Below are 57,671 nucleotides of genomic sequence, written 5' to 3' on the forward strand. Positions count from 1 at the left end.
CCAAAACCTCTTAATGCCAAATTACCCAATAATTCAGGAGAGTTAGTTTTCAAGGTTTTAAAGAACGACAACAATATTCGCATCTATTATAAAGTTGATTTTGACAAGGAGATTTATGAACGTGAATATTATAGTTATTTAAAAAAGTTTATGAATGAGGTTGTTAACTCTGAAAACAATTCACTAATAGTGATTAAGAAAAAATAAATTATATTTATTTAATCTATGCAGCATTCAAAACCACATAAATCTTGGAAAGATCAACTTCATGAAATTATTTATGAGGCAGACACACCTTCTGGAAAATTGTTTGATGTTGTTCTCCTCATAGCCATTTTAGCGAGTATTTTATTGGTCATGCTTGAGAGTGTTAAAAGCATTGATGCCCAATATCATACTTTTTTAAATATTTCTGAATGGATTATTACGGTTCTGTTCACAATAGAATATGTATTGCGAATTATTACGGTTAGAAAACCTATAAAATATATAACCAGTTTTTATGGCGTTATAGATTTACTTTCAACTATTCCAAAATATTTATCACTTATTTTTGCAGGCACGCATGCATTAATTGCATTGCGGGCATTACGATTACTGCGTGTTTTTAGAATTCTAAAATTAGCACGCTATTTAGGGGCTTCAAATCATTTGGCTTCGGCCATAAAGTCTAGTCGTGCTAAAATTTCTGTTTTTTTGTTTGCGGTTTTAATTGCAGCTGTCATATTTGGAACCATTATGTATTTAGTTGAAGGCGAAGAGAGTGGTTTTACCAATATCCCTAAAAGTGTTTATTGGTGTATTGTAACCTTAACAACGGTTGGGTTCGGAGATATTGCTCCAGTAACACCATTGGGGCAATTTATTGCAACCATTATTATGATACTTGGTTATGGTATTATTGCCGTACCAACAGGCATTGTTTCTGCGGAATATACCAAGAAAGCCAATGATGATTTAAAATCAGGGCCAATACCACCACATCCCAATGAACCCATTGTTCACTTAAACTCACAATGCTGCGCAAATTGTTTAAATGAAAAACATGTTGATGGCGCTGAATATTGTTTTAAATGTGGTTGTAAATTACACCATGACAAATAAAACACTTATTTCAATTGTTGGTCCTACAGCAATAGGCAAAACATCCTTAAGTATTGCTTTAGCAAAACATTTTAAAACGGAAATCATTTCTGCAGATTCACGTCAATTCTTTAAAGAAATGCAAATTGGAACTGCTGCACCAACTCCTTATGAACTTCAGGAAGCTCCTCATCATTTCATACATCACAAATCTATAACGGATAACTATAATGTTGGAACGTTTGAGACAGATGCCCTAACTAAATTGGAAGAGCTCTATAAAAAACACCATGTTATCATTATGGTTGGTGGTTCAGGACTTTATGTTGATGCTGTTACGAAAGGGCTTGATGATTTTCCAAAAGTTGACTCAACAATAAGAAAATCATTAACTGAAACTTTTAATAAAGACGGTTTATTACCGCTTCAAAAGCAGCTTGAAGTGTTGGACCCCAAAACATATAAAATGATTGCCATTGATAATCCACATCGTGTGATGCGTGCTCTAGAGATTTGTATTGGTACTGGCAAACCCTATTCGTCATTTATCAATAAAAAGAAAAGCAATAGACCATTCCAAACCATAAGTATTGGCTTAACAGCCGATAGAAAAATTATTTACGACCGAATTAATCAACGAGTTGATAACATGATGGAAGAAGGACTATTGGATGAGGTTAAAAGTTTAAATCAACATAGAAATTTAAATAGCTTAAATACCGTTGGCTATAAGGAGCTTTTCAATTATTTGGACAATGAATGGACATTGGAGTTTGCCGTTTCAGAAATTAAGAAAAACAGTAGACGCTTTGCAAAAAGGCAACTGACTTGGTTTAGAAAAGATGAAACCATTCAATGGTTTGACTTTGAATGTAAATTAGACACTATTATTGATTATATTGATAGAAAATTAATTTCATCATGAGAAAACTAAATTTATTCATTTTAATCTGTGTTTTTGGAATTTCATTGAGCTATTCCCAAAACGAAGAAACTCTGAAAGCCATAGACAATCAAATATGGAAACCGTTCACTATCGCATTTGAAACCCATAATTACAGCCTTTTTGGTAAGTTGCACACTGATGATTTAGTGCGCATAAGTGGTGATGGCAAACGCGTTCAAGGTAAAGAAACTTACATTGCCGGATATAAAGAAAGATGGAATAACAGTTCGAGTAAACAAACTATTTCATTCCGGTTTTTAGAACGTTTGCACGATGACAATGCCGCATCGGAAAGAGGCATTTATAAATTATCCTTGAATCCCAACACCGAACAAGAGCAAAATTATTATGGCAAATTTCATGTGATATTAAGACAAGTAAATGGTGTTTGGAAAATTGCTGTTGATTATGACTCATCGGAAGGTAATACTATTAATCAAGATTCCTACAACAAGGCATTTGCCATTGATGACTATGACAAGTATTAAAAAAAACCCAGCAATGCTGGGTTTTTTATTTATAATAGAAAGAAACTTATTGAATTTTATTCATCATTATTAATGACTAGCCTAAACCCTTCTCCGTGAATGTTTAAAATTTCAACTTTTGGATCTAGTTTTAGATACTTTCTTAATTTAGCAATATAGACATCCATACTTCTTGAAGTGAAATAGTTATCATCTCTCCAAATTTTCGTCAAAGCTAATTCACGAGGCATCAAATCGTTTTCATGCAATGCTAAAAGGCGTAACAATTCATTTTCTTTTGGAGACAGTTTAATTTGCTCGCCTCCATTATAAGTCAAGAAGCGAAGTTTAGAGTTTAGATCAAAGTCTCCAATTTTAAATTGAAACTGCTTACTATCTGCAACCGTTTCGGTAGCCTTACGCTGCATGATAGCTTTTATTTTCATCAGTAGCACCTCACTATCAAAAGGTTTGTTTAAATAATCATCAGCACCTACTTTATAGCCTTTTAATACATCTTCTTTCATAGCTTTAGCCGTTAAAAAGACTATAGGCACTTCGGTGTTTTTTTCCCTGATTTCTTTCGCAAGCGTAAAACCATCTTTATAAGGCATCATAACGTCCAAAATACAAAGATCAAAATCATCTTTTTTGAACTTCTCAAAACCTTCCATACCATTTTTGGCATGGGTTACTTCATAATCGTTCATGATTAAATAATCCTTTAAAATGGTTCCGAAATTCGGGTCGTCTTCTACTAATAAAATTTTCTTCTGTACGTCACTCATAACTTATGATATTAATGGAAGTTTTATAATAAAGGTACTTCCTTTTTCTTTTTCACTTTCTACGGATATGTGCCCTTGATGATCGTCAACTATACGTTTGACGTATGCCAGGCCAAGTCCATGTCCTTTTACATTATGTATATTTCCTGTGTGCTCTCTATAAAACTTTTCAAACACACGCTTTTGGGCAGCTTTACTCATACCGCTACCCTGATCTTTTATTTTTAAAATGATGTTTGTACCTACATTTTCAGTGTAAACATCAATTTTGGGAGCATCTGGAGAATACTTAATGGCATTATCCAGAATATTAACGATGACATTAGTAAAATGTGATTCATTTGCTAAAACCGAAGATTTCTCTGCTTCCAAATGGGTTTTAATGAAACCCTTTCTATCCTCAACAATCAGCTCCACATGTGTAATGGCATCTTCAATTAAATCATGCAATTTTACACGGTCTTTACTAATGTTTAATTCATTCTTTTCAAGTTTAGATATTCTCAATACATTTTCCACCTGGGCATGCATGCGCTTGTTCTCATCTTTAATCATTTGAAGATATCGCATAACCCGCTCTTTGTCCTCAATAACTTTAGGATTCTTTATAGCATCCAATGCCAAGTTAATGGTTGCAATGGGCGTTTTAAACTCATGCGTCATATTATTGATAAAATCAGTCTTAATTTCTGAAATTTTACGTTGCTTGAATAATTGCAATAACGCACTTGAATATGCTATAATAATGATTGATGTGAAAATAATCGACAACAGCGTCATTCTAATTATAGAAGACTGTACAAATTTATTCCGCTTGGGAAAGTTCACTAACAATCTGTAGTCATGATTGCCTATTTCGTCAGTAAAAACTGGTATACTAAAAGTGGAAGCCTTCTGTAATTCAAAATTGTCACTTTGTACTTTTGTAGCCAAATCATTACTATAAATGGCAAACTCGAAATCGAGATCAATCCCATCTTCTTGAAGTTTTTGACTCAATAATTCAAATATATCCCTATCAGTTACACGCTTGTGAATTGGTTTTCTACTGGCAAATATCTTAAAAGATTGATCTAAAATAAGCCTTTCAGCTTCGGTTAGCCTACCTTGCTTAATAATTCTTGAAATAGGATTAACATTAATTTCATTATCTAAAGAAGGCTGATTACTATAAATTTTAGTTTCAGTACTATTTAGAATCCGTTTGATGTTTAAACTATCTAAACCCATGTCAAAGAGCGATGAAGATAACTTATAGTTTTCTTCTAAAATACCACTACGGGTAATGAGCGTTTCATTAGTATCGCTATTTTGCTGGTAAATAAACAATTGAGAAATAGCAACTGTATCCGCCTGCTTTTTTTGATCAACTAAATCTTGATACTTAAAGTAATAACCTTCCAATTCCTTTTCTTCAATTTCACGAGAAGTATAGATTAAGGCTCTTTTAACTTTAAAGTCAAATTGCTCTTCTTCATTTTTAATGGAGTTGTTGATATAATATGCCTGAACAAATATAATTCCGACAAGCGACAAACTCATTAACAACACCAATATGATGAATAACCTTTTGCTCATCGCTCAAAATTAACATTTTAACATTTAGATGTCTTAGCATTTAACCTTACATTAACAAAAATGTTAAAAATATAGTGTAATTAATTGATTGTCAGTAGTTTTTCATGGACATCCATAACTTGCTGACGCATTTTATCTAAATCAACATTCTCTATTATAAAATCAGCTTTGGTCATTTTTTTAGCATCACTTAACTGATTGTCCATAATAGCTTGGACCTTTTTTACTGTAGTATTATCGCGTTCCATGACCCGCTTAATTCTCAAATCTATTGGAGCTGTTACTAAAATTGTAAAGTCACAGTTTTTGTGACCGTTTGTCTCAAACAATATAGCCGATTCCTTCAAAACATATGGGCCTTTTTGATTTTTTACCCACCTATTAAAATGCTGACCCACTTTAGGGTGGACAATACCATTCATTTTTTCAAGCAATGATTTATCATGAAAAATTTTATCAGCAATAAATGGTCTGTTGAGTTCATTATCAGTATAAGCCAGTTCACCAAATAAATCAATCAATTTGCGTTTAATAACTTTAGATCTGTTCATCAAGGCTTTTGCTTCATCATCAGCTATATAAACAGCAATTCCCAGCTCATTAAATACTTTTGCGACCGTAGTCTTACCGCTTCCAATACCTCCTGTTAATCCTACTATTTTCATTCAGTAATAATATAATCTATTTGTTGCTGACCAACTCTAACATTTTTAACTGTTTTAGGGCTTTTCACCACTATGGGGCGTAAAAATGGTTGACTTTCTGATAGGTCAGCAAAATTGCATTCAACTTTAAAATCATCTCTGCTGATATTGTTAAAGTTTTGTAAACTCGTGTAGTAAGAAACATTGACAAACTTGGGAAAATACTTAATGTTTAAACTATCTGGAACATTCATGACTTGAACAGGAATTTTAAGATTGCCTTCAGTAAATTTTCCAACTTGAGCAGTCACATTGGTATGAGTATTTGAAAATTTCAATTCTTCTTTTGATTCAGGTAATTTGAGACTGATTTTAACCTGAATATCTTTTTTTATATCTTTTAATAAAATCGTATCTGTTTGAATACTGCTTATTTCAGAAATGAGCATTTCAGGACCAATTATCCTAATGGAATCAGGCTGTAATTTAAAGGACTCGATTAAATCATATCCCAAACTAAAATTTAGCTTGTGGTTGACAATTATGGGCACTTTTTTAGTAGCATTAATATCATATTTAAACTTTAACGTGTCAGGATTGATATTAGTCACTTCAACATTTTTATCAAATTGTGCAATGATGTCAGAATAACCTACTGAACTATTCCAAATATAACAGCTATCATTTTTTACAATGTTTTTAGAAAAATCAATATCAATTACTGGAGTACCAACGTAATACTTTAATAAATTGAATCCTTGAGTCTTCAGACTCACATTTAGAACACGATCATTATCGAAAAGTACATATTCTTCTGGAACATTAAGTTTATTAATATGAAATGCAATTGTATTGGTGTATGACCTAGATAATTTAGTTAACAAAAGAATACCAAAAGAAATCGATAAGAATATAATGAAAATATTTATTTTCTTATTCTTTATTGAAGATATAATTTTCGATTTCAGACTTTTAATCATGACTTAAAAAATAATTCTGGAAAATGCTCTTTTGGATCTTTCTTTAAAATATTGATTGCAAAAACAGATTCAATAAATCCATATCCATATCCCACAAATTGCAGCAAAACAGCTATTATAGCATAGCATGCTACCAATATATTTTTCGTTTTTAATAAGGATACTAAAAAAACGAGAATAACATAAAACCCATATAACAATATTGGCCAAAACCACTTATAAAATACTAATAAAATAATGGAAATCAATAATCCAAAAACAAATAAAAATGGGAACCAATAGGTTACCTTTTTCGTATCTGGATGCCATAGGTTGAGTATGGGCCTAACTTTACCAAATTTATTGACTTGGGTATAAAATTTGCCCCATGATATGCGTCTTTTATGATAAACAAAAGCTTCCGGGATAAGTTTCGTTTTAAAATTCAATTTCCAAAGGCGAATGGATAAATCAGGATCCTCTCCTGGGTGAATGTTGCCAAAACCATTAGTCGCTAAAAAGGCCTCTTTAGAAATCCCCATATTAAAACTCCGAGGTTGAAATTTATCAATACAACGCCTACCTCCTCGTATTCCTCCTGTTGTTAAAAAAGAGGTCATCGCAAAATTGATGGCTTTCTGCAAATTAGAAAATGAATCCTTTGCGGCATCAGGGCCACCATAACAATCAACAAATTCCGATTGTAGACTTTTATTTACATAAAATAAATAGTTTTTGGGTAAAATACAATCGGAGTCCAAAATTATAAAGTAATTGCCCGAAGCATGTTTCATCCCAAAATTCCTTGAATCTCCTGGTCCAGAATTGGGCTTAACAAGGTATACAATGTTTAAGGTGCTTTTAAAAGAATTTACAACATCAACAGAAGCTTCGGTAGAACCATCCTCAACAATAATAATCTCAAAAGAATCAGTAAACTCAAGGTTAGCAAAGCTCTCCAATAATTCTTTAATTTCATTGGGACGATTAAAGACTGGAATAATGAATGAATACTCTAACTGCATAGAACAAATGTAAATAAACCCATAAAAAAAGCCACTCAATATGAGCGGCTTTTTAAATATTAAAATGAATTATTAGTTTCTTATAATTCTGATAGTTTCTGTTTGATTATCAACTGTTACTTTTACAAAATAAGCACCTGACTTTAATGCAGACATATCTACATTACTTTCAACAGCATTCGGCACATTGTTTATCACAGTTTGCCCTAACATGTTAAACACAGTTATATTTTGAATATTCTTCTGCGCTTTAATTGTTAAATTATTACTTACAGGATTTGGAAAATATGTGAATAATTCTTGGTTAACAGCTTGAAAATCTTCTGTTGAAAGCGTAGCATCCATAACGATGATATTGAATGTTCCTTCGGTTCTAAAATTTCCTTGCCTTGCAGCTATACCATCACTCCATACCATTACATAATAGGTAGCGCCACTAGTTAGCCCAGTAACATTCAACATTTCACCTCCGTTGCCATTAGAACAACCTAGCGAATCATCATCCAACTGATTACAATCTGGATAGACAGCTATATTAGCTTGATCAGAAGCACCTGTAATAGTAGTCATGATACCTACATCACCATCAGCTGGTGCTACGAACGAATACCAAACATCCGATTTGAATTGGAATGGTTGACAAGTTGTATCATCAGTTGCTCCAGTTGAACTATCAGTTGCTCCTGCTGTAGTACCAGATGCTTGTACATCTAAAGTAAGTCCTTCTGCATTGGCGCATAAATCGTTTGCAGGAGCTGGGATATTAGCAGCGCAAGTAACATTCATAACAAAAGTACCTTGTGAAGTATTCCATCCTTCTACCATAATATAATAAGTACTAGTGCCATCTGAAGCAAATGTCAAATAAGATCTTGTACTACCTGCACCACAGGCTGCAGCATTATCATCATTAAATGCTATTTGATTTGTAGCTGGACAATCAGTAAATACTCTAACAGCTGTATCATAGCCTGATCCACACAAATCTAAAGTAACATCTTCTGCTACACCAGAACCTGTATAAGAGAACCATACATCATTAGCTCCATTTCCCCCACTATCAGTAGCTAAAACTGTAGATCCAGCGTAATTTCCGTCACAAGCAATAGCTATTGCCGAACCACACTCATCATTTGATGGTGGACAAGAATCTGTTAATACACCTGAACTAATATCACAATCTGCATTATCTCCTACTATAGAGACAGAAACTGCGCTGCCCGTAGGGAATGGTCCAACAGAGTAGGTATTAACGCCCATATCAACAGCAACAACATCTGCATTAAAATTATTAGTTATTGATAAAGCACCATTACTTCCTAAATCTGTTACATCAACATCAATGGTAAACTGACTATTAGCACAGTCATCAACAACAGCAACTGTTCCAGCTGGAGGGATACAACCTATAAAAGAAATCTCCCAATCAAATGGACCAAAACTCCATCTATCTGTCCATTGAATATAATAGGTAGTGCCATTAGCAACTGGATACTCCAAATACGAAGCCCAAGCATTTCCATCTCCCAAATCACAAGCATCATCATTTTCAACTAATGCAGCACCAGCACAATCATCATAAACAATTACGTGTGTGTCATCACCTCCATCACAAGAACTTAAAATCATGGTTCCATCACCTGGAGCTGTAAAAGAAAACCAAGCAAAATCATTTTCATCAGCACCAGCATTTGTATCAGTAATAGTTGTTCCAGTAATTGTACCTGTGCTTACTGAAACAGCACTAGCACAGTCTACCCCACCATTTTGGGAAAACCCAAAACTAATGGATAAAAAAGTAAATAATAAAGTAATTTTTTTCATATTGAAATAATTTAAGTTAAGTTAATGCTTAAATGTATTGAATAATTTAAACTCAAAAAATTTGGTTTACATTTAATCGGTAAAAAAAGGTTTTTTTTCGACAAAATACATTTTATATCGACAAAGTGTTCTATTCTTTAATTATGCGTTTAACAACTGTATTATCTTCAAGAACCAATTTTAGTACATAAACTCCGTCTGAAAAATTAGAAATATCCACACTCAATTGTTTGGAATTCCAATTAATTTCCTTTAGTAAGCTTCCGGAAAGATTATAAAACTTAATTTCTTTTAATATATCAGTACATTTAATGTGTAAAAATTCAGAAACTGGATTTGTAATAAATAACTGTGGTTTTGAATAAAACTCACTAACGCTTAATGGGTTAGATCCTTCTAAAATTGTGATGTGTTGATTGGCCGAAACACTTTCAAAGTAATCAACCATCCCACTCAACCAAGTAACCTTAATGTAATCTACTTGAGTGTTTGTTCCTAATCCAAAAAATTCAGTATTAGAATTCTGTGATAAATATCCCTCTCCACTTAAGGTATATCTGTAATATTGCTGTCCATTAATTGAAATTTCAATTCTGGAACCTACCCCATCACGATTACTAACAACTCCCTCTAAATTAATTTTTAACCAATTGTTATCATTCTCTGTTTCGTTTTTCCATAAAAAAGGTTGCTGATTATTTGAATTGCTAACCACAATATCAGGATAACCGTCATTATCAATATCACCTATGGCATTAGAGAAACTATTTCCAGTATCATTCTCAAAACCAATTCCAGATGGAATTGTAAAAGTTTGGTCACCATTATTTAAATAAAATGCCGAAGATAAATAGCTTCCAACAGTACCATCAAGTTCTCCACTGACATAAAGATCCAAGTCCCTATCATTATCTGCATCCAAAAAAACGGCTCCCCAACCAATACTATAAAAAGCAGTTCCAGTTAAAACAGCAACATCATCAAAAGTTCCATCACCATTATTTTTTAGTAAGACATTTCCCGATTGCGTGTTCGTAACATATATATCAAACCAACCATCATTATTATAATCACCTATAGTAGCAGTCATAGCATCAATTGATATATTGGTATTAGAAACTATTGAAACATCACTAAACGTGTTATCCCCATTGTTCTTATATAATTTGTTCGGAATATAATCTTTATCATTAACTTCATAAATATCCTGCCAACCATCGTTATTATAGTCAAAAAAAGCGGAACAAAAAGTAAAGTTGCTTGTATTAGAAATACCTGCCGACGTGCTAACATCTTGAAATGTAGTATCTCCATTATTCTTGTACAATCTATTAGGAGCAAAAACACCCTCTCCTCTATTGCAAATAAAAACATCTAAAAACCCATCGTTATTATAATCTCCCCAAGAAGCACTATAAGATTCTAAATTTCCAATAGGTAATCCAGAACTTAAGGTGATATCAACAAAATTACCATTGTTTTCATTCACAAATAACTTGTTACCATTGGATGTATTACTTACAATGTATAAATCTTTATCACCATCATTTTCTATATCCACCCAAAACAAACTTTTAGTTTGGTATCGAAAATCGGGTAGATTCCAATTACTTTCAACAAAAATACCATTATCATTCTCAAAAAATTTAATAGCTATGTCATGCCCTGAAGAAAAAGATAAATCATCCCAACCGTCATTGTTAAAATCAACGAATGAAACACCATTACCTGCAAAAGTAACTCCTAAATCCAAATTATCTAGACCCAAATTGTTAGCTTCATTTGAAAACAAAATTTGAGAACTAACTTGCCAATTAACGAGCACTACTATTATGAATATGCATATTCTTAACATGATATTTAATTCTTGATGATTTTTTTTGAAATTAATGTATTACCATATTGAATTTTTAAAATATAAACTCCTGAAGATAAATTGCCCATGTTCACTTCTCCTTCTGATTTATTTGGTTCACTTGCATAAACACGGCTACCAATTTGATTAAAAATTTCAATTACTGAAACAGGTAATTTAGAATGAAATTTTATCACTTCATTAGCTGGATTAGGATAAACATTAAAATCATTTTGAAAGACCTCTTCTGTTACAGACAAAGGATAAGATCCTTCGACTATATTTAATATTTGATTGGCAGTGACATTTTCTAAATAATCTATCGTACCACTAAGCCAGGTAACTTTTACATAATCTACTTCACTATTAGTTCCCAAACCAAATAATTCTGAATTTGTATTTTGAGATATATAACCTTCTCCACATAAAGTGTAGCGGTATTGTTTTTCTCCATTTATTGATATTTCAATTCTGGATCCTATACCATCTTTATTACTAACAACTCCTTCTAAATTAATTTTTAACCAGTTGTTATTTTGTGCACTCTGATTTTTCCATAGAAAAACTGATTCATTGTTGGAATTACTAACAATAATCTCTGGATAACCATCATTATCTACATCACCGATAGCGTTTGAATGACTAATTCTTGTATCATTATTGAATCCGGCATTTGGCGTAGAGAATGTCTCATCGCCATTATTAGTATAAAATTGGGCAGAAAGTAATGCAGGAATAGATCCGTCCATGGAACTACTCACATACATATCTTGATCCATATCATTATCAGCATCCAAAAAAACAGCTCCCCATGCAAAACTATGAAAGTCAGTACCAGTAATTTCAGTTACATTAGTGAAGGTATTATCACCATTATTTTTAAAAAATGCATTGCCTCCAATTGGTGTATTGGTAACATAAATATCAAACCAACCATCATTATTATAATCTCCAATGGTAGTTGTCATGGCATCAATAGCAATGTTTACACCTGCACTGGGTGCAACATTAGTAAAGGTGTTGTTACCATTATTGTGGTATAAAAAGTTTTCATTAAAATCCTTATCGTTTGCCACATAAATATCTTGCCAACCATCATTATTATAATCAAAAAATGCCGAACAAAATGATAAGTGACTCGTTAAGTGAATACCTGCAGAAACACTGATGTCGCTGAATGTTCCGTCTTGATTATTCAAGAACAATAAATTTGGTTGAACCAAATTTTCATCACGATTACTGATAAAAACATCCAAAAAACCATCGTTATTTATGTCTCCAAATGATGCTCCCCATGACTCTATATTAGCAGTAGGTAAACCAGAAGCTGCAGTAACATCTGTAAAAACCAAAGAACCATTATTATTGTATAAATGATTGCCATTAAGATTACTAATAATGAAAAGGTCTTTATCACCATCATTATCATAATCAGCCCAAATTATTTGTCTACCTTGAACATTATCATTTGGAAGTGAAAAATTTTGTCTTGTAAAGGTTCCATCTTGATTGTTTAGAAAAAATTCCGACTGGTTTCCAAAACTGGTTGCTATGGAAATATCATCCCAGCCATCATTATTGAAATCACAAAATGAAATACCACTTCCATACTCCAAATCACCGGCCGTCATATTTACGCCTAAAGCTGTTGCCTGATTGACAAAATCTATTTGTGCATAAATACCAAAAGTCCAAAAAATTATAAGAAATAAAGCAACGTTTGATATTTTCATTTGAATAGCATCTTTAGTATTGTTCAAAAATTAAATTTACTATTAAAAAAAACTTTTTACAAAATAAAAAGAGAAGCTATTTGCTTCTCTTTCAAAATTTTATTTTACTCACTAGACTATTTTGTAAATGTTTCCATAACAGCATCACTGACTCCCATATTACTGAAGCCACCATCATGGAACAGATTCTGAAGCGTTACCTTGCGCGTCAAATCGCTAAACAATGTTACTGTGTAATTTGCACAATCCAAAGCCGTGGCATTACCAAGAGGCGACATTTTTTCAGCATAGGAAATAAAACCATCAAATCCTTTTACACCGCTACCTGCAGTAGTTGGTGTTGGGGATTGTGAAATGGTATTAACCCTTACTTTTTTATCACGTCCAAAGAAATAACCAAAACTACGCGCTATACTTTCCAATAAAGCTTTGTTGTCTGCCATATCATTATAATCTGGAAACACCCTTTGTGCTGCCATATAAGTTAAAGCCACAATACTACCCCAATCATTCATGGCATCTTTTTTATAAAGAGTCTGCATAACCTTGTGAAATGAAGTGGCTGAAACATCGGTTCCTTTTTGAGTCCAATCATAGTTTTGATCAGTGTAATGATTTCCCTTTCTGACATTTATGGACATACCTATGGAATGCAGTACAAAGTCAATTTTACCACCTAATATTTCCATAGCTTGATCGACAAGATTCTCTAAATCTTCAATTGACGTAGCATCTGCTGGGATGACTTTAGAACCTGTTTTTTCAGCTAAAGCATTAATTTGTCCCATTCTCATGGCTACAGGTGCATTGGTCAATACGAATTTACCTCCTTCTTCATGAACACGTTCAGCTGTTTTCCAAGCAATTGAATTTTCATCTAATGCTCCAAAAATAATTCCTTTCTTCCCTTTTAATAAATTATGTGACATATTGTTGAATTGTTGATTCGTTATTTTCTTTTCAAAGATAGTATTAATTCAATAATTGTTTGGCATGGGCTATGGCCGAATTTGATATTTTTTCACCGCCCAACATTTGGGCAATTTCTACAATGCGTGCATCAAAATCCAATTTATTCAAACTTGTTTGGGTAATCTGGTCAACATCTTCCTTGTATACTTTAAAATGCGTGTGGCCTTTAGCAGCAATCTGTGGAAGATGTGTTATGGTAAACACCTGCATCGTATTACTCATTTGCAACATGATATCACCCATTTTATTGGAGATTTCACCAGATACACCTGAATCGATTTCATCAAAAACAATTGACGGCAATTGCACGTAATTTGACAAAATAAGCTTGATAGCCAACATAATTCGGGACAGTTCACCTCCAGATGCCGCTTTTTTCAGGTCATTAAAATTCCCACCTTTATTGGCTTTAAACTGAAATTGAAGATTATCTTTACCATTGGAATGAAAATTATCTGATAAAATCAATTGAATATTAAATTGAGCATTAGGCATTCCTAATTGATTCAAAATTTTTTCTAGTTCTTCTGAAAGTCTGGGAATGGCCAATTTTCGATTATCATGAATTTCTTGTGAGATAGTATTCAAAACCTCTAAAGAACTCTGAACTTCTTGTTCTTTGTTAGCCATATCAGCGTCAATATTTTCAGCGGCCAAGACTTTTTTAGAAAGTCCATTACGAATTTCAATCAAATCAGTAATAGTCTCAACGTGATGCTTTTTAAGTAAATTGGAGAGCAAATCGATTCTGTTACCAATTCCTTCAATTTGTGAAGTATCCAAGTCCAAATGATCTTGAAGCGTATTTATCTCATCAAATATATCATTCAATTCAATAATTGAACTATTTACCCTATTAAATAGATCATCGTATTTTGAGGCATATTTAGACAACCTTTGAAGATTGTTTTTTAATTGTGTTAAATTACCAATGGCACCTATTTGTTCATCATTCAATAAGTAATCAGCACTTTCAAAAGTTTGCTTAATTTCCTCCAGATTATTCAAGGTCTCATACTGCTCCTCGAGTTCTTCTAGTTCACCAGTCTTTAAATGAGCGTCTTGCAGTTCGTTCAGTAAAAACGTATTGTAATCCTGCTCCTTTAAAGCTTCTGATTGAAAATTTAATAAGGCATCATATGCTTTCTGAAGTGATTTATGTTGAACCAATGCCCTTTTATAACGTTCTAGGCAGTTCTCATTCTTGGCCAAGGCATCAATAACCCGAAATTGAAAATCATCATCAACCAATTGCATGGTTTCGTGTTGTGAGTGGATATCAATCAAATGATTTCCTAGAGTTTGCAAACCACTCAAGTTAACAGGTGAATCATTAACAAATGCACGCGACTTTCCAGAAGGCAAAATTTCTCTTCTAATGATGGTTTGTGATTCATAATCGAAATCCAACTGCTGAAATAAACTTTCTAGTTGGTAATTAGTAACATCAAAGACCGCTTCTATAATGCATTTTTCATCACCCTTTTTTAATGCACTCAAATCAGCTCTTTTACCTAAAATCAATGATAATCCTCCTAGAAGAATAGATTTTCCAGCACCGGTTTCTCCTGTAATAATTGTTAATCCTTGATTAAAATTGACCTGAAGGCTATCAATTAAGGCATAATTCTTTATGGAAAGTGATGTCAGCAAATTACAATGAATTTTAAATCCTAAAGTATAATATACTAAAACTTAATATTACGCCATTTACTGGAGTACATTGGCGCCACACGATTTAATGTTGCTACAAGCTCTGTGATTGGAACATTCGGGCCGTCAGAAAATATTTGTTCAATCTCATCACCTTTAGCATCAAAAAATGTTCTCAATAAAAATGAATTGGGTCTGCGTCTGTTCATGGCATTAAATTCCTCAATGGCACTAGCTATTGCTTCTTTTCCATTTTTAGGGTTCTCGCTCATAATGTCCAAACCTTTTCTATGGTAATCATAAATTACAGAGCGATATTCAGCAAAGGTAGGAGACAACATATTATCAATTAAAGCAAATCTAGTTTGCAAACCATCTTCTAATTTCCATCCTTTAGCATTTTCTTGTTGAGAATAGTTCACAATGGTTTGGGCTTGTTTCAAATACTCTTGACCTCCATTTGGAGCAAATGAATCTGCATCTAAACCTAAAATCATGTAAACATGAAATGCAATTACTGACACTAAATTAGACTCGAATTGATTCTTGTTATATAGCAAATTTTGAAACTCCACATAATTGAATGTAAAATCTTTATCATTTACATTATACACTGGTGTCGTATAGGTTGACCCATAGACTGGTCTTGATGATTGCACTTGAATAGAAGCCTTAAATACATTATTGTTATATTCAGTAACATTAATAAAAATCCCGCATTCTATACGTTCTTGGGTAGCAAATTCCTTATCTGTCCATTTAGTTGAATTCACAAACTCTCGTAATTGAGTTTGAAGGGTTTTAAAAATTTGAAAATTTTCATTTCCTGTAAATTGGGCATTGACAATAACATTGCAATTTAATTCCTGACTTTTAGCAGAAAATGATAGAAAGAACAATAAAACTATTATAAATCTATTCATGAAGTTGTTTTAAAATTTCAACAAAAATGTCTTTCGCTACTTGCTCTTTGGATTTCAAATCAAATGATGTCATATTTTCATTCTCATCAATTAGCGTCACTTTGTTTGTGTCTGATTTAAATCCAGCACCTTTGTCATTCAACGAATTTAACACAATTAAGTTTAAATTCTTCTTTTTTAATTTGGCTTTTGCATTTTCAACTTCATTATCTGTTTCTAATGCAAAACCCACCAAAAACTGATTTTTTTTGATACTTCCTAATGAGGCTAAAATATCTTTTGTTTTTTCCAATTCTAAAGATAACGAATTTTCTGTCTTTTTTATTTTCTTATTGGCAACAACTCTAGGTTTATAATCTGCTACAGCCGCAGCAAGAATAGCGATGTGGCAATCTTCAAAAAACTTATGTACTGCTAAATACATGTCTTCAGCCGATGTAACTGGGATTACCTCAACAAGACTATGGTTTATTTTTTGATTAGTGGGTCCCGAAATCAAATGCACCTCCGCCCCTAAATGGGCTGCTTGTAAAGCAATTTCAAATCCCATCTTTCCACTTGAATGGTTACCTATAAATCTTACTGGGTCTATAGCCTCATACGTTGGTCCAGCAGTAATCAAAACTTTTTTTCCTTTTAGCGGCAACTTGTTTAAAATATCTTTTTCTATAAATTGCACAATGTCTTCGGGTTCAGCCATTCGGCCTTCGCCTATTAAACCACTGGCTAATTCACCACTAGTAGCTGGAATAATAATATTCCCATATCGTTTTAAAACATCTAATGATCGTAAAGTAGATGGGTGCTTGTACATATCCAAATCCATTGCAGGTGCAAAATAAATTGGACATTTTGCCGATAAATAAGTGGCCAGTAAAAGATTATCGCAAACACCATTCGCCATTTTAGACAAGGTATTGGCTGTAGCTGGTGCAATGAGCATCAAATCTGCCCATAACCCTAAATCTACATGGTTATTCCAAACAGCATTATCATCCTCTTCATTGGTAAAAGAAGAATGAATCGGATTTTTTGAGAGAGTTGATAGTGTTAAAGGAGTAATAAATTCCTTTGAGGCAGGAGTCATAACGACTTTAACATTTGCCCCAGCTTTAATAAAAAGTCTGACCAAACTGGCCGTTTTATAAGCGGCAATACCAGCACTTATGCCTAATAGTATATTTTTGCCGCTTAATATTGACATATAATTTTATTACTGAGTATCTTCTTCAGTATTTCTGTGGTAAATTTTACCATCTAACCACTCTTGAACTGCTAAAGCATGAGGTTTTGGTAATTTTTCGTAGAATTTGGAAACTTCTATTTGCTCCTTATTTTCAAAAATTTCTTCAAGACTATCATTATATGTTGCAAATTCTTCCAATTTCTCAATCAATTCCTTCTTGATCTCTGAATTTATTTGTTCTGCTCTCCTTGAAATAATCGAGATAGCCTCATAAATGTTTTCAGTTGGCTCATCAATTTTATTTCTGTTGTAAGTTGTTGTATTAACCGGAGCATTAATCTTCTTTAAATCCATTTTATAATTATTAACTTTTTGTACTGAAATTTTTAAGTTCGTTTTCAATTTCTTCATTCATTCTGTTAGCTTCTTCCATAAATTCAGAATTGGCATAAGAAGTCTTGAAATTGTTATAATATGTTTTGGCGTTTTCTAAACGCTCTTGTTTTTTGTGATAGACACTATTCATAGCCAGTTTGTAAGCTGAATCAAATTTAATAAATAAGGCTTCTTCCCTAAAAACCGATCCAGGAAAATCGAATATAAAGGCATCAATAGCTTGTATTGGCGCATTATAATCGGCCGTGTAACCAGCAATAGTATTATATTGCTTGGCTATATCAAACGCTTTCCTTTCTAATTTAAAATCCAACTCCTTAACCAGTTTGTTTGCTTCAGCTAGATATTCGGATTCTGGGTATAAATTAATAAATGATTGCAACTTGTTGATAGCCTCTTTAGTTTCATGCTGTTCTTTAGAGTAAACTGGTGAAAGCATATAGGCGCTTTTTGCTCCTAAAAAAGATGCTTCCTCGACCTTTTCACTGTTGGGATAAGAGGCCGCAAAACGCTCAAACTGATAACTGGCCAAATACCACTCTTCCATTTCATAATAAGCTTTAGCATGAAGATAGGTTAACTTTTCAGCTTGAGGCTTTCCTCTGTAATTAGGAATAACTTGTTCAAACAACTTGTTGGCCTTTGCATATTTACCTTTCTCAAACTGCTTTTCGCCTTCCTTATACTTGGTACCAATATCGGTTCCCTTCAAGGCTTTCTGGTATTCACTACAAGAACTTAAAAGTGTGCAAGTTATAAATATGTAAAAGAGTTTTTTCATAGTTTTTAAACAGAATGCAAAATTACGTTAATAATGTGTAATTAAAAAATATTTTTATAATGCTAAAATAACGGTTGACTTACAGTATTTATTGGGTTTAAGTTTAATTTAACTTTTACTGTAATTTGATAGAAATTCCTGAATTTTATTTTTCAAGTCATTTGTTGCTTGAACCAATGGCAATCTTACTGTTGCGTCACATAAATCCATAGCTTCCAAAACAGCTTTTATTCCAGCTGGATTATTTTCTGAAAATATCAAACTGGTTATTTCCATGAGTTTAAAATGCAATTCAAAAGCTTCCTTAGCTTGACCATTCAAACCTAAATGAATCATTTTTGTAAAATCAGCTGGAAAGGCCTGACCCAAAACCGAAATAACACCTGATCCTCCTGCTAATGTTACAGATGAAGCCAAGTCATCATCGCCAGATATTATCATAAAGTCTTTGGGTTTGTCTTTTAGAAGCCATAAGTACTGTGACATATTATTTCCTGCTTCTTTAACAGCTATAATATTCTCAAAATCCTTTGCCAATCGAAGTGTCGTTTGGGGTAACATATTTGAGGATGTCCTTCCAGGCACATTGTACATAATTATTGGCACTGGAGCAACAGCAGATATAGCCTTATAATGCTGATAAATACCTTCCTGTGTTGGCTTACTGTAATATGGCGAAACAGATAAAATAGCATCAATACCAGTAAAATCAGTGTTTTTGATTTCTTCAATGACTTGATGGGTATTGTTTCCACCTATACCCAAAACCAATGGTACTCGACTAATATTGGCCTCTTTAATAGTTTTAATTATCTCTTGTTTTTCGGTTTTGGTAATAGTGACGCTTTCTCCTGTTGTACCAGAGATAACAATGTAATCCATACCATTTCCAATATTATAATTAACAATATTGGTCAATGATTCATGATCTACACTCAAATCATTTTTAAATGGTGTTACAATAGCAATACCGACACCTTCAAATTTTTTATTCATTTTATAACTTATTAAATACCTTTAAATACTTTTTTAATTCTCTTTTAAATGCTGAAAAATCTTTAATCCCTGTATTAACAATCAAGTCATTCAATCGTTCATCTTCTTGAAAAATTCCAGCTTTAAATTTTGCTTTTGACAACGCTGTAAGCAACTTTAATTCCAGCACGTCTTTGGCATAAAAGCTTACCAGCAAATCAAATTCAACTCCCAAAAACTCTTCCAGTTCAATATTCTTGATTTTACCATGCCAACCTATATCTTTTGGATTAAAGCAAACATTCCATGAAAAAAGATTCTCTTTCTTATTTTCAGTATAAGCAATAATTTTTAATTTATTTGGTCTAACGTTTAAATCATCAGCTAAAGTTTTAAATACCTCAAAATCATTAACCTCATCACCATTAAATAAAACACCAATACTCTTAACAATACTGTTTTCGCTAATAGCACCTGGTGAATGTAATAGAGAGTTAAGCTTTTTTTTAATAGATTTTTCTTTAAAACCCTTTAAAATCATTATATCTTTATGCTTTGGACAAAGGTAGTAAAAGTACCTTGATAAGCAGATTAATTTTTAGCGCTAGAACATGTTTAAAAAATACGCCTATTTATGCCTCTTTATAATTTTTCTGTCCAGTTGTAAACATGACACCTGGAAGCTAAACAGTATTGAGGGTAAACAAATCAGCATTACAGATACTTTAAAAACGGATACTGCCATAGACTCATTTATACAACCTTACAGAACGCATTTGAATAAAAATCTGGACAGTGTGATATCATATGCGGTTGACACCTATTCGAAGAGCGATGGTGAATTAAATACCGCTATTGGCAACCTATTTGCTGATGTTATTTACGAACAAACCAATCCTGTTTTTAACTCGAGGACTGGTAAAAATATTGATATGGTTTTAGTTAACCATGGTGGCATCAGAGCCATCATATCCAAAGGTAATATCACTATGAGGACAGCTTATGAAATTATGCCTTTTGAAAACAGTATTGTTGTCGTAGCCATGAAGGGTGATAAAGTCCAAGAACTGGTATCCTACCTATTAAAAGCCAAACGCGCCCATCCTATTTCTAAACTACAGATTAAGGTTGATGAAGATTTTAATTTGATTGATGCTAATATAAATGGTATTTCTATAGACCTAAAGAAAACTTATTATGTGGCTACAAATGATTACTTATACAATGGTGGCGACCGAATGACATTCTTTCAACCAAATGACAGTCTTTATGTTATGGATTATAAGATTCGGAATGCCTTGCTTGATTATTTTTTAAAAACAGACACCATCAATCCCAAAATTGATGATCGCTTCATGAAGCTAAAAAATTAATACTATGAAAAGAAGAGATTTTATCAAGCAAACTTCTGCAAGTGCAGCACTTGTGAGCCTAGGCAGTTCTGGATTGACTTCTTGTATTCAAACTGAAAAGCATAAAAAAATCACCATCCTACACACAAACGATGTTCATAGTCATATTGATCCGTTTGGTCCTGAAGACGGCAAAAACCCAAACAAAGGCGGTGTTGCTAGAAGAGCTAGCCTTATTGATATTATTCGGTTGGAAAATCCGAATACCTTGTTATTGGATGCAGGTGATATTTTTCAGGGCACTCCCTACTTCAATTATTATGGTGGTGAATTAGAGTTTAAGCTCATGAGTAAATTAAAATATGACGCAGCTACCATTGGCAATCATGACTTTGACAACGGTATCGATGGCCTTTTTGCGCAATTACCTCATGCTAAATTTGACTTTCTTTCAGCTAACTATGACTTTTCAAATACCATAATGGATGGACATGTTAAGCCTTATCAGGTCTTTATCAAAGATGGAATTAAAATTGGCGTTTTTGGACTTGGCATTCAATTGCAGGGTTTAGTGAACAAAAAACTATACAAAGAAACAGTATACCTGAATCCGCTTGAAATTTCTCAAGACATGTCCAGAATTTTGAAAGAGGACGAAAAATGTGATTTAATTATTTGCTTATCCCATGTAGGATATGACTACAATGGTAATCCAGATATTGTAAGTGATTTGATGATTGCCAAAAACTCGAAGAATATAGACTTAATAATTGGAGGCCATACACATACGTTTCTTCCTGAACCAACTATTGTAACCAATAGTATTGGAGCCAAGGTTTTGGTAAACCAGGTAGGATGTTATGGCATCAATTTGGGCAAAATTGATTTTTATCTGGACAACAGCAAAAATAAAACAGCGCAAGGCGTATCCATCACTGTTTAGATTCCGATAGCCACCTTTTTGTAATGATTTCTTTTGGATTGCGTCTAAACAGCCATCAAACCCAACAATATGAAATCAAAAATCACCTTTGCTCTAAGACTAATAGTCGCGATAATTCTTATTCAAACCTTACGATTTAAATTTACGGCTCATCCGGATAGTGTTTATATTTTTGAACAAGTTGGTTTAGAACCTTATGGTAGAATAGGTATAGGTATTGTGGAATTAATTGCCGGAATCCTCCTGTTAATACCCAAAACCGTTTGGATTGGTGCCTTCTTGACCGTTGGTGTCATTGGCGGTGCCATCATGATGCACTTAACTAAATTAGGTATTGAAGTTAATAATGATTCCGGAATCCTATTTATAACTGCTCTGGTTACCTTTTTTCTATCATTGATTATATTATATCAATATCGAAAGGATATTCCTTTTTTAAAATAGAAAAACAGTTAGGCAAAAAATTGTACTTTTTTGTTTCTGATTTTGGATTGAAAGTGAAAGAAACTAAATGCAAGTACAAATAACAATGTTTGCATTAAATTCAATAGATCTTTATCTGAAATGTAGTAATAAGCTACTTGAATGACTTCAGAAAACACAATACATATAGAGCCAAAGAACAATAATAAAGACTTCTTGTTGTCATTATAAAAGTAGCTGATCAAACATGATGTTAAAATCAACAACATGACTATGTTGTAAATAAGTTCTATAAAAAATAAATAGGAGCCTTCCACATAAGGGTTGACAATGGTCAACAACACATATATAATGTAAACATTCAAAGCACTTAAAACCACCAAATGAATTCGGTAATTTTTGAAAACCATCTTTATATCGAGTGTTTTCATAACATCAATCAACAATAATATATAAGCAGCTATGTAAATTATATTGCCCACTGTATAATTGATACTATCATATAATGTTAATTGTTCATCCGTCATGGTTGAAAAGTCAAAAAACAATTCGTTAAATACCGAAAGCTCTGAAATGGAATACAGTATCAGAAACCACGTGAAATAGATAGATCTGCGTTTGACATTATTAAAATACAACAATGCAAACAAAGGCACGATGAGTGCCCTGAAGAATTGAGACAAGAAATATTCCTGTTTGAATTCAAACACGGTAAATGCTACACATAGCATTATTATAAATCCAATTAATATATTAGACTTTCTAACCCTCATAGATTTACACATTCTTGAAAGCAAATATATACAAAATTTACAATTAATCGATAAAAATATACACTTTAACGATAAAAAGTAACTATTTATATTTATTCTAAATAATCATATTCAAGAAGTCTTGTTCCGAAATAATGGAAACCTGTAGCTTTTCCGCCTTATCTTTCTTACTGGGTCCCATGTTATCACCTGCTACAACATAGTTTGTTTTTGAAGATATTGAAGATGAGACCTTTCCGCCATTGTCTTCAATTAATTTTTTAAGTTCATCACGAGAGACTGATTGAAAAACTCCTGAAACAACAAATGTTTGACCTGATAATTTATCTGTTTGATTAGCCAATTGTTCTTGGGAAAGTTCAAATTGAATACCAACTGACTTCAGCTTATTAATTATGGAGAGATTTTCTTCGTCTTTAAAAAATTGTACAACGCTTTCGGCTATCTTAATACCAATTTCATCAACGTTTACCATTTCTTCTATACTGGCATTTATAAGAGTGTTAATAGATTTATAATACTTGGCTAATTTTTTAGCCACTGTTTCTCCAACATATCTTATTCCCAATGCATAAAGCACACGCTCAAAAGGAATATTTTTTGATTGCTCAATTCCTGTTATCAGATTTTCAGCGCTTTTATCAGCGATTCGCTCTAATGGAAGCACATCCTCTTTTGTTAATTGATACAAATCAGCATAATTGATAATCAGCCCAGCATTAACAAGCAAAGCCACTGTTTCACCCCCTAAACCATCAATATCCATAGCCTTACGACTAATAAAATGCTGAATTCTACCAATAATTTGAGGCTTGCATCCATTATAATTAGGACAATAATGCTGTGCCTCACCTTCTTGCCTTACTAATTCTGTATGGCATTCTGGGCATTGGGTTATATATTGCGTGGGCTCTGAATTAATTGATCTTTTGGTAAAATCAACAGCAATTATCTTTGGAATAATTTCTCCTCCTTTTTCAACAAAAACAGTATCACCTTCCCTTATATCCAATTTGGCTATTTGGTCTGCATTGTGTAATGATGCTCTTTTAACAGTTGTGCCTGCCAATTCAACCGGTTCTAAATTGGCCACTGGCGTAATAGCGCCTGTTCGCCCAACTTGATAAGTGATTTCCAATAATTTTGTCGAAACCTGCTCCGCCTTAAACTTATAAGCGATAGCCCATCTTGGTGCTTTAGCTGTATAACCCAGCTCTTCCTGCTGCTGCAAGCTATTGACTTTTATTACAACACCATCAGTCTCATAAGGTAAATCATGTCTGTTGACATCCCAATATGAAATAAATTCCAAAACCTCATCGATTGAATTCACCAATTTTGCCGCATCAGGCACCTTAAAACCCCAGCTTCTAGCTTCTTCCAAGCTTTCAAATTGTGAAGAAATATTTAAGTTTGTTCCCGTGATATTATAGAGTAAACATTCTAGAGGACGTTTGGCCACTTCTGAACTATCTTGCAGCTTCAAACTTCCTGATGCCGTGTTTCGTGGGTTTCGATAAGGCTCCTCGCCTATTTCAATTCGTGCTTCATTCATTTGATTAAAGCCTTCAAAAGGCAGAACAATTTCACCACGAATATCAAATTTTGGCGGATAATCGCCTTTCAATTGCAATGGAACCGATTTTATGGTTTTAACATTTGCCGTTACATCATCGCCTTGAACACCATCACCTCTTGTCACAGCTTTAATAAACTTCCCATTTTCATAGGTCAAACTAATGGATGCACCATCATATTTTAGTTCGCAGGTATATTGTATGGGACCATCAACCATTTTTTTTATACGTGTTTCCCAATCTAATAAATCCTCTTTGGAATACGAATTATCCAAAGAATACATGCGATGCTCATGAACTACTGTTTGAAAATTTTTGGTTATGGCACCACCTACTCGTTGCGTTGGTGATGTGGCATCAAAAAATTCAGGGTGTTTAGCTTCAAGCTCTTGAAGTTCCTTGAGCTTCATATCAAACTCAAAATCACTAATTGTAGGGCTATCCAACACATAATAATTGTAATTGTGTTGACGAAGTTCTTGACGTAACGTATCTATCTGTTCTTTTACTGGCATAGTTCTATTTCGAGGCTATTAACATTCTATCATTTCCAAAAATATCTTGCTTGAGTTGGCAATTTTTAAAACCATAATCAGCTAGTAACTGTTTGGTTTCCTGACCAAGATATTGATTAATTTCAAAAAATAGTAGCCCATTTTCTTTTAAATTATCAACAGCAAACTCGGTAATGGCCTTATAAAATTGTAATGGATTATCATCGGCTACAAATAATGCTTGGCTTGGTTCATAATCCAAGACATTGGGTTTCATTTCGACTTTTTCCAAATATCGCACATAAGGTGGATTGGAAACAATTATATCAAATTTTCGGTTTTTAGAATCGATGTCATCCTTCTTTAGAATATCTGCTTTAATAAATGTTATCTCAACCTTATTATCTAAAGCATTTTGTTTGGCAATCTGCAAAGCGCCTTCAGAAATATCAATGGCTGTAACTTGGGCATTTGGAAGTTTTTTAGCTAATGTAATAGCAATACACCCTGTTCCTGTTCCAATATCCAAAATATCAAGAGAATTCTCAACTAGGCTCGAAGTCACATTATCAATAATCCATTCAACCAATTCTTCGGTTTCTGGTCTTGGAATTAAGGTATGCTGATTGACTTTAAAATTCAGTCCAAAAAATTCTGTTTCACCAATAATATACTGAATGGGCTCATGATTCTTCAACCTGGACAACGCATCAAATAACGGCTCCTCTTCTTTTTTTAAGATGGTTAATTGTGGTTCAAGCACTAATGAAATTCGATCTAAATCTAAAAAATGCTTAATAAGGATGTTAAAAAAATTAGCGACTTCATGATTACCATATTCGGCATCTAATTCTTTATGAAAAATTGTTTGAATGTCTTTCAGCAACATATTTCAGATTATTACAAATTCTTGATCATCCATACATTGCATGAGTAATGACCCGTGTCTCCTAATGGCTGCTCTAAATTTTCAAATCCAGACTTACTATATAATTTTCTGGCGTCATCCATATAAGGCATGGTCTCCAAGTAACATTTTTCAAAACCAAACTCTTTAGCTTTTTTTAAACATGCGTCCATCATTAAAGAACCAAGACCTCTCCCTCTGGCTTCAGGTAAGAAATACATTTTTTGAAGCTCACAAACATTGCCATCAAAGTTATCCAAGGGTGCAATTCCTGCACCGCCAATAATGCGACCTTCATAATCAATGACATAATAGGTGGATTTACTTCCACTATAGGTTTCGGTCATGGTATCCAATGATTTGTCTGCGTAAGCAGTACCGACTTTTGGAACTCCAAATTCAATCAAAACATTTCGAATGACTTGAGCTACTTGCTCATCATCTCGTTTGGTTATTTCCCGTATAACAATATTATTATTGCTCACTATATTGTGTTATTTTTACGCCTGTGAAGATACATGAAAAATACATAAATCGTTGTATTGAAATTGCCAAAAACGGTTTGGGAACAACGGCTCCAAACCCCATGGTAGGTTGTGTGATTGTACACGAGAAAACGATTATTGGTGAAGGCTTCACCAGTCAATATGGTGGTCCTCATGCCGAAGTCAAGGCTATTGAATCAGTCACCAATAAAGAGCTCCTCAAACTAGCGACACTTTATGTCACTTTGGAGCCTTGTAGCCATTTTGGAAAAACACCGCCTTGTGCCGATTTAATAGTGGAATATAAAATCCCCAAAGTTGTCATTGGAACTATTGATATTCATAGCAAAGTTGCTGGCAAGGGCATTGAAAGACTTAAAAATGCGGGATGTGAAGTAATTGTTGGGGTATTGGAAGATGTATGTAAAGAACATCACAAGCGTTTTTTTACGTTTCACAATAAAAAAAGACCGTATATTATTCTGAAATGGGCTCAAAGTGCCGATGGATTTATTTCTCCAAAGAGCAAACCCCAAAACAAGCCTGTTTGGATATCCAATAGCGCTTCTCAACAATTAGTGCATAAGTGGCGTACAGAAGAGCAAGCTATTTTGATTGGCACCAAAACAGCTATTGATGATAACCCTAGTTTAACGGCCAGAAAATGGCAAGGACGAAACCCGATTCGAATCGTTTTGGACCGAACCCGAAAATTACCTTCAGATTTGAACGTTTTTAATAAAGAAGCAACCACCATTATTATTTCAGATCAAGAAATCGATTTTAAGAACAATGTTCCCGCAAACATCTGCTCTTATTTGTATAAACAAAACATTCAATCGGTCATCATTGAAGGAGGCTCTAAAACACTGCAATCCTTTATTGATGCGAACCTTTGGGATGAAGCGCGTATTTTTACAGGACCCAAATTATTGAAAGCTGGTACTCCATCACCACATTTCGATTACAAACCTACTACATCCAGTACTTTACTAAATGATACTTTAAAAATTTATATTAATGGTTAAAGCCTTGATTTTTGATTTTGGGGACGTTTTTATAAACCTGGATAAAAAAGGCGCTATGGACAATGCCTTAAATCTCTTTAAGCTTAATCAATTTACGCCACCAATGATTCATACCAATGAATTGTATGAGCAAGGCAAAATAACTTCAGAAGATTTTATGTTATTTTACTTAAAATCCTTTCCTTACTTGACAAGAGAACAGATTTTAGATGCTTGGAATTATATATTGAAGGATTTTCCAAGGCACCGATTGCACTTTATTGACGATTTAGCCAAAAAACAAGATTATGAACTCATTTTGTTGAGTAACACCAATGAATTACATATTAATTGGATCAAAGAAAATGTTCCATTCTATGGTACTTTTAAGAACAGCTTCCACCAATTTTATTTGTCTCATGAAATTGGATTAAGAAAACCTAACGAGGATATTTTTCAATTCGTGTTGGACAAAAATAATCTTAATCCAAAAGAATGCCTTTTTATTGATGACACTACTGAAAATACTATAACAGCTGAAAATATGGGTTTTCACGTTTGGAACATTGATGAAACCTCTCAAGATATCACGGATTTATTTTCCATAAAACAGGAGTTGTTTTGATTTATCTGTTATTTAGCATCTTATCCTCAACAGCCATTTTCGTGTTGTTTAAATTGTTTGATCGTTATCGAATAAATACGCTTCAGGCTATTGTCACAAATTATATAACGGCCTTCATTCTCGGTTTGAGTTTAAGCACCAAGAAGTTTAATCTTTCTGAAATTTGGAATGCGAAATGGTTTTTGGGTGCCATTCTTTTGGGATTCTTATTTATAAGCATATTCAACATTATGGCCATTGTTTCGCAACGAAACGGTGTATCAGTGGCCTCGGTTGCCACAAAAATGAGCGTTGTTATACCAGTCATTTTTGGAATTTATCTTTATGGAGAAAGCACTGGACTTCAAAAACTTTTAGGTATCGTTTTAGCTTTAGTTGCCGTAGTTCTGGTCTCGCTTAAACCAAAATCCCACATTCGAATCAAAAACAATCTATTATTTCCATTTTTAGTGTTTTTGGGTTCTGGAATCATAGATACATCGATTAAATATTTAGAAACTTTTTATGTTGAAGATAATGGCATACCACTTTTTTCAGCCACAATTTTTGGTTGTGCAGCTATTATTGGTGTTTCCTTATTATTATTATTTAAAAAACTTAATGGCTCTTTTAAATTGAACAAATTAAGCCTTTTAAGTGGCTCCATTTTAGGTGTTGTGAACTATGCGTCCATTTATTATTTACTAAAAGCTTTGGACCATGAATCACTAGAGAGTTCAACAATTTTTACTGTAAATAACGTAGCCATCGTCATGCTTTCAGGGATTGTTGGTCTATTATTATTCAAAGAAAGATTATCCTTGAAAAACTGGTTAGGAATTGGTATGGCCATACTTTCAATTCTATTGGTTACATTAGCGTAATTTGAAAGTTAAAGACACATACAAAACCATTAAATCGCCTTCAGAAGAGGTATTATTCAAAGACAAAAACAGTAAATTTTTCGGATATGCATTTCCTGTTACGTCTGAAGCAGCCATCAAGCAACATTTGGAAACATTAAAAGCACAGCATCATTCTGCAAGACATTGGTGCTATGCCTATCAGTTAGGAAAAATAGAGAAATCCATTCAATTCAGAGCTAATGATGATGGCGAACCAAACAACAGTGCTGGCATGCCCATTTATGGGCAAATACAATCATTTGATGTAACCGATATTTTAATTGTTGTAGTACGTTATTTTGGCGGTGTTAAATTGGGTGTCAGTGGCCTAATAAATGCTTATAAATCTGCTGCGCAATTAGCTTTGGAAAATTCAGAAATCATTACAAAGACCATCAATGTTCCATATCTCATCACTTTTGAATATAAGGACATGAATAAGGTCATGCGATTGATTAAAGAGAAAAATCTCAAGATTGTAGATCAAAAACTGGAACTGACTTGCGAGATAACCATTTCAGTAAGACTTAAACAAGCTGAAAAGACATACAATTCCTTTAACAGCATATATGGTGTCGAAATTCGAGAGTTAACTCTGTAATTTTTCTAAAATATAATCAGGGCATTTGATGGGTCGTTTCGTTTTCATGTCAATAAAAGCCAAAACCGTATTAGCAGAAACTAACAAATCGCCATTTTCATTATAAATTTCATAATCAAATTCTATCTTAACAGAAGGTAATTTTGGCAGTGTCGTTTTTACTTTAATTACCTCATCATAAAGGGCTGACTTTTTGAATTTTAAATTCATGGAAATTACTGGTAACATGACTCCATCATCTTCCATTTCTTTATACGAAATTCCTTTTTTTCGGAGCCACTCTGTTCGACCCATTTCAAGATACAAGGCATAATTTCCATGATGTACGACTCCCATCTGATCCGTTTCACCATATCTCACTCTTATTGGGATTTCATCGAAAAACATCTGTCTTTTTAAATATTTTTTTGTAGTTTAGGCATGGCTTCAAACATGAGAAAAAAATTCTAAAAATTCAATAGCCTATCATTTTTTTTTTTAGAATTTTGTTCACATATTTGTCGTGCTAAAAATCAACGAGGGAAATCCGCTTCTCTTAAACTAACTAACTAGTAAATTTCAACTTGAAGAATGAGTAAAACTGCGCAATCGGTATGGGAAAATTGTCTTGAATTCATAAAGGATAATATTCAACCGCAAGCATACAAAACATGGTTTGAACCTATAGTAGCAGTTAAGTTTGCCGATAATGCCTTAAGTATCCAAGTGCCCAGTAAGTTTTTTTACGAATGGCTTGAGGAACATTACGTTAAAATATTAAAAGTTGCCCTAACCAAGCAATTAGGTGAAAATGCCAAACTGGTATATATTATCAAAATGGAAAACACCTATGGCAACAAACAACCATTCACTGAAAAAATTCCAAGTTCTAATCGAACAGCTGTTAAAGCACAAGATGTTGATATTCCTTTAAATAATAAAAGTCCAGAATTACGAAATCCGTTTATCATTCCTGGAATCCGTAATGTTAAAATAGAATCTCAACTCAATCCTAATTATAATTTCGAGAATTTTTTAGAAGGTGACTCCAACCGATTGGCAAGAAGTGCTGGTTTAGCCGTTGCTGCAAAACCCGGAGGAACTTCTTTTAATCCGTTATTGATATTTGGTGGTGTTGGTTTAGGAAAGACACATTTAGCGCATGCTATTGGTGTTGATATTAAAGATAAATATCCGGAAAAGACGGTATTATACATTTCAGCTGAAAAGTTTACCCAACAATATATAGATTCAGTAAAAAAGAATAATAGAAATGACTTTATTCATTTTTACCAAATCATTGACATCTTAATTATTGATGACGTCCAATTTTTGTCGGGAAAATCTGGAACACAAGATGTTTTCTTCCATATATTCAATCACTTACATCAAAATGGTAAGCAAGTTATTTTAACTAGTGATAAAGCTCCTGTTGATATGCAGGATATTGAACAACGATTATTATCCAGATTCAAATGGGGTCTTTCTGCCGAATTGCAAAGCCCAGATTTTGAAACCCGTGTTTCCATTTTAAAGAATAAACTGTATCGTGATGGTGTGGAAATGCCAGAAGAAATTATTGAATATGTTGCCAAACACATAAAATCCAACATCAGAGAATTGGAAGGCGCTATCATATCTTTAATTGCACAGTCATCATTTAATAAAAAGGAAATCACGACTGAATTAGCGAAACAAGTTGTTGAAAAGTTTGTAAAGAATACCAAACGTGAAGTTTCTATTGACTACATTCAGAAAATTGTTTCTGATTATTTCCAAATGGATATTGACACTTTGCAATCTAAAACCAGAAAACGCCATATTGTGCAAGCTAGACAATTAGCCATGTTCTTTGCTAAAAAGTTTACCAAAGCATCCCTTGCCAGTATTGGTTCACAAATTGGAAAACGTGATCATGCTACTGTTTTACATGCTTGCAAAACAGTTGACAATTTATCATCTACTGATAAGCAATTTAGAAAATACGTTGAAGATTTAACTAAAAAACTGTCGGTATAAATTACTCCATTATGACAAAAGTACTCATGGTTTGCTTGGGCAATATTTGCCGCTCACCATTGGCTGAAGGCATCCTAAAGTCTAAACTCCCAGATTCAGGCTACCTAGTAGATTCAGCAGGTACAGGTAATTACCATATTGGCGATTTACCAGACCAACGGTCTATTGATGTGGCCAAAAAATATGGTCTTGATATTACCAACCAACGAGGCAGACAATTTAGCGTCAGAGATTTTGACGAATTCGATATGATTTATGTCATGGATAATTCAAATTTCGAAAATGTGATAAAACTAGCTCGAAATGCACAAGATATTTCAAAAGTAAATTACATTTTAAATGAAATTTATCCAAATCAAAACCATAGCGTTCCAGACCCTTATACAGGAGGTCCTCAAGGTTTTGAAGCTACATTTAAAATGTTGGATGAGGCCTGTGAGGAAATTGCAGCCAAACTTATCAAGCAGCAACAAAATTAATTATTACTAATTCGTTTCTTTTTTTGTAATTTGGTAGCAAAACGCCAAAAAACATGAAAACAAGAAACACTACCCTACTTTTTATAGCAACTTTATTAAGTTTCGCTGTTTTTTCTCAAGAGATTGATATTGATTTATTTGCATCTGGCTTCAATAGCCCTGTGAGTATAAAACATGCTGGTGACAGTAGATTATTTGTTGTCGAGCAAGGTGGCGTTATTAAAATAGTCAATTCTGATGGATCTGTTAATGCTACACCGTTTCTGGATATCGATTCTAGAGTGATTGACACTGGAAATGAACGCGGCCTTTTAGGTTTAGCTTTCCATCCACAATATATGTCCAATGGCTTTTTCTTTGTAAACTATATAAACAATAGCGGTAATACGGTTGTGTCACGGTTTATTGCTAATCCTCCTGATGGCAATATAGCCGACCCCAATACCGAAGATATTATATTGACCATTACCCAACCCTTTTCCAATCATAATGGTGGCGACATAGCATTTGGAAGCGATGGCTACTTATATATTGCCACTGGTGATGGTGGATCGGGTGGTGACCCCAACAACAATGCACAAAATTTAAATTCTATGTTGGGAAAAATGCTTCGCATTAACATAAATAGTGCTGAAGGCGGAAATAACTATGCTATTCCTGCGGACAATCCATTTGTTGGCAATGGGGCTGCGCTTGATGAAATTTGGTTTTATGGTTTAAGAAATCCTTGGCGATTCTCATTCGATAGTCAAACAAATGACATGTGGATTGGCGATGTGGGTCAAGGAAACATTGAAGAAATTGATTTTGTAGAATCCACCTCTACTGGAGGTGAAAATTTTGGTTGGCGTTGTTATGAAGGAAATGCTACTTACAATACTTCTGGATGCCCTGATGCAAACACCTTAACTTTCCCTGTGGCTCAATATACGCATTCTGGAAGTGGTCCATTTAAATGCTCCATTACCGGTGGTTACCGATACAGAGGCACACTTTATCCAAATTTTTCTGGACTTTACTTTTTTGCCGATTATTGTAGTAACGAAATAGGCACATTGACTCCTAATGGAAGTGGATGGGACATGGCATTTTCTAATCAATTTACAGGAAATGGATGGACAACTTTTGGAGAGGCCATTGATGGCGAATTATATATTGCCGGTAGAAATTCAGGAAATGTATACCATATTGTCGATAACAGCTTAAGTATTGATGAATATTCAAAATCCGAGTTTAGTTTATATCCTAATCCAGCTAAAGGATTTATCACTATTGAGTCTAATGATAATAAAGCCATCAATACTGTTAATATATACTCACTGCATGGTAAAATAGTCAAATCCATTAATTTTAATGGTCTAAATCAAGCAGAAATCAATACAACAGATCTAGCTAAAGGCGTGTATCTTACAGAAATAATCTCGGACAAATCATCGAAAGAAATTAAAAAATTAGTTATCAATTAATGACAAACAAACTTGGGAAACTGTATTTAATCCCTACAACATTAGGTGACAACTATCCATTGGAAGTATTACCGATTACTGTCAAAAATACAATTGAAAAATTAGATACTTTTATTGTTGAAAATGAAAAATCGGCCAGACGATTCATCAAAAAAATAACCCCTTCAAAGAAACAGTCCGAACTCAAACTATATGTACTTAATAAACATACTGATCCATCAGAACTACCTACTTTTATTGAAAGCTGTCTTAAAGGTCTTGACATAGGATTGCTATCTGAAGCAGGCTGTCCAGCTATTGCTGACCCTGGAGCCGACATTGTTGGTTTGGCCCACAAAGAAAATATTCAAGTTATTCCTCTAGTAGGTCCGTCTTCTATTATTATGGCATTAATGGCATCTGGCATGAATGGCCAGAGTTTTGCTTTTAATGGCTATTTGCCCATAGATAAGAATGCCCGAAAATCAGAACTACTGCGATTGGAAAAATTATCCCAACAACAAAATCAATCCCAATTATTTATCGAGACTCCTTATAGAAATAATGCCATGTTGGAGGATATATGCAAAACCCTAAATGATAATACATTAGTATGCGTTGCTTGCGATATTACATTACCAACAGAATATATAAAAACGAAAACAGTAAGAAATTGGAAAAAAAATAGTGCTGACCTTCATAAAAGACCAGCACTGTTTATTATTCATAAAAACTAATTGAAATTAAGCTTTTAATTTCACTTTTGCTTTTCTATTAGGCTTAACCATTGATGTATCATAACCAGAAAACTTTTTGATGTAATGTTGGATGGTAGTCCCAAAAGCATCTGCAAACACATCAGAACCATAACTTCTCAGGTATTTTTTGACATTTCCTGGACCTGCTAAATGGGCAGCAGCTAAAATACCAGACTCTGTAATGTGAATACCATTTATGGTTTTGCCAACAAATTTGTCAATGTCCTTTCTTAGAATCCATTTGTTACGTTCCGCATTTGCTAAAAATGCCTTTTCTTGGATTTCTGGATTGTTTAAAAAATGTGTTAGATTATAAACACCAATCATTTTAAGGGTTTCTTTACCAAATTGGTACTTTCCTAAATATCCAAAGGTGTTTACTGTAAAATAATCTCCACCTGACTCTTTAAAACCTAGAGCTTCTTTAAAACCTACAAACGATTTTCCTAATGTAGGCGAAAATGGTTTATACGTTTTTTCAAGTGGTAACATGGTCGATTCTGAAGGATCTAATTCGTTGTCATTTGTGTATGACAAGTCATTAGCAGAATAATCATTAGATGTAATCGCTTTATTCGTTTTAAACGAACTGAATAATAAGACACATATTGTAAGCGATAGGGCTATTAGACTTCCAATATTTTTTCTCATAATTTTAAATTTCTTCAACACATTTCTTGAGGGAAAAATGTTTTGAAATTTTCAGCGTGCAAAGGTATGATGTTTTTTTAAATATTGAAAATTAATCGATTAAGTACCTTAAAAGTAGATTCCGTGTAGTAAAATGCCATTTTCTTCGTTGAACTCCAAAGCCGGGAATGGTACTTTTATCGTATTAAAAATGCAGAATATCGATCGCAAAACATGAGAATTTGTTTTAATTCGGGTCAAATCAATATCCAAACTCAAGTAATATTGTCGGACTCTATTTTGGTTCACAAAAGCACCATTTAATGTTTCATTCTCACCAGTCAACATACCATCTGCCCCATAACCAAAAGCAACATTTAGCCATTTGGGAATTTTATCATTCTTTATGAAAGAATGCACATTAAAACTCAACCAGTAAGTTTGCCCATTATAATCCTTTAGAAACTCTTCTGAAAGCCCATCTCCCAATTTATCTGGTCTTTGCGAAGCATACTGGGTTTGATGAAATGAATACTTCATTGTAATACGCTGTTCTTTCCACAACAACTCTTGACCAACAAACAAGCCTGTGCCTACGGCATTAGCAGCCATATCTCCCCAAGAAAATCCCCATTCTTCTGAAAAACCGTCAAAGATCTCAACAGCCGTTAAAAAAGTAAATCCCAAAGTGCCTCCGTAAATCAATTGATCTCTTCTACTAACACCACTCCAATTCAGCACACTTGCTCCCAGCCGACCAATTTGATAGGCAGAATACACATGGCCCAGCTTATCCATTTGTAACCATTCACCATTATCATTGAGGGTATGAAATTTGGATCGCGGATAATCTTGATACCATAATTGGTCTAAAGCCAGTAATGATATAGCACCCAAACTTGCCTCAGAAATAACCACAGCATTCCTTCTAGGTTTGTTTAGAGAATCACTGGGTTTAAGAAATAAGTTTATTTGAGATTGTGAATATGAGAAAAACACAAAAAAGCAAGCAACACTATTTATCCAAAGCTGTCTCAATAATATTAATTATAAATCCCTTGTGACGATAAATACCGTTGATATTCGCGTGCATTGGCATTATGCTGACTTAATGTTTTAGCAAACTTATGATAGCCGATACGTTGTGCATCAGCAGCAAAATACAGGTAACTGTGTTTTTCATAGTTTAAAACCGCATTAATGGCAGAAATATCAGGCATTGTGATTAATCCTGGTGGCAATCCCGCATATTTATAGGTGTTATACGGTGATTCTATTTCCTTATGCTTGTTAAGGACTCTTTTAATAACTATGTTTTGATATTCTGGTAATTGATACGCAGCAAACTTCAGTGTAGGGTCTGCCTGTAATGGAATACCCGCTCGTAATCTGTTTATATATACGCCAGCCACGCGCGGTTGTTCTTCTTTCTTTTTGGATTCCTCATAAACAATTGAAGCCAAAGTCATAACGTCATTTTGAGTCATGTTTAAAGATTCGGCTTTGGATTTTTTGTCTTCTGACCAAAATCTATTGTATTCAGTTAGCATGCGCTCCCGAAACTGATTGGCAGATGTATTCCATTTAAATTCATAACTGTTCGGTAAGTACATTCCCAAAGCCGTTAGATTGGAAAAGCCATTTTCAGTCAAAAAAGCCTCATCTTTCATGGCTTGAATTAAAGACAGACTATCAGCTTCTATTTGTGAACCAATTCGACCCGCCAAATTCTCCAACGATTCCTGATTATTAAAGGTTACGGTTATTGGCAGGTTATTTATCCTAATGGAATTAATAATATCATTATTATTCATATTCTTTTTTATAGCATAACGACCTGCTTTTACGTTTGTCGTGTATTGCTTACGTTCAGCTAGAGCATCAAATCCATTAATATCTTTTAGTAATGGTATAAGTTGCTCGCGAACCTCATCATAATTGGCGTTAGTAGGAATATAAATATAGGCTTCTTCATTATTGAAAGCTGTATTGGGCTCAAACATTGCACTATACACGTAGTAGGCAAAATAGGCCGCTACTGCCAACCCAATCAATGCTATAGCCCAAAGTATTTTTTTGATATACATTTACTTATTAATTAATTGTAATAAATATTCATTCTTAAAACTGGCACCATCAAAATTCCAATCTTGCTTCAATCCAATTTCAACAAATCCTTGTCCCTTGAATAATTGAAGACTGGTATGGTTTTCTTCTGAAATGTTACAAAAGAGCTGATGTAAGTGCAATTGGCCAAAGCTATAATTAATCAATAACTTAAGCGCTTCTTTGCCATATCCCTGATAACGATCGTGTTCTGATTTTATTAAAATTCCCAAACCAGCACGTTTGTTTTTAAAGTCAAAATTGAATAAATCAATGAGTCCCAAAGTTTGATTATTATAATCTGAAATAACCAATCGCAACTGCTTCACCTCATAAATATCTTTGTGGGCATTTTCGAGATATTGTTTTATTAGATATCTGGAGTAAGGTGTTTGTGTGTTGCTTAATTCCCATAGATTCTCATCATTCTCTATTTCAAAGATAAACTCCAAGTCTTCGGGCTCCAATGCCCTTAAAAAAATATGTTCCCCTTTAAGCGTTACCATGAAATCTCACCTTTAAAAACTTGGATAGCTGGTCCTTGTAACCAAATATCGGTATAACCTTTACCACTTTGCTTAAAAGACACCTTCAACTCTCCACCAGGAGTTTGCAGCGTAATATCATTAGTGGTTGTTTCACCTATAGTATGCATAGCCAAAGCCACAGCTGTAACACCAGTTCCGCAGGATAATGTTTCGTCTTCGACACCACGCTCATAGGTTCTGACTGAAAAATTGTCATTCGACAGCTTACTCACAAAATTCACATTACTACCAGCTTCAAAATATGGCGAACCATATCTAATTTTTGAACCCAATGACTTAATATTTAATTCTTGAAGATTATTATTTAGTTCCACATGATGTGGCGAACCTGTATTCAAAAAGACATGATTTTCATGTTTTTCAATATTATTAACATCCTGCATATGCAAACGAACGATACCATTTTCAATAACCGCCTGATGCTCTCCATCAATAGCCATAAAAGATGTCTGTTTATCAATCAAACCTAAAAAATTAGCAAAGGCTACAATACAACGTCCACCATTTCCACACATAGAGCTTTCATTACCATCAGCGTTAAAGTACACCATCTTAAAATCCAAAGTATCATGATTTTCAAGCAAAATAAGACCATCGGCTCCAATGCCAAAACGTCTGTCACATAAATGCTTAATCCGTTTGGTATCATTTTTGTCGAAAATCAATTGCCGATTGTCAATGATTACAAAGTCATTTCCGGTGCCTTGATATTTATAAAATGTCAGTGTCATAATGCAAGGCAAATATATGAATATTATCACGTATTAAACCTTGTTAAATAGGCGTTAATTCTGACGTTAAAAAAAGTTAAATATCAAATTATGTTTCAATAAAAAATTAATTTTAATCGTTATTCATTTAATTAAAACAATTTAGAACATGAAAAAGATTGCAACTTTAGTATTTGTTTCGGTATTAGGTGGATTTATTAGTTTATCAGCCTACAAATTATTTGTTGAAAACAACACTGAAAACACGATTACTCACAGTGAGGAACAACCTAATTTCATACCAACCAGTTATACGCATACGAACTTAAACAATGGAAATACCCTTCCTGGTTTTGTTGATGCAGCTGACAAGTCTATCCACGCTGTAGTCCATGTTAAAAACACAGCTATTGTATCCAGCCCAACTACTTTGGAAGATTTCTTCTACGGCAGACGTTCACAGCGTCCTCAAATAGGTACTGGAAGCGGTGTCATTATTGATAAAAACGGTTACATTATTACTAATAACCATGTAATTGATGGTGCCAGAGAAATATCAATTACCACAAATGACAATAAAATTTATGATGCCAAACTTATTGGTACAGATCCTAAAACCGATATTGCCCTTTTAAAGATTGAAGCAGATGAGGATTTGCCATACATTGTATTTGGTGATTCAGACCAAGCAAAAATTGGTGAATGGGTACTAGCTGTTGGAAACCCCTTTAATCTGACCTCAACCGTAACCGCGGGAATCATTAGTGCAAAATCCCGTGATCTTTCAGGTCAAAACTATCAGTCATTTATCCAAACCGATGCTGCTGTAAACCCTGGTAACTCTGGTGGTGCTTTGGTAAATGAAAATGGTGAATTGGTTGGTATTAACACAGCAATTTCATCGCAAACAGGTTCCTATATAGGATACTCTTTCGCTGTTCCTAGTAATATTGCCAGAAAAGTCGTAGAGGATATTATGGAATTTGGTGATGTGCAAAACGGCATATTAGGTGTTAACGGTTGGAGCTTAAACGGAGTCACTTCGGAAAAATTAGAAGTTAACCAAACTGAAGGATTTTACGTTGGCTCTGTAGATGAAAAATCTGGTGCTAAAAAAGCAGGTATTGAAAAAGGCGATATCATTACGCAAATAGATAATGTCAAGATTTCCAAGTTTGCAGATTTAACAGGATATCTCAATACCAAAAGACCTGGTGATATAGTTCAGGTGTCCTTCATTAGAAATAGCAATACTCAAATAGTGCCTGTTGAACTTTCCAATAGTGAAATTATGACCTTGGAATTTATGGATATTCAGGTTAAAAACATGTCGCAGGATATTAAGGATGAATACAATATTGACCATGGAGTCATGGTAACCAAGAACGACAACTACTGGTTGTACCAAAAAATTGGCTTGAACAGAGGCTATATTATTACAGACATCAATGATGTAACTATTAACAGTGTCGAAGACATTTCAAAACTAAAAAGTAAGTACGGTTCCAACTTTAGTGATAACATTGAAAAGTTAGGCATCATTAACAGACGTGGTCAAAAACAGAGTTTTATTTTCAGGTAGGAAGTAGGTACAGAAATATCAAAATCCCTTTAACAACTTTTAACGTTAAAGGGATTTTTTATTTTAAAAAATTGTAAACGAAAACGTTTGAAATGTGTTACTTTTGCAAAAAATTTAAAACAACACACTAAAATTTTAAACAATGAGTTTTAACGAAACTTATGAAAGCGAATTAGCATTTCAAGCAGACCGTAGACGTGCAACTGTTGAATTTATCAAAATTGTAAGCGATTTATGGTACGACAAGTCCATTGAATTGGTACTTTTTAGAAATCAGTTAATTGATAGAAATGTCAGCGAAATATTAAACTTACACGAGTATGCCTGTGAGTTTGTTCAAAAACCGATTTCTATCTTCGATTCTGTAGAAATTGCGCAAGCCATCAAAACATTGGATTTACCACCTGCTAAATTAGACATTGGTAAATTAACGTATGAGTATCATTTAGAGGAAAAAAAATTCAGCAACGCGTTAGCATTTGTAGCCGATAAACTCAATGGTGCCAAAACAGAAAAAGCTATTCAGCCAAAAGATGTGGTGTTGTATGGATTTGGTAGAATTGGTCGTTTGGTAGCAAGAGAACTTATGACCAAAACTGGTAAAGGAAGCCAATTGCGTTTACGCGCTATTGTAACCAGAGGTGACATCAATGAAACGGTTTTGGAAAAACGTGCATCGTTATTACGTAATGATTCTGTTCATGGAGATTTTTCTGGGACTGTAGTAGCGGATATTAAAAATGAGGCATTAATCATCAATGGTACAACGGTAAACATTATTTCTGCCAATGCTCCAGAAGAAATCGATTATACAGCCTATGGTATCAACAATGCTTTGGTAATCGATAATACTGGTGCCTTCAGAGATAAAGAAGCTTTATCAAGACATTTAACATCCAAAGGTGCTGACAAGGTTTTATTGACTGCTCCTGGAAAAGGCGTTCCGAATATTGTGCATGGTGTCAATCAAAAAGATCACAATCCAGACTCTGTTGATATTTTCTCGGCAGCATCTTGTACAACTAATGCTATTACTCCAGTTCTTAAAGCCATTGAAGATTCATTTGGTGTAAAAAGTGGTCATTTAGAAACCATTCACGCATATACCAACGATCAAAATTTAGTAGATAATTTCCATAAAAAATACCGTCGTGGTCGTGCTGCGGCACTAAACATGGTTATAACCGAAACAGGTGCTGGTAGTGCTGTTGCCAAGGCTTTACCTGAATTAGAAGGTAAGTTAACCTCTAATGCCATTCGTGTGCCTGTTCCAAATGGTTCTTTGGCTATTTTGAATTTGGAATTGGAAAAGGAAACCTCATTGGATGGCATCAATACCATCCTTAAAAAATATGCACTGGAAGGTGATTTGGTTGAGCAAATAAAATACGAATTGAGTGATGAGTTAGTATCCAGCGATATTGTTGGTAGCTCGGCTCCTGCTATTTATGATAGTAAAGCAACCATTGTTCGTGAAGATGGAAAAAATGCTATTTTATATATTTGGTATGATAATGAGTATGGCTATAGCCATCAGGTCATTAGATTGGCTAAATATATTGCCAAAGTAAGACGCTATACATATTATTAGTAGTCACAAAAAACCATTAAAAAAATCTTGCTTAAAATTAAGCAAGATTTTTTTTATTTTTCACGCAACCTTTTCCTACTTTTTGCATCTACTAATAAAATGACCAACTATGAAACAAAAACTCTTCAAACTATTTACTTTTTCCATTTCCTTAATCCTCATGGGCTGCTTTGGTTATAATGGAAACGATGACGACGATGGCCCAAACACTATTGATTGGCCACAATCTGCCTATAGTCCAGTCTTCATGGACAGGGAAGAATTTGAAACTACAACCGAACTTTTACCTCCACAAACCATTGTAAATTCTGGTAAAATCTACGTTAAAGATGCACTGTTATTTATCAATGAAGTACATGAAGGTTTTCACATTATCAATAATGCCAACCCTGAAAATCCACAGAACATTGCTTTTCTTAAAGTAATCGGCTCTTCAGATATCAGTATCAAAAACAATAGCCTTTACGTAGACAATGCGGTAGATTTAATTGCATTACGCATCAATGACACCTATGATAGTGTTGAAATAACCAAACGTATAACCGATATTTTCCCAAATCCTTTGGCTATTTCACCTGATGGGCATCAGGCAGCTTATTCCGAAGGACTTATTGTAGTAGATTGGGAGTTAAATGAATAAGACAGCTAACATGAAAAAATATATATTTATTATCATATCGCTATTATTTATAGGATGTGATTCAGATTCCAATAGTATCGACAATGGTTTTGCATCCAGTTCTGAAACTGGGCAAGGTGGATCATTGGCTCGATTCACAATTCTTAACGATTATTTGTACACAGTGGACAATCGGTATTTGAATGTCTTTAATATTTCAAATCCGGAGCAACCCGTACAAGTGAATACCGTAGAAATTGGTTTTAATATCGAAACCCTTTTTAATTATAAACAATACCTCTATATGGGATCTAGAAACGGCATGTATATTTACGGAATACAAAATCCTGAAATGCCCGAATATCTTTCCGATGTACAACACTTTACAGCTTGTGACCCTGTAATTGCTAACGATCAATTTGCTTTTGTGACATTAAAAGGCGGCAATCAATGTGGGACAAACCTGAACAAATTGGAAATTTATAATGTTACCGATATTGTAAATCCGGTATTGGTTTCCGAAAGAAACCTAACAGGTCCCATAGGATTGGGACTATTCAACAATTATTTGTTTGTATGCGATGATGAAGTTAAAATTTTTGATGTGTCTTACCCTGAAAATTCTGTTTTAATCACTGCCATTAACCGACAGGCTTTTGATGTAATTATTCAAGATGATTTACTCATTTTAATTGGCGCTAATGGCTTGTATCAGTATCGTTTAGATGAAAACAATATTGAAAACATTCAGGAATTAAGCGCACTTAACATCTAAATACGCATATTGTCCGTATATAAAAAAAGCCTCACCCAGTGAGGCTTTTTAATATATCTGTTTTTAACTAAACATAATTTCTTATTTTCGTAACACAACAAAACTTAACAAAAACCAAATGAAGACGTTAAACTTTCTAGCCATTGTACTTTTTATGCTATGTGGTTTCCAAACTCTACAAGCCCAAACCGAAACCAATGACGAAGACGACGGACTATCTTTAGACAACAGTACCATTAACAACCAGTTTGAATATGTACTGAAAAAGTCTGGAAACTTTAGAGGTACCAATGGTCAAATGTATGAAGCCGTAAACCGTAATATGTTGGAGACTTTACAGGCGCATACCAACGATTCGCTAAAAACCTTACGTAAGGATTTGGCTGACACCCAAACCATTGTTAATACCCAGGCCAAGGAAATAACCGATTTAAAAGCCAACCTGACCAATACACAGGAAAATCTGGATGCCACCAATAAAGAAAAAAACAATATGGCGCTTTTTGGTATGCAAATGAGCAAGTCCAGTTATAATGTATTGATGTGGTCTATTATTGCAGCGTTGCTAGCTTTATTATTGTTGTTTATTTATAAGTTTAAAAACAGTAATGCGGTTACCAAGGAAGCCAAAAAGAACCTGGCCGAAATTGAGGAAGAGTTTGACGAACATAGACGTACCGCTTTAGAGCGTGAACAAAAAGTAAGACGCCAATTACAAGATGAATTAAACAAACAAAAAGGCAGTTAATACATAGCTCCTTTAAAATCATAATAAAATCTGTAAGCACTTGTTTACAGATTTTTTTGTTTTAAAGTTAAAATCAACGAACTTCGTTGGTTAGTGATAAGTTATACGTCATTTAAACTAACCCGACCAAATAATGAAATTAAAACGAAATGGAACCTTTATCCTTCTAATAGCATTCCTGATATTAGGCTGTAAAAATGCTGAAAAGAAAACCGTAAAAGAATCTGATAATTCTGATTCTTATGTTTTAGTAAGTAATTGGCCTAATTTGCCAGACAATTTCACTTTAGGAAGTCCAACTGGATTAGGACTTGATAGCAAAGGAAATATAATTGCATTTCATCGTTCTGGTAGAGCTTGGGAAACTATGCCAATTTCACACTTGCCTTTAATTAAAGAAAATACTATATCAGTAATAGATTCTAAAACAGGTAAAATTCTTAATTCCTGGGGAGGCAATTTGTTCATAATGCCACACGGACTTGAAGTTGATAATGAAGATAATATTTGGGTTACTGACTGTGGACTTCACCAAGTTTTCAAATTTGATTTGAGTGGAAATTTATTAATGACCTTGGGAGAAGCTAAAGTTTCTGGAAATGATGCTGAACATTTCAATCTTCCTACTGACGTCGCAGTTACAGCCGATGGCTCTTTCTATGTAAGTGATGGATATGGTAACAGTCGTGTTATGAAATTTTCAAAAGATGGAACATACTTATTTGAATGGGGAAAATTCGGAAATAAACAAGGGGAATTCAATATTCCTCACGCAATTGACTTGGATGACTTGGGTAATGTTTATGTAGCTGACCGAGAAAACAATAGAATTCAAAAGTTTGACGGTAAAGGAAATTTCATTACTCTTTGGCAAAACGAAACAACTGACCAATTATATTCTGTAACCATTGACAATCATAAAAACCATCTTTTTGGAATAGACTATTGGATTGATAATGATACTATTATCAAAGGTTCTGATATTTTTCGCTTTGATTTGGATCTTAACCAACAATTACAATTTGGTAGAACCGGATATTACAACGGACCTGTAGCAAGATATCATGATATTCAAATTGATAATGAGGGTAATATTTATGTCGGAGATATTTTAGGAAATAGAATTCAGAAATTTGAATTAAAATAAAAACGAAGTGCAAAATTGGCTATAATCCATTACTTGTTTCATGCTAAACCAAAAAACATTTCAAGTATATTTGCAGTCTAAAGCAAGACTATGCGTATTGATATCATTACCGTTTTACCTGAACTCTTAAGTAGTCCATTTGAGGCATCTATTTTAAAACGCGCCATTAAGGCTAATTTGGTAGAGGTGCATTTTCATAATCTTCGGGATTATACAACAGACAACTATAAATCGGTGGATGACTACCAGTTTGGTGGTGGCGCAGGTATGGTCATGATGATTGAGCCCATAGATAAATGTATTTCGGGTTTAAAAGCCGAACGTAATTATGATGAGATTATCTATATGACACCAGATGGTGAAACCCTGAATCAAGGTATCGCCAATCAAATCTCGTTAAAGGAAAACATTATCATTTTGTGCGGTCATTACAAAGGGGTTGACCAACGTGTACGTGACCATTTTATAACCCGCGAAATCTCTATTGGTGATTATGTACTTTCTGGTGGCGAGTTAGGAGCAGCTGTGTTGTGCGATGCTGTAATTAGATTGATACCTGGTGTGCTAGGAAATGAGACTTCTGCCCTAACCGATTCGTTTCAAGACAATCTATTGGCGCCTCCAATTTATACGAGACCACGTAGCTATAAAGGTTGGGACGTACCAGAAGTCTTGTTTAGCGGCAACTTCCCAGAAATTGAAAAATGGCGTGAAGACAAAGCCTATCAACGCACCAAAAGCAGACGTCCTGATTTACTGGATGAGTAGTTTGGCTTAGAGAGCCTCAATCACCATAAAAAGAACATCTTAAAAAAATTAATTATTAATTGTTCATTATTAATTATTAATTATCTTTGCACCCAATTTCGGGTTAACCTCTGGCGAGAATCGTGAATGTTGTTTCGAATCAATACTATTAAATTTAAAGATATGGAATCTTTAGTAAAATTTGTACAAGACGAGTTTGTAACAAGAAAAGACTTCCCAGAGTTTAGTGCTGGTGATACTATTACGGTTTATTACGAGATTAGAGAAGGTGATAAAGTCCGTACACAGTTTTTTAGAGGCGTTGTAATCCAACGAAGAGGCACAGGTGCTTCCGAAACCTTTACGATTAGAAAAATGTCTGGAACTGTAGGCGTTGAGCGTATTTTCCCAGTAAACATGCCAGCTTTGCAAAAGGTTGAAGTGAACAAGCGTGGTAGCGTTCGAAGAGCACGTATTTACTACTTCAGAGGCTTGACTGGTAAGAAAGCAAGAATTAAAGAAAGCATGAAACGTTAATAATCAGTTGATAACGTAGGAAAGCCCTGTTTTTACAGGGCTTTTTTTATTAACAAAAGTTAATAACTCCGGTTTATAATTGGTTGATATCTAATGCCTTAAAAAATTTGGAATTTTAAAATGTCATACTATATTAGCTAAACGATTGAGGGACAACTTCGGTTGGTGTTAGTTTGAAAATAACTGCTTAACTCTTTAAATCGTATAAAGTAACGTTCTTTATAATAATTGTTTTTTGAGGTTTTGAAACGGTATGTGTAAGCATATTTAGTGAAGGAGCCAAGAAGCTTTAAAAGTGTTGCATGCTTCTGCAGGCAGTAACTGTAAAGTGGAAAGCTACGACTGGCAGTAGAATCGAAAGTGATAGCTGTGTAATAGTAGCAATGTATTGGATAGTGTGAGTCATGAAAATGGATTACGGTAGACAATAGATCAAGAAAAGCAATTAAACAAAAACATTTTTAGCAACAGGTCAATACATTTTGAAAGTTGTAACATTAAAAATGTTTTTTTGAAACCGAGTAACTTGAATTGAAAAGTGGGAAAGCAATTTCACACGAGAGAGCAGCAATGTTTTCTAGATCACGCCAAAGGTTTCGAAGAAAGCCATGTCAACAGCGGATTAAGTTCTAAAGTGATATGGCTTTTGTTTTTTATTTAGGTTATGTATCTTCACCCTTTGTTAAAACACTATGAATCTTCCCTTCATTTCCGATAAGACTTTTACAAAACAAGATTACCCAACGAATGAATTCCCAAAAGCAGAATACGACAGTTGCACTTTTGTAAATTGTAATTTTTCAGAATCCTATCTGTCCTATGTATCCTTTACGGATTGCGAGTTTTTAGATTGCGATTTAAGTGGTATCAAAATAAAAGACACACTTTTTAAGGATGTTATTTTCAAACAGTGCAAATTGCTAGGAGTGGACTTTAGCATATCCAGTGATTTTCTTTTCTCTATAAAAGCAGAAGATTGCAATTTTAGCTTTTCATCATTTTACGGTAAAAACCTGAACAAGCCACGTTTTAATAATTGTATTTTAGAACAAATTGATTTTACTAATGCGAATCTTTCGGAAGGCATTTTTCAAAATTGTCATTTGAAACACGCCATTTTTGATAATGCAAATTTGGAGAAAGCCGATTTAAGAACCGCTTTAGATTTTAGAATCAATCCTACCAATAATAAAATGAAGAATGCTAAATTTTCAAAAGAAGGCGCCCTAACGCTTTTGAATGATTTTCAAATAATTATTGATTGATTTTAGTATGTTTTTTATGATTTTTTTAAGACTTAAAAATTAAACTTACAAATAGCTTTGTAGTCTAAACATGCATTAACCTCAAGCACATGCGCAATATTATTCTAACCATCATTGGAATTCTGCTTATTGCAGGTTCATTTTTTGTAGCCAAAAAATTAATTGATAGTAAAACGAAACCTAAACCGGTAGCCAATAAAATCATTAAAACCGTTTTTACTGATACCGTAAAAAATTCAACCATCAACATCGTAATTCAAGCAAATGGTAGTTTGGTTGCCAAACGCCGAGTAGAATTATATGCAGAAGTGCAAGGGATTTTTAAATCAGGAAGCAAACTCTTTAAGCCTGGTCAGGAATACTCAAAAGGTGAAGCCCTTATTCGTATTGATGCTGCTGAATATTACGCCAGTGTTCAATCGGCTAAAAGTAATCTATACAATTCCATTGCCGCTATCATGCCTGACATTCGATTGGATTTTCCGGAAATGCATCAGAAATGGCAAGGGTATTTGAATACATTCGATTTAAATAAAACCACACCAAAACTTCCTGAAATAACATCGGATAAAGAAAATTACTTTATTACTGGTAGAGGAATCATCTCCAATTATTATGATGTTAAAAACCAGGAACAACGGTTAGCTAAATACAATATTACGGCGCCCTTCAGTGGTATTCTAACGGAAGCTTTGGTCACCGAAGGTTCTTTAATAAGAAGTGGGCAAAAATTGGGAGAATTTATTGATCCTAGTGTTTATGAAATGGAAGTAGCTTTAAGTAAGGCATATGCCAGTCTTCTAAAAGTTGGGGAATCTGTTACTTTAAGTAACCTAGAACATACAGAAAGTTACACAGGAAAAGTATCTCGCGTTAACGGTAGTATTGATGCTACAACCCAAACAATTACTGCTTTTATTGAAGTTTCGAATGATAATCTCAAAGAAGGCATGTATTTGGAAGCCAATTTGGATGCCAAAGACGAGCCGAATGCCATTGAAATCAGTAGAAATTTAATGTTGGATAATGACCAAATCTTTGTAGTTAGAGATAGTATATTGGACGTCATAGATGTTAAGCCTGTTTTTTATTCCGAATCTAAAGTGGTCTTAAAAAATGTCCCGGATGGAACAGTCATTTTGGACAAACCGGTTGTAGGTGCTTACTCGGGTATGCTTGTTCAACCATTCGTTGATACCAAAAACAAGCAGTAGACATGAGGAAGATTATTGCTTATTTTATTCGATATCATGTTGCCGTTAATGTATTCATTATTGCTTTTTTTGTATTTGGAGTTTTAGGCGTTCTTTCTTTGAAATCATCGTTTTTCCCATTGGTAGATTCCAAAATCATCAATGTCAATATCACATATCCAGGAGCTTCCCCTCAAGAAATTGAAGAAGGTATTGTACTTCAAATAGAAGATAATTTAAAAGGATTAAAGGGTATTGACCGTGTTACCTCCACTTCTAGTGAAAACAGTGGCGTTATAACTGTTGAAATTGAGAAAGGGGAAAATATCGATTTCATGCTATTGGAGGTTAAAAATGCCGTGGACCGAGTTCCGTCATTTCCAACAGGCATGGAACCATTAGTGGTCTCCAAACAAGAAGCTATTCGTGAAACTATTTCCTTTGCTTTAAGTGGAACCAATGTTCCTTTAAAGACGTTAAAGCAACTTGGCAGACAAATTGAAAACGACTTAAGAACCATTGATGGTATTTCTCAAGTAAGTGTAACAGGCTACCCTGAAGAAGAAATTGAAATTGCTGTTAATGAAACCGACTTATTAGCCTATGACCTCACCTTTAGTGATGTGGCACAAGCTGTGGCTTCATCCAATATTCTAATTACTGGTGGTAATATCAAAACGGATGCTGAAGAATATTTGATACGTGCCAACAACCGTTCTTACTATGGCGATGAACTTTCAAATATCGTTATCAAGGCGACACTAGATGGTAAAACGGTTCGCCTTAAAGATGTTGCTATTGTTAGAGATCGTTTTTCAGAAACACCCAATGCCACCTATTTTAATCAACAGCTATCCATAAACATTTCAGTTACAAGTACGAACACTGAAGATTTAATCTCCTCTGCTGATAAGGTTAAGGAATATATTGAAACCTATAACCAAAAACATGAGAACGTATCCTTAAATGTCGTTCGAGATCTCTCTATTACTCTGAATCAACGTACGCAATTATTGACGGAAAACGCCGTAATTGGTATGTTATTAGTATTAGTATTTTTGTCTTTATTTCTTAACACACGTTTGGCATTTTGGGTAGCCTTTGGATTGCCCATTTCTTTTTTGGGAATGTTCATATTTGCAGGTCAGTTTGATGTTACCATTAATGTCTTATCCTTATTTGGGATGATTATTGTCATTGGTATTCTGGTTGATGATGGTATTGTAATTGCAGAAAATATCTATCAACATTATGAAAAGGGCAAATCACCTATTCAGGCGGCTGTTGATGGCACCATGGAAGTGATACCGCCCGTTGTTTCAGCTATTATTACAACGCTTTTAGCATTTTCTCTATTCTTATTCCTGGAAAGTAGAATCGGTGAATTTTTTAGTGAAGTGTCAGTCATTGTTATTTTAACCTTGACCATATCTCTTGTTGAGGCTTTAATCATTTTACCAGCACATTTGGCGCACTCAAAAGCCTTAAGAAAACAAGTGCCTGAAGAAAATCCTTCAAAAACGAAACAGTTTTTTGCAAAAATGCGTGGTATTAATGCTCTTGGGGATAGAATCATGAAATTTTTAAGAGATAAGTTTTATACACCAGCTTTAAAATTTGTACTCGAATTCAAGGTACTATCGCTAGGAATTTTTATCGCACTTTTAGTTTTAACCTTCGGTTCTATTGGTGGCGGCATTATAGGTGTAACACTATTTCCCACTATTGCCAGTGACCGCGTTTCTATTGAATTGGATATGCCCAATGGAACCAATGTAAAAGTGACCGATTCCATTATCTCGATGATTGAGGAAAAGGCGTTAATTGCCAATAGCGAGTTCACTGAAGAATATCTAAAAGGAACGGGAAAAGAACTTTTTGAGAACACCATCTTGTCTTTAAATAGTAGTTCAAGTGCCAGTTTGACAATCAATATGCTACCAGGAGAAGAACGGCCTGATGAAATTAATGCGTCATTGGTTGCCAATAGAGTTCGGGAACTGGTTGGTCCAGTCATTGGAACGGAGCGCTTAATCTTTGGCTCAGGAGGAAATTTTGGGGGCAGTCCTGTTTCTGTTGCCCTGTTGGGAAATAATATTGAGGAATTAAAAGCTGCTAAAGTGGAGCTAAAAGATGTCTTGGATAAAAACCCACTACTCAAAGATATTGAGGATAATGACCCTGCGGGTATTAAAGAAATTCGTCTGGAGTTAAAAGAAAGCGCCTACCTTCTAGGATTAGATCTTTCAACGGTTATGTCTCAAATTCGAGCCGGTTTCTTTGGAGCCCAATCACAACGCTTCCAAAGAGGACAAGATGAAATTAGAGTTTGGGTCCGCTATGATAGAGATAATCGGGCATCTATTAACAATTTAGAAGATATGCGCATCGCAACTCCTTCAGGTGAGCGTGTAACTTTAAAAGATATTGCCACCTATACTATTGAGCGCGGTGATGTGGCTATTAATCATTTGGAAGGTAAACGTGAAATTAATATTTCGGCAGACTTAAAAGATCCGAGTTCCAGCGCAACCGATATTTTAGACGATATAAGAAATAATACCATTCCAGAATTACAATCAAAATATCCTACTATTTCAGCGTCATTTGAAGGTCAAAATCGTGAAGCGCAAAAATTATCATCGTCTTTAGCTCGAGCAGGTATTCCTATTCTTTTATTAATTTATATAACAATTGCCTTCACCTTCAGAAGTTACAGTCAGCCAATTCTATTACTCTTGTTGGTGCCGTTTAGTTTAACATCAGTAGCATGGGGACACTGGTTGCTAGGATTTCCAGTTAATGTTTTATCACTTTTAGGAATCATAGCGCTTATAGGTATTATGGTCAACGATGGCCTCGTTTTAATAGGTAAATTCAATAGTAACCTTAAGGAAGGATTACCATTTGATATTGCATTAACTGAAGCTGGTAAATCCAGATTTAGAGCCATTTTCTTAACTTCATTAACAACAATTGCCGGATTAGCGCCACTTCTATTGGAGAAAAGCAGACAGGCCCAATTTTTAAAACCGATGGCCATTTCAATTTCATTTGGTATAGGTTATGCCACCATATTGACCTTATTGGTATTACCTTTATTTTTATCATTTAGCAATAGCATCAAGAAAAATGCCAAATGGTTAATTACTAACAAGAATGTAACTAAAGAAGAAGTTGAAAGGGCGATTAAAGAATTAAAAGAAGAACATGAGTATTAAGCATTTTATTTTTTATGGGTTGTTTTTAAGTTCGTTACACCTATTCTCTCAAGAAATTTTGACTACAAATCAAGCTTTTGAGTTAGCACTGGAACATAATTATGGTATTAAAATAACCAATAATGCGGTTGAAGTTGCAGAAAATAACACAAGTATTCTAAATTCAGGCTATCTACCTATAGTTACTGGAAATGCAGGTGCTAATTATAATTTAGACAACACTGAAGCAAAATTTTCCAATGGTGAAACTACAACATTATCAGGTGCTGAAAGCTCAAACTATAATGCCTCTTTAAATCTGAATTATACCATTTTTGATGGTATGGGAAGACAGTACAATATTCAACGATTTCAAGAAGAATATTCCTTATCAAAACTGGATGCTCGTGCAACCATTGAAAATGTGGTTTTACAACTTTTTACAGTTTATTATTCCGTAGTCCGAATTTCAGAAAACACAACAGCACTGGAACAAACATTCAGCATTTCTAAAGATAGACTCAAACGCGCAGAATATCAATTTGAATACGGACAAGACACTAAATTAGGGGTTTTGAATGCTCGAGTAGATATTAATAATGACAGCATTAACCTCATAAACATCAAACAGCAACTCAAAAATACCAAAAGAGACCTGAATGTTATTTTAGGTGCCCAATTAAATGATGATTTCAATGTAGAAACAGACATGGATTTTCTATTAGAATTGAACAAAGAAGACCTAATGTCAAAAACCAAGGCGAATAATGTTGCGCTTTTACAGGCTGATAAAAACATTTCAATAAGTGAAATTGATATTAGATCCAGTAAAGCACGATATTTACCAACTCTGGGACTAACAGGTTCCTATGGCTGGAACAAAAGCAATAATAATGCGGCGGCATTTGTTTCAGAGGTAACGGGTGACGGTCTATCGGCTGGTTTAAGTCTCAATTGGAATATATTTGATGGTGGCAGCACTGCAACCCAAATCAAAAACACAAAGATACTTCTGGAAAATCAAAAAATATTAAAGGAAGAACTCGAAATAACCATAGAACGAGACTTCAATAATGCATGGGATGATTATCAAAATAAATTACTGATCTATAATGTTCAAGAAAATAATATCCAAACATTCTTGGACAATTTCAATAGAACTGAAGAAAAATATAAACTGGGACAAGCTACTTCTTTAGAATTTAGACAGGCACAATTAAATTTGCGTAATGCTGAAATTAGTAGAAATCAAGCAAAATATGATGCAAAAATTGCCGAGTTGACCGTTTTACAAATGAGCGGTGAATTATTGAATATTGATTTTTAACTTCACGGAAACCATTCCTTTTACTGGCAATTTAATACGATTACCAACTTCATAATCTTTTAGATTTTGTTATATTTGCAATTCTGTAAATTTTTGCAATTACTTCAAAAAATTCTTAATAATTATGACAAAATCTTCTACGATAATTTATACTAAAACAGATGAAGCACCAGCATTAGCAACCTATTCATTTTTACCAATTGTTAAGGCTTTTGCCAATCCATCTAACATTAAAATAGATACAAAGGATATTTCTTTAGCAGCTAGAATTTTAGCTGTATTTCCAGATTTCTTGACTCCTGAACAACAAGTAGAAGATGCTTTAGGTATCCTAGGGGAAATGGTAAAAAAACCTGAAGCAAACATAATTAAACTTCCAAATATCAGTGCTTCTATGCCACAATTAAAAGCAGCCATTAAAGAGTTGCAGGATAAAGGATATAAACTACCCAACTACCCAGACGATCCAAAATCAGATTCTGAAAAGGATATTAAAAATCGATACGACAAAATAAAAGGTAGCGCTGTTAACCCAGTTCTTAGAGAGGGTAATTCCGATAGACGCGCTCCAAAGGCAGTAAAAAATTATGCTAAAAAGAACCCACATTCTATGGGTGCATGGAGCAAGGAATCCAAAACTCATGTAGCAACAATGAGCGCTGGCGACTTTGCTCACAATGAAAAATCGGTGACTGTTCCAAATGCTACAGAAATAAAAATCATTCACACAGATACTCAAGGAAATGAAACCATCTTAAAACAAGCTTTTCCTTTATTGGCTGGTGAAATTATTGACGCTACGGTAATGAGTAAAAAAGCCCTATTAAGTTTTTTAGACAATGAAATTGCCGATGCTAAAAAACAAGGTGTTTTGTTTTCACTACATATGAAGGCGACTATGATGAAAGTGAGTGACCCAATCATTTTTGGTCATGCAGTTCGCACATACTTTAAAAATATTTTCGATAAATATAGTCAAGAACTAACTGAACTAGGTGTTGATGTCAACAATGGTTTTGGAAATTTATTAAGTAAAATATCTGAATTACCCTCAGAAAAACAAGCAGCTATCAAAGCTGATATCCAGGCCACTTATGAAAATCAACCCGACTTGGCAATGGTTAACAGTGATAAAGGTATCACCAACCTTCACGTGCCAAGTGATGTAATTATTGATGCTTCTATGCCTGCTATGATTCGTACATCTGGACAAATGTGGAACAAAGAAGGTAAACAGCAAGATACTAAAGCGGTGATTCCGGATAGCAGCTACGCAGGAGTTTACACGGCTACCATTGATTTCTGTAAAGAACATGGAGCATTTGATCCTACAACTATGGGAACTGTACCTAATGTTGGGTTAATGGCTCAAAAAGCTGAAGAATATGGTTCACACGATAAAACATTTGAAATTGCCAGTGACGGATCGGTTTCTGTTATTGATTCCAATGGTAACACTTTAATTCAGCACACTGTTGAAGCTGGTGACATTTGGAGAATGTGTCAAGTAAAAGATGCTCCTATTCAAGATTGGGTAAAATTAGCTGTTAACCGCTCAAGAGCTTCTCAAACACCAGTAGTTTTTTGGCTTGATAAAAACAGAGCTCATGATGCCGAATTAATCAAAAAGGTAAATACCTATCTAAAAGATCATGATACTAGTGGATTGGATATTCGAATTCTTTCACCTATTGAAGCTACTAAATTCACGTTAGAACGCGTTAAGGCAGGGAAAGATACTATATCCGTAACGGGTAATGTTTTAAGAGATTATTTAACCGACTTATTTCCTATTCTCGAACTAGGTACTAGTGCAAAAATGTTATCTATCGTGCCTCTTATGAATGGCGGTGGTTTATTTGAAACTGGTGCTGGTGGATCTGCTCCTAAACATGTTCAACAATTGGTTGAAGAAAACCATTTACGCTGGGATTCCTTGGGAGAATTTTTGGCATTGGCTGTTTCATTTGAGCATTTAAGTCAAGTTACCAACAATGAAAAAGCGGCTATTTTAGGAGAAACACTTGATGATGCTACAGAAATGTTATTACAAAAAAACCAATCCCCAAAACGAAAAGTTGGTGAATTAGATAATAGAGGTAGTCATTTCTATTTAGCTCTTCATTGGGCTGAAGCATTAGCCAATCAAAATAAAGATTTAGAGCTACAAAACATGTTTGCTCCAATAGCAAAACAGTTAAAAGACAATGAAGCTACTATTATTAAGGAGTTAAATAGCGTTCAAGGAAAATCTGTAAATATTGGTGGCTATTATGAACCAAATGATGAATTAACAAACCAGGTGATGCGGCCAAGTAATACCTTAAATGCGATATTAAAATCTTTAAATTAATTATAATATTAACATGAAAAGCTCCTTTTTAAGGAGCTTTTTTTATAGTTTTATTTAAAATTGCTATTTATATGACCATACGATTTTATTGTACCTTAACTATCTTACTATTTATAGGTCATAATATCTTCTCACAAGATAAATTTACATTAAGTGGTATTGTTTCAGATTTAGAAAGTAACGAAACATTAATAGGTGTTAATATCATCTTCCCAGAATTAAAAACAGGTGCTACAACCAATGAGTATGGTTTCTATTCAATTTCTTTACCTCCTGGTACTTATGAATTAGTAATTAGCTATTTAGGTTACCAAAATTTAAGGGATACAATCAACCTCACTGAAAACCTCAAAAAAGATTTTAGTTTAATGGAATCTATTGAAAGCCTTAACGAGGTTGTCATAAAAGAAAATGTTGAGAAACTCAATATAAGAAAACCACAAATGAGCATTAATGCATTATCAGCCAATACTATCAAACAGATTCCTGTTGTTTTTGGTGAAGCCGATATCATAAAAGCCATAACACTATTGCCAGGAGTTACAACTGCTGGTGAGGGCGCATCGGGTTTCAATGTTCGTGGCGGTGCAGCTGATCAAAATTTAATTTTATTAGACGAAGCCATTATTTATAACTCATCACATTTGTTTGGTTTCTTTTCAGTTTTTAATCCAGATGCCATAAAAGATTTAAAACTTTACAAAGGCGGTATCCCTGCAAGATATGGTGGTCGGGTTTCATCTGTATTAGATATTTACCAAAAGGAGGGAAACAGTAATCAATTCCATTTAAATGGTGGCATTGGATTAATTTCGAGTAGACTATTGGCAGAAGGCCCCATAAACAAAGGAAAAGGTTCTTTTTTATTAGGTGGCAGAGCCACATATGCCCACTTATTTCTACCCCTATTTGATGTTGAAAATAAGGCGTATTTCTATGACTTGAACACTAAAATAAGTTATAAACTAAATCAAAACAATAACATCTATTTATCTGGATATTTTGGGCGCGATGTGTTTAGTTTAAATGAGAGTTTTAGAAATACGTATGGTAATACGGTTTTAAACTTCAGGTGGAACCATCTGTTTTCAGACAAGCTTTTTTCAAACTTATCTCTTATTTATTCAGACTATTATTATGGGCTTCAACTGGATTTCGTTGGATTTAATTGGGATTCAGGCATTCGAAATTTCAATCTAAAATACGATTTCAAACACTATTTAAGTGATAAAATCAAATTACAATATGGGTTAAATAGCATCTACCACAAATTCAACCCAGGTGAAATCAAACCCTCAAATGACGAATCTGGTATCAATCCAGAAAAATTAATCGATAAATATGCTTTTGAAAATGCACTCTATTTGGATGTGGAACATAGAATATCGAATAAATTAACTGCGTCCTACGGTATCAGGTATAATTCATTCTTGAGATTAGGGCAGGATGAATTAAATATCTATGAAAATAACCAAGCTGTCAATTTCAATCAAACAATTCAAATTTATGAAAAGTCTGAGCCTATTGGAACTGAAAACTACAATGGAAGTGATGTCATTAAATCATTCGGGAATTTTGAACCAAGATTAGCTTTATCTCTTGTACTAAATGATAGGTCTTCTATTAAAACTAGTTACAACCGTTTAAGTCAATATCTGCATTTAATATCGAATACAAGTTCTCCAACACCATTGGATGTTTGGGCACCAAGTGGTAAATATATTAAACCTCAAATACTTGATCAAGTTGCCATAGGTTACTTCAGAAATATTAAAAATAATACCTATTCTCTCGAAGTGGAGAGTTTTTACAAAAAGGTTCAAAATCGTATCGATTATATTGATGGTGCCGATTTAATTGCTAACGATGCTATTGAACAAATTGTTTTGAATGGTGAAGCCAGAGCTTATGGGTTAGAAATTTTGTTCCGTAAAAATGAAGGCCGTTTTAAAGGTTGGATTGCCTACACCTTGTCAAAATCTGAACAGAGAACACCAGGCAGAAATCCTCTGGAGCCCGGAATTAACAATGGAAATTGGTACAATACACCTTAT

Annotated in this window: 55 protein-coding genes (2 of these 55 running past the window's edge); 29 read left to right on the forward strand and 26 right to left on the reverse strand. The window is 34.0% G+C overall.

The annotated features are described in order from the left end of the window. The 4 genes in view from C1T31_RS11045 to C1T31_RS11060 are tightly spaced (at most 18 nt apart) and all read left to right on the forward strand, a layout consistent with a single transcriptional unit that may run on beyond the window. Nucleotides 1-207 carry the 3' portion of a DUF3857 domain-containing protein gene (locus tag C1T31_RS11045; RefSeq protein ID WP_103052550.1) on the forward strand. The gene continues 1,752 nt to the left of window position 1, outside the view, so only the last 207 of its 1,959 coding nucleotides appear in the window; its start codon lies beyond the left edge, outside the window; it ends in the stop codon at nt 205-207. Between the two features lie 18 nt (nt 208-225). Beyond that, nucleotides 226-1,104 (forward strand): ion transporter, encoded by an 879-nt coding sequence (locus C1T31_RS11050; protein WP_103052551.1) that lies wholly within the window; start codon nt 226-228, stop codon nt 1,102-1,104. Next, nucleotides 1,046-2,008, forward strand: coding sequence for a tRNA (adenosine(37)-N6)-dimethylallyltransferase MiaA (gene miaA, locus C1T31_RS11055; protein WP_394338508.1), 963 nt, complete (start codon nt 1,046-1,048; stop codon nt 2,006-2,008). Before C1T31_RS11050 ends, miaA begins: the two co-directional genes overlap by 59 nt. Continuing rightward, entirely contained in the window at nt 2,005-2,517 is a 513-nt protein-coding gene (locus C1T31_RS11060) for a YybH family protein (protein ID WP_103052552.1), read from the forward strand. Before miaA ends, C1T31_RS11060 begins: the two co-directional genes overlap by 4 nt. Before the next feature lie 56 nt (nt 2,518-2,573). On the opposite strand, the gene C1T31_RS11065 is transcribed toward C1T31_RS11060, so the two are convergent. The 16 genes from C1T31_RS11065 to C1T31_RS11140 all read right to left on the reverse strand — a co-directional run bounded on the left by C1T31_RS11065 (nt 2,574) and on the right by C1T31_RS11140 (nt 20,329). After that, entirely contained in the window at nt 2,574-3,284 is a 711-nt protein-coding gene (locus C1T31_RS11065; RefSeq protein WP_103052553.1) for a response regulator transcription factor, read from the reverse strand. Between the two features lie 3 nt (nt 3,285-3,287). Then, nucleotides 3,288-4,862, reverse strand: coding sequence for a sensor histidine kinase (locus C1T31_RS11070; protein ID WP_103052554.1), 1,575 nt, complete (start codon nt 4,860-4,862; stop codon nt 3,288-3,290). Between the two features lie 80 nt (nt 4,863-4,942). Continuing rightward, entirely contained in the window at nt 4,943-5,527 is a 585-nt protein-coding gene (coaE, locus tag C1T31_RS11075) for a dephospho-CoA kinase (protein ID WP_103052555.1), read from the reverse strand. Further along, nucleotides 5,524-6,486 carry a CdaR family protein gene (locus C1T31_RS11080; protein ID WP_103052556.1) on the reverse strand — a complete coding sequence of 321 codons (963 nt, stop codon included), beginning with the start codon at nt 6,484-6,486 and terminating at the stop codon, nt 5,524-5,526. The genes coaE and C1T31_RS11080 overlap by 4 nt, the downstream gene beginning before the upstream one ends. Further along, on the reverse strand, nt 6,483-7,490 hold the full coding sequence (locus C1T31_RS11085) for a glycosyltransferase (protein ID WP_103052557.1): 1,008 nt from the start codon (nt 7,488-7,490) through the stop codon (nt 6,483-6,485). The genes C1T31_RS11080 and C1T31_RS11085 overlap by 4 nt, the downstream gene beginning before the upstream one ends. Before the next feature lie 72 nt (nt 7,491-7,562). Further along, the gene (locus C1T31_RS11090; protein ID WP_103052558.1) at nt 7,563-9,314 is read right to left on the reverse strand and encodes a T9SS type A sorting domain-containing protein; all 1,752 of its coding nucleotides are present in this window, start codon (nt 9,312-9,314) and stop codon (nt 7,563-7,565) included. A gap of 130 nt (nt 9,315-9,444) precedes the next feature. Further along, a complete protein-coding gene (locus C1T31_RS11095) occupies nt 9,445-11,169 on the reverse strand; it encodes an FG-GAP-like repeat-containing protein (protein WP_103052559.1) in 1,725 nt (574 codons plus the stop codon). Nucleotides 11,170-11,174: 5 nt separating this feature from the next. Further along, entirely contained in the window at nt 11,175-12,902 is a 1,728-nt protein-coding gene (locus C1T31_RS11100; RefSeq protein ID WP_123912668.1) for an FG-GAP-like repeat-containing protein, read from the reverse strand. A gap of 116 nt (nt 12,903-13,018) precedes the next feature. Beyond that, entirely contained in the window at nt 13,019-13,831 is an 813-nt protein-coding gene (locus C1T31_RS11105) for an enoyl-ACP reductase FabI (protein WP_103052561.1), read from the reverse strand. Nucleotides 13,832-13,874: 43 nt separating this feature from the next. Next, entirely contained in the window at nt 13,875-15,527 is a 1,653-nt protein-coding gene (recN, locus tag C1T31_RS11110; RefSeq protein ID WP_103052562.1) for a DNA repair protein RecN, read from the reverse strand. A gap of 35 nt (nt 15,528-15,562) precedes the next feature. After that, nucleotides 15,563-16,450 (reverse strand): type IX secretion system protein PorD, encoded by an 888-nt coding sequence (gene porD, locus C1T31_RS11115; protein ID WP_103052563.1) that lies wholly within the window; start codon nt 16,448-16,450, stop codon nt 15,563-15,565. Beyond that, nucleotides 16,443-17,654 (reverse strand): bifunctional phosphopantothenoylcysteine decarboxylase/phosphopantothenate--cysteine ligase CoaBC, encoded by a 1,212-nt coding sequence (gene coaBC, locus C1T31_RS11120; RefSeq protein WP_103052564.1) that lies wholly within the window; start codon nt 17,652-17,654, stop codon nt 16,443-16,445. The genes porD and coaBC overlap by 8 nt, the downstream gene beginning before the upstream one ends. Nucleotides 17,655-17,663: 9 nt before the next feature. Further along, on the reverse strand, nt 17,664-17,990 hold the full coding sequence (locus C1T31_RS11125) for a DNA-directed RNA polymerase subunit omega (protein ID WP_103052624.1): 327 nt from the start codon (nt 17,988-17,990) through the stop codon (nt 17,664-17,666). Nucleotides 17,991-18,000: 10 nt separating this feature from the next. Further along, entirely contained in the window at nt 18,001-18,813 is an 813-nt protein-coding gene (locus tag C1T31_RS11130) for an outer membrane protein assembly factor BamD (RefSeq protein WP_103052565.1), read from the reverse strand. A gap of 108 nt (nt 18,814-18,921) precedes the next feature. Next, nucleotides 18,922-19,809, reverse strand: coding sequence for a 4-hydroxy-tetrahydrodipicolinate synthase (dapA, locus tag C1T31_RS11135; protein ID WP_103052566.1), 888 nt, complete (start codon nt 19,807-19,809; stop codon nt 18,922-18,924). 1 nt (nt 19,810) lies between these two features. Then, nucleotides 19,811-20,329: a DUF6913 domain-containing protein gene (locus C1T31_RS11140; protein WP_103052567.1), complete on the reverse strand. Its 519-nt coding sequence runs from the start codon at nt 20,327-20,329 to the stop codon at nt 19,811-19,813. A 70-nt stretch (nt 20,330-20,399) separates the two neighbouring features. Between C1T31_RS11140 and C1T31_RS11145 the strand changes: the two genes are divergently transcribed. The 3 genes from C1T31_RS11145 (at nt 20,400) to C1T31_RS11155 (ending at nt 22,527) form a co-directional block, all read left to right on the forward strand. Next, nucleotides 20,400-21,161, forward strand: a complete 762-nt coding sequence (locus C1T31_RS11145; RefSeq protein ID WP_103052568.1) for a 5'-nucleotidase C-terminal domain-containing protein — start codon at nt 20,400-20,402, stop codon at nt 21,159-21,161. A 4-nt stretch (nt 21,162-21,165) separates the two neighbouring features. Next, complete coding sequence (locus C1T31_RS11150) at nt 21,166-22,083, forward strand: bifunctional metallophosphatase/5'-nucleotidase (protein ID WP_103052569.1); 918 nt, start codon at nt 21,166-21,168, stop codon at nt 22,081-22,083. 69 nt (nt 22,084-22,152) lie between these two features. Then, a complete protein-coding gene (locus C1T31_RS11155) occupies nt 22,153-22,527 on the forward strand; it encodes a DoxX family protein (protein WP_103052570.1) in 375 nt (124 codons plus the stop codon). An 8-nt stretch (nt 22,528-22,535) separates the two neighbouring features. Here C1T31_RS11155 and C1T31_RS11160 read toward each other — a convergent pair whose 3' ends face one another. From C1T31_RS11160 to C1T31_RS11175, 4 genes are all read right to left on the reverse strand, one after another. Beyond that, on the reverse strand, nt 22,536-23,279 hold the full coding sequence (locus tag C1T31_RS11160) for a hypothetical protein (RefSeq protein ID WP_103052571.1): 744 nt from the start codon (nt 23,277-23,279) through the stop codon (nt 22,536-22,538). A 97-nt stretch (nt 23,280-23,376) separates the two neighbouring features. Further along, nucleotides 23,377-25,371, reverse strand: coding sequence for an NAD-dependent DNA ligase LigA (ligA, locus tag C1T31_RS11165; RefSeq protein ID WP_103052572.1), 1,995 nt, complete (start codon nt 25,369-25,371; stop codon nt 23,377-23,379). Between the two features lie 4 nt (nt 25,372-25,375). After that, nucleotides 25,376-26,239: a peptide chain release factor N(5)-glutamine methyltransferase gene (gene prmC / locus C1T31_RS11170; RefSeq protein WP_103052573.1), complete on the reverse strand. Its 864-nt coding sequence runs from the start codon at nt 26,237-26,239 to the stop codon at nt 25,376-25,378. A gap of 11 nt (nt 26,240-26,250) precedes the next feature. Then, nucleotides 26,251-26,742 carry a GNAT family N-acetyltransferase gene (locus C1T31_RS11175; protein WP_103052574.1) on the reverse strand — a complete coding sequence of 164 codons (492 nt, stop codon included), beginning with the start codon at nt 26,740-26,742 and terminating at the stop codon, nt 26,251-26,253. Between the two features lie 23 nt (nt 26,743-26,765). Between C1T31_RS11175 and ribD the strand changes: the two genes are divergently transcribed. Genes ribD through C1T31_RS11195 form a run of 4 tightly spaced genes read left to right on the forward strand, consistent with a single transcriptional unit; the run spans nt 26,766 to nt 29,859 of the window. After that, a complete protein-coding gene (ribD, locus tag C1T31_RS11180) occupies nt 26,766-27,770 on the forward strand; it encodes a bifunctional diaminohydroxyphosphoribosylaminopyrimidine deaminase/5-amino-6-(5-phosphoribosylamino)uracil reductase RibD (RefSeq protein ID WP_103052575.1) in 1,005 nt (334 codons plus the stop codon). After that, nucleotides 27,763-28,374 carry an HAD-IA family hydrolase gene (locus C1T31_RS11185; protein WP_103052576.1) on the forward strand — a complete coding sequence of 204 codons (612 nt, stop codon included), beginning with the start codon at nt 27,763-27,765 and terminating at the stop codon, nt 28,372-28,374. The genes ribD and C1T31_RS11185 overlap by 8 nt, the downstream gene beginning before the upstream one ends. Then, complete coding sequence (locus tag C1T31_RS11190) at nt 28,371-29,237, forward strand: DMT family transporter (RefSeq protein ID WP_103052577.1); 867 nt, start codon at nt 28,371-28,373, stop codon at nt 29,235-29,237. Before C1T31_RS11185 ends, C1T31_RS11190 begins: the two co-directional genes overlap by 4 nt. Before the next feature lies 1 nt (nt 29,238). Next, nucleotides 29,239-29,859 (forward strand): IMPACT family protein, encoded by a 621-nt coding sequence (locus C1T31_RS11195; protein WP_103052578.1) that lies wholly within the window; start codon nt 29,239-29,241, stop codon nt 29,857-29,859. Here C1T31_RS11195 and C1T31_RS11200 read toward each other — a convergent pair. Continuing rightward, nucleotides 29,848-30,246: an acyl-CoA thioesterase gene (locus C1T31_RS11200; RefSeq protein ID WP_103052579.1), complete on the reverse strand. Its 399-nt coding sequence runs from the start codon at nt 30,244-30,246 to the stop codon at nt 29,848-29,850. The two genes, C1T31_RS11195 and C1T31_RS11200, sit on opposite strands and share 12 nt — an antisense overlap. A gap of 183 nt (nt 30,247-30,429) precedes the next feature. On the opposite strand from C1T31_RS11200, the gene dnaA reads away from it, so the two are divergent. The 4 genes from dnaA to C1T31_RS11220 are packed head-to-tail and all read left to right on the forward strand — an operon-like array spanning nt 30,430 to nt 34,518. Continuing rightward, a complete protein-coding gene (gene dnaA, locus C1T31_RS11205; protein ID WP_103052580.1) occupies nt 30,430-31,857 on the forward strand; it encodes a chromosomal replication initiator protein DnaA in 1,428 nt (475 codons plus the stop codon). An 11-nt stretch (nt 31,858-31,868) separates the two neighbouring features. Then, nucleotides 31,869-32,336 carry a low molecular weight protein-tyrosine-phosphatase gene (locus tag C1T31_RS11210; protein ID WP_243398940.1) on the forward strand — a complete coding sequence of 156 codons (468 nt, stop codon included), beginning with the start codon at nt 31,869-31,871 and terminating at the stop codon, nt 32,334-32,336. A 53-nt stretch (nt 32,337-32,389) separates the two neighbouring features. Beyond that, nucleotides 32,390-33,802 (forward strand): PQQ-dependent sugar dehydrogenase, encoded by a 1,413-nt coding sequence (locus C1T31_RS11215; RefSeq protein ID WP_103052581.1) that lies wholly within the window; start codon nt 32,390-32,392, stop codon nt 33,800-33,802. Continuing rightward, the gene (locus tag C1T31_RS11220; protein ID WP_103052582.1) at nt 33,802-34,518 is read left to right on the forward strand and encodes an SAM-dependent methyltransferase; all 717 of its coding nucleotides are present in this window, start codon (nt 33,802-33,804) and stop codon (nt 34,516-34,518) included. Before C1T31_RS11215 ends, C1T31_RS11220 begins: the two co-directional genes overlap by 1 nt. 6 nt (nt 34,519-34,524) lie before the next feature. Here the strand turns inward: C1T31_RS11220 and C1T31_RS11225 are convergent, their stop codons facing one another. From C1T31_RS11225 to dapF, 5 genes are all read right to left on the reverse strand, one after another. Next, a complete protein-coding gene (locus C1T31_RS11225; RefSeq protein WP_103052583.1) occupies nt 34,525-35,190 on the reverse strand; it encodes a peptidoglycan-binding protein LysM in 666 nt (221 codons plus the stop codon). A gap of 108 nt (nt 35,191-35,298) precedes the next feature. After that, complete coding sequence (locus tag C1T31_RS11230; protein ID WP_103052584.1) at nt 35,299-36,207, reverse strand: DUF2279 domain-containing protein; 909 nt, start codon at nt 36,205-36,207, stop codon at nt 35,299-35,301. Nucleotides 36,208-36,212: 5 nt separating this feature from the next. Continuing rightward, on the reverse strand, nt 36,213-37,256 hold the full coding sequence (gene mltG / locus C1T31_RS11235; RefSeq protein ID WP_103052585.1) for an endolytic transglycosylase MltG: 1,044 nt from the start codon (nt 37,254-37,256) through the stop codon (nt 36,213-36,215). Beyond that, entirely contained in the window at nt 37,257-37,781 is a 525-nt protein-coding gene (locus C1T31_RS11240; protein WP_103052586.1) for a GNAT family N-acetyltransferase, read from the reverse strand. Beyond that, entirely contained in the window at nt 37,775-38,554 is a 780-nt protein-coding gene (gene dapF / locus C1T31_RS11245; protein ID WP_103052587.1) for a diaminopimelate epimerase, read from the reverse strand. Before dapF ends, C1T31_RS11240 begins: the two co-directional genes overlap by 7 nt. Nucleotides 38,555-38,702: 148 nt before the next feature. On the opposite strand from dapF, the gene C1T31_RS11250 reads away from it, so the two are divergent. From C1T31_RS11250 to C1T31_RS11315, 14 genes are all read left to right on the forward strand, one after another. Then, entirely contained in the window at nt 38,703-40,115 is a 1,413-nt protein-coding gene (locus tag C1T31_RS11250) for a trypsin-like peptidase domain-containing protein (protein WP_103052588.1), read from the forward strand. 142 nt (nt 40,116-40,257) lie between these two features. Beyond that, the gene (locus C1T31_RS11255) at nt 40,258-41,706 is read left to right on the forward strand and encodes a glyceraldehyde-3-phosphate dehydrogenase (protein ID WP_103052589.1); all 1,449 of its coding nucleotides are present in this window, start codon (nt 40,258-40,260) and stop codon (nt 41,704-41,706) included. Nucleotides 41,707-41,815: 109 nt separating this feature from the next. Beyond that, a complete protein-coding gene (locus C1T31_RS11260; protein ID WP_103052590.1) occupies nt 41,816-42,346 on the forward strand; it encodes a hypothetical protein in 531 nt (176 codons plus the stop codon). A gap of 10 nt (nt 42,347-42,356) precedes the next feature. Then, nucleotides 42,357-43,100, forward strand: coding sequence for an LVIVD repeat-containing protein (locus C1T31_RS11265; RefSeq protein WP_123912669.1), 744 nt, complete (start codon nt 42,357-42,359; stop codon nt 43,098-43,100). A gap of 118 nt (nt 43,101-43,218) precedes the next feature. Further along, the gene (locus tag C1T31_RS11270) at nt 43,219-43,848 is read left to right on the forward strand and encodes a tRNA (guanine-N1)-methyltransferase (RefSeq protein WP_103052592.1); all 630 of its coding nucleotides are present in this window, start codon (nt 43,219-43,221) and stop codon (nt 43,846-43,848) included. 133 nt (nt 43,849-43,981) lie between these two features. After that, nucleotides 43,982-44,995, forward strand: coding sequence for a peptidyl-alpha-hydroxyglycine alpha-amidating lyase family protein (locus tag C1T31_RS11275; RefSeq protein WP_103052593.1), 1,014 nt, complete (start codon nt 43,982-43,984; stop codon nt 44,993-44,995). Between the two features lie 90 nt (nt 44,996-45,085). Then, the gene (gene trmD, locus C1T31_RS11280; RefSeq protein WP_103052594.1) at nt 45,086-45,763 is read left to right on the forward strand and encodes a tRNA (guanosine(37)-N1)-methyltransferase TrmD; all 678 of its coding nucleotides are present in this window, start codon (nt 45,086-45,088) and stop codon (nt 45,761-45,763) included. A gap of 162 nt (nt 45,764-45,925) precedes the next feature. After that, entirely contained in the window at nt 45,926-46,279 is a 354-nt protein-coding gene (rplS, locus tag C1T31_RS11285; protein WP_103052626.1) for a 50S ribosomal protein L19, read from the forward strand. 692 nt (nt 46,280-46,971) lie between these two features. Then, entirely contained in the window at nt 46,972-47,544 is a 573-nt protein-coding gene (locus tag C1T31_RS11290; RefSeq protein WP_103052595.1) for a pentapeptide repeat-containing protein, read from the forward strand. Nucleotides 47,545-47,633: 89 nt separating this feature from the next. Beyond that, the gene (locus tag C1T31_RS11295) at nt 47,634-48,758 is read left to right on the forward strand and encodes an efflux RND transporter periplasmic adaptor subunit (protein WP_103052596.1); all 1,125 of its coding nucleotides are present in this window, start codon (nt 47,634-47,636) and stop codon (nt 48,756-48,758) included. A gap of 2 nt (nt 48,759-48,760) precedes the next feature. Further along, nucleotides 48,761-51,958 carry an efflux RND transporter permease subunit gene (locus tag C1T31_RS11300; RefSeq protein ID WP_103052597.1) on the forward strand — a complete coding sequence of 1,066 codons (3,198 nt, stop codon included), beginning with the start codon at nt 48,761-48,763 and terminating at the stop codon, nt 51,956-51,958. Further along, a complete protein-coding gene (locus C1T31_RS11305; RefSeq protein ID WP_103052598.1) occupies nt 51,948-53,264 on the forward strand; it encodes a TolC family protein in 1,317 nt (438 codons plus the stop codon). The genes C1T31_RS11300 and C1T31_RS11305 overlap by 11 nt, the downstream gene beginning before the upstream one ends. A gap of 124 nt (nt 53,265-53,388) precedes the next feature. After that, entirely contained in the window at nt 53,389-55,617 is a 2,229-nt protein-coding gene (locus C1T31_RS11310; protein WP_103052599.1) for an NADP-dependent isocitrate dehydrogenase, read from the forward strand. Between the two features lie 71 nt (nt 55,618-55,688). Further along, a protein-coding gene (locus C1T31_RS11315; protein ID WP_103052600.1) for a TonB-dependent receptor crosses the window boundary here: on the forward strand, nt 55,689-57,671 show its 5' portion. It continues 393 nt past the right edge of the window; only the first 1,983 of its 2,376 coding nucleotides appear in the window; the start codon lies at nt 55,689-55,691; its stop codon lies beyond the right edge, outside the window.

It is taken from the genome of Hanstruepera neustonica (assembly GCF_002895005.1).
Lineage (GTDB): Bacteria > Bacteroidota > Bacteroidia > Flavobacteriales > Flavobacteriaceae > Hanstruepera > Hanstruepera neustonica.

What these genes read in the sequence shown, in the direction of transcription:
- C1T31_RS11050 (WP_103052551.1), top strand. Translation starts at nt 226, where the DNA reads ATGCAGCATTCAAAACCACATAAATCTTGGAAAGATCAACTTCATGAA.
- miaA (WP_394338508.1), top strand. Translation starts at nt 1,046, where the DNA reads ATGTTGATGGCGCTGAATATTGTTTTAAATGTGGTTGTAAATTACACC.
- C1T31_RS11060 (WP_103052552.1), top strand. Translation starts at nt 2,005, where the DNA reads ATGAGAAAACTAAATTTATTCATTTTAATCTGTGTTTTTGGAATTTCA.
- C1T31_RS11065 (WP_103052553.1), bottom strand. Translation starts at nt 3,284, where the DNA reads ATGAGTGACGTACAGAAGAAAATTTTATTAGTAGAAGACGACCCGAAT.
- C1T31_RS11070 (WP_103052554.1), bottom strand. Translation starts at nt 4,862, where the DNA reads ATGAGCAAAAGGTTATTCATCATATTGGTGTTGTTAATGAGTTTGTCG.
- coaE (WP_103052555.1), bottom strand. Translation starts at nt 5,527, where the DNA reads ATGAAAATAGTAGGATTAACAGGAGGTATTGGAAGCGGTAAGACTACG.
- C1T31_RS11080 (WP_103052556.1), bottom strand. Translation starts at nt 6,486, where the DNA reads ATGATTAAAAGTCTGAAATCGAAAATTATATCTTCAATAAAGAATAAG.
- C1T31_RS11085 (WP_103052557.1), bottom strand. Translation starts at nt 7,490, where the DNA reads ATGCAGTTAGAGTATTCATTCATTATTCCAGTCTTTAATCGTCCCAAT.
- C1T31_RS11090 (WP_103052558.1), bottom strand. Translation starts at nt 9,314, where the DNA reads ATGAAAAAAATTACTTTATTATTTACTTTTTTATCCATTAGTTTTGGG.
- C1T31_RS11095 (WP_103052559.1), bottom strand. Translation starts at nt 11,169, where the DNA reads ATGTTAAGAATATGCATATTCATAATAGTAGTGCTCGTTAATTGGCAA.
- C1T31_RS11100 (WP_123912668.1), bottom strand. Translation starts at nt 12,902, where the DNA reads ATGAAAATATCAAACGTTGCTTTATTTCTTATAATTTTTTGGACTTTT.
- C1T31_RS11105 (WP_103052561.1), bottom strand. Translation starts at nt 13,831, where the DNA reads ATGTCACATAATTTATTAAAAGGGAAGAAAGGAATTATTTTTGGAGCA.
- porD (WP_103052563.1), bottom strand. Translation starts at nt 16,450, where the DNA reads ATGAATAGATTTATAATAGTTTTATTGTTCTTTCTATCATTTTCTGCT.
- coaBC (WP_103052564.1), bottom strand. Translation starts at nt 17,654, where the DNA reads ATGTCAATATTAAGCGGCAAAAATATACTATTAGGCATAAGTGCTGGT.
- C1T31_RS11125 (WP_103052624.1), bottom strand. Translation starts at nt 17,990, where the DNA reads ATGGATTTAAAGAAGATTAATGCTCCGGTTAATACAACAACTTACAAC.
- C1T31_RS11130 (WP_103052565.1), bottom strand. Translation starts at nt 18,813, where the DNA reads ATGAAAAAACTCTTTTACATATTTATAACTTGCACACTTTTAAGTTCT.
- dapA (WP_103052566.1), bottom strand. Translation starts at nt 19,809, where the DNA reads ATGAATAAAAAATTTGAAGGTGTCGGTATTGCTATTGTAACACCATTT.
- C1T31_RS11140 (WP_103052567.1), bottom strand. Translation starts at nt 20,329, where the DNA reads ATGATTTTAAAGGGTTTTAAAGAAAAATCTATTAAAAAAAAGCTTAAC.
- C1T31_RS11145 (WP_103052568.1), top strand. Translation starts at nt 20,400, where the DNA reads ATGTTTAAAAAATACGCCTATTTATGCCTCTTTATAATTTTTCTGTCC.
- C1T31_RS11150 (WP_103052569.1), top strand. Translation starts at nt 21,166, where the DNA reads ATGAAAAGAAGAGATTTTATCAAGCAAACTTCTGCAAGTGCAGCACTT.
- C1T31_RS11155 (WP_103052570.1), top strand. Translation starts at nt 22,153, where the DNA reads ATGAAATCAAAAATCACCTTTGCTCTAAGACTAATAGTCGCGATAATT.
- C1T31_RS11160 (WP_103052571.1), bottom strand. Translation starts at nt 23,279, where the DNA reads ATGAGGGTTAGAAAGTCTAATATATTAATTGGATTTATAATAATGCTA.
- ligA (WP_103052572.1), bottom strand. Translation starts at nt 25,371, where the DNA reads ATGCCAGTAAAAGAACAGATAGATACGTTACGTCAAGAACTTCGTCAA.
- prmC (WP_103052573.1), bottom strand. Translation starts at nt 26,239, where the DNA reads ATGTTGCTGAAAGACATTCAAACAATTTTTCATAAAGAATTAGATGCC.
- C1T31_RS11185 (WP_103052576.1), top strand. Translation starts at nt 27,763, where the DNA reads ATGGTTAAAGCCTTGATTTTTGATTTTGGGGACGTTTTTATAAACCTG.
- C1T31_RS11200 (WP_103052579.1), bottom strand. Translation starts at nt 30,246, where the DNA reads ATGTTTTTCGATGAAATCCCAATAAGAGTGAGATATGGTGAAACGGAT.
- dnaA (WP_103052580.1), top strand. Translation starts at nt 30,430, where the DNA reads ATGAGTAAAACTGCGCAATCGGTATGGGAAAATTGTCTTGAATTCATA.
- C1T31_RS11210 (WP_243398940.1), top strand. Translation starts at nt 31,869, where the DNA reads ATGACAAAAGTACTCATGGTTTGCTTGGGCAATATTTGCCGCTCACCA.
- C1T31_RS11215 (WP_103052581.1), top strand. Translation starts at nt 32,390, where the DNA reads ATGAAAACAAGAAACACTACCCTACTTTTTATAGCAACTTTATTAAGT.
- C1T31_RS11220 (WP_103052582.1), top strand. Translation starts at nt 33,802, where the DNA reads ATGACAAACAAACTTGGGAAACTGTATTTAATCCCTACAACATTAGGT.
- C1T31_RS11225 (WP_103052583.1), bottom strand. Translation starts at nt 35,190, where the DNA reads ATGAGAAAAAATATTGGAAGTCTAATAGCCCTATCGCTTACAATATGT.
- mltG (WP_103052585.1), bottom strand. Translation starts at nt 37,256, where the DNA reads ATGTATATCAAAAAAATACTTTGGGCTATAGCATTGATTGGGTTGGCA.
- C1T31_RS11240 (WP_103052586.1), bottom strand. Translation starts at nt 37,781, where the DNA reads ATGGTAACGCTTAAAGGGGAACATATTTTTTTAAGGGCATTGGAGCCC.
- dapF (WP_103052587.1), bottom strand. Translation starts at nt 38,554, where the DNA reads ATGACACTGACATTTTATAAATATCAAGGCACCGGAAATGACTTTGTA.
- C1T31_RS11250 (WP_103052588.1), top strand. Translation starts at nt 38,703, where the DNA reads ATGAAAAAGATTGCAACTTTAGTATTTGTTTCGGTATTAGGTGGATTT.
- C1T31_RS11255 (WP_103052589.1), top strand. Translation starts at nt 40,258, where the DNA reads ATGAGTTTTAACGAAACTTATGAAAGCGAATTAGCATTTCAAGCAGAC.
- C1T31_RS11260 (WP_103052590.1), top strand. Translation starts at nt 41,816, where the DNA reads ATGAAACAAAAACTCTTCAAACTATTTACTTTTTCCATTTCCTTAATC.
- C1T31_RS11265 (WP_123912669.1), top strand. Translation starts at nt 42,357, where the DNA reads ATGAAAAAATATATATTTATTATCATATCGCTATTATTTATAGGATGT.
- C1T31_RS11270 (WP_103052592.1), top strand. Translation starts at nt 43,219, where the DNA reads ATGAAGACGTTAAACTTTCTAGCCATTGTACTTTTTATGCTATGTGGT.
- C1T31_RS11275 (WP_103052593.1), top strand. Translation starts at nt 43,982, where the DNA reads ATGAAATTAAAACGAAATGGAACCTTTATCCTTCTAATAGCATTCCTG.
- trmD (WP_103052594.1), top strand. Translation starts at nt 45,086, where the DNA reads ATGCGTATTGATATCATTACCGTTTTACCTGAACTCTTAAGTAGTCCA.
- rplS (WP_103052626.1), top strand. Translation starts at nt 45,926, where the DNA reads ATGGAATCTTTAGTAAAATTTGTACAAGACGAGTTTGTAACAAGAAAA.
- C1T31_RS11290 (WP_103052595.1), top strand. Translation starts at nt 46,972, where the DNA reads ATGAATCTTCCCTTCATTTCCGATAAGACTTTTACAAAACAAGATTAC.
- C1T31_RS11295 (WP_103052596.1), top strand. Translation starts at nt 47,634, where the DNA reads ATGCGCAATATTATTCTAACCATCATTGGAATTCTGCTTATTGCAGGT.
- C1T31_RS11300 (WP_103052597.1), top strand. Translation starts at nt 48,761, where the DNA reads ATGAGGAAGATTATTGCTTATTTTATTCGATATCATGTTGCCGTTAAT.
- C1T31_RS11305 (WP_103052598.1), top strand. Translation starts at nt 51,948, where the DNA reads ATGAGTATTAAGCATTTTATTTTTTATGGGTTGTTTTTAAGTTCGTTA.
- C1T31_RS11310 (WP_103052599.1), top strand. Translation starts at nt 53,389, where the DNA reads ATGACAAAATCTTCTACGATAATTTATACTAAAACAGATGAAGCACCA.